This window comes from Kitasatospora sp. SUK 42, from assembly GCF_015776785.2.
Taxonomy (GTDB): Bacteria; Actinomycetota; Actinomycetes; order Streptomycetales; family Streptomycetaceae; genus Kitasatospora.
Window position 1 is genome coordinate 764,662 of the sequence record NZ_LFMD02000007.1, and the last position, 57,331, is coordinate 821,992.

Here is a 57,331-nt window from a genome sequence, read left to right on the forward strand (position 1 = left end):
TGGGTGGTGCGCAGGGTGGCCAGGTGGTTGGCGAGCCCGCCGATGGTCCTGGCGTAGGAGCGCTCGTTGTCGTTGACCACGATGACCAGCGGCCGGTCGCGCGCCTCGGCGATGTTGTTGAGCGCCTCCCAGGCGAGTCCGCCGGTGAGCGCGCCGTCGCCGATCACCGCGACGGTGTGCCGGTCGTACTGGCCGAGCAGTCGGGCGGCCTTGGCGAGCCCGTCGGCGTAGGACAGCGCGGTGGAGGCGTGCGAGTTCTCGACCACGTCGTGTTCGGACTCGGCGCGCGAGGGGTAGCCGGACAGGCCTCCCTTCATCCGCAGCCTGGAGAAGTCCTGGCGGCCGGTGAGCAGCTTGTGGACGTAGCTCTGGTGGCCGGTGTCGAAGACGATCCGGTCGTACGGCGAGTCGAAGACCCGGTGCAGCGCGATGGTGAGCTCCACCACGCCCAGGTTGGGCCCGAGGTGGCCCCCGGTGCGGGTGACGGCGTCGATCAGGAACGCGCGGATCTCGTCGGCGAGCAGGGGGAGTTCGGACGCGGGGAGCTTGCGCAGCTCGGCCGGGGACGTGGCGCGGGAGAGCAGTGACACGGGTACACCTCACGACTCGAAGCGGTGCGGTGGTGCTCCGCCCGGTGGGGCGGGGCCGGCCCGGGCACGGTGGCCCGGGCCGGACGGGAGCTCGGGACCGCTCTCAGTGCCCGCGGTTGGCGGTGACGGTCTCGGTGATGGCGCGCAGCGACTGCTGGAGCGAGCCCATGGTCGCCAGGACGGCGGTCGGCTCGTAGCCGCAGTGGGCCATGCAGTTCTCGCACCGCGGGTCCTTGCCGCGGCCGTACTTGGTCCAGTCGGTCTTCTCGACCAGCTCGCGGTAGGTGGGCACGTACCCGTCGGCCATCAGGTAGCAGGGCCGCTGCCAGCCGAACAGCGAGTAGTTGGGGATGCCCCAGGGGGTGCACTCGAAGTCGGCCTTGCCCTCCAGGAAGTCCAGGAAGAGCGGGCTGTGGTTGAGGCGCCAGCGCCTGCGGTTGCCGCCGGCGAAGGCCTTGCGGAAGAGGTCCCGGGTCTGCTCGACGCCGAGGAAGTGCTCCTGGTCGGGGGCCTTCTCGTAGGCGTAGGCCGGGGAGATCATCATCTCGTCGACCTTCAGCTCGTCGTTGAGGTAGTCCAGCACCTCGATGACGGTCTGCGGGGTGTCGGTGTTGAAGAAGGTGCTGTTGGTGGTGACCCGGAAGCCGCGCCGCTTGGCCTCCTTGATCGCGGCCACCGCCTCGTCGAAGGTGCCCTCCTTGGCCACCGACTGGTCGTGCCGCTCGCGCAGGCCGTCGATGTGCACGGCGAAGGTGAAGTACGGCGAGGGCTTGAACTTGTCGATCTTCTTGCGCAGCAGCAGCGCGTTGGTGCAGAGGAAGACGTACTTGCGGCGCTCGACCAGTTGCCGGACGATCTCGTCGATCTGCGGGTGCATCAGCGGCTCGCCGCCGGCGATCGAGACCATCGGGGCACCCGACTCCAGGACCGCGCCGACCGCCTGGGCGACCGGCATCCGCTGCTTGAGGACACCGGCCGGGTGCTGGATCTTGCCGCAGCCCTCACAGGCGAGGTTGCAGGCGAACAGCGGTTCCAGCTCGACGATCAGCGGGAACTTGTCCCGTCGCTTGAGCAGCTTCTGCTGCATCAGGTAGGTGCCGACCCGCACGGTCTGGCGCAACGGCATGGCCATGGCTAGCTCGCCTCCTGGGGGAGCGTCGAGGATGTGGGGTGGTTCAGGGTCACGGAGCCGGGTTCGAGCTCCTGCCGGTACCAGTCGACCAGGGCGGGTACCGTCGCCCGCAGGGTCCGCCAGGCGCGCACCCCGGCCGGGAGGGTGCCGGGCCGCAGCAGCTCGTGCTCGGGGGTGTCCACCACCACCCGCAGCACGGCCACGGGCAGCGCCGGCCGCACCTCCCGCAGCGCCGCCACGACGGCGGCGGCCTCCATGTCGACGGCGAGCGCGCCCTGAAGGTGCAGGGCGCGCCGCTCAAGGCCGCGCACCACGTGGTCGGCGGTGTGGTGCACCCCGGTGTGCACGGTCAGGCCGTGCTCCTTGAGCGCCCGGGCCAGCTCGGACCCGGACCCGACGGCGTACAGGTGGCCCTCGGCGTCCCGGACCCCGTCGGCGGCCACCACGTCGCCCGGCGCCACGCCCGGGCCGACCGCGGCGCCGAAGCCGGCCACCACGACCGCTCCGTAGCCCCGCGGCGCGGAGCTGAGCAGCCGTCGGACGGCCAGCCCGGCGCGCCGCCGGCCGACCCCCGTGCGCACCAGCACCGGAGGCCCGCCGACCGAGCCGCGCCAGTCGCCGCCGCGCAGGGCCCAGACCTCGGGGCCCAGCGCGCAGAGCACCAGCAGGGGGGCGGTGGTCACCGCGCCGCCCCGATCGCCCGGGTGCCGCTCGGCTTCGCGGTGCCCGGGCCGCCGTTGAGGTAGCGGCCGAGCGCGGTCACCGGGAAGACCAGCCGGTACAGGTGGTAGTTGATGGAGAAGTCCCACGGGAAGCCGGTGCCGGTGAACTGCGGCTCGTCCCAGGTGCCTTCGGGCAGCTGGGTGCGCACCAGCCAGTCCACGCCGCGCTCCACCGCCGGGTTGGCCCGGCCGTCCGGGCCCTCGCCGGCGGCGAGCAGCGCCATCAGCGCCCACGCGGTCTGCGAGGCGGTGGAGTCGCCCCGGCCGGCCCAGCGCTCAGGGTCGTCGTAGGAGCGCATGTCCTCGCCCCAGCCGCCGTCGGCGTTCTGCCGGTCCTCCAGCCAGCGCACCGCCCGGCGGATCGCCGGGTGCTCGTCCGGTACCCCGGCCGCGACCAGGGCGGGCAGCACCGAGCCGGTGCCGTAGATGTAGTTGGTGCCCCAGCGGCCGAACCAGGAGCCGTCCGCCTCCTGGTTGCGCAGCAGCCACTCGACGCCCCGCCTGGTCCGCGGATCACGGGCCCGGCCGGTCTCGGCGAGCATCTCCACCACGTGCGCGGTGACGTCGGCGGACGGCGGGTCCACCACCTCGCCGAAGTCGCAGAACGGCAGCTTGTTGGGCAGCAGGCTGGTGTTGTCGACGTCGAAGGCGCCCCAGGCGCCGTTCTTGGACTGCATGCCGAGGTTCCACAGCACGCCCCGGTCCACCGCCGCGTCGACCCGGGCCGCGTCGGAGTGGGCGACCCGGCGCAGCGCGAGCACCACCTCGGCAGTGTCGTCGATGTCGGGGTAGGTGTCGTTCTCGAACTCGAAGGCCCAGCCGCCGGCCGGGAGCCCGGGCCGCTGGACGGACCAGTCGCCGCGCTTGCTGATCTCCTCGCCGAGCATCCAGTCGACGGCGGAGACCAGCGCCGGGTGGTCGGCCGGCACCCCGGCGTCGGCCAGCGCGATGGTGGCCAGGCAGGTGTCCCACACCGGGGACTGGCAGGCCTCCATCCAGCGCATGCCGTCCTCGGTGTGCACGGTGAAGCGGTCGAAGGAGGCGAGCCCGGCCTTCATCACCGGGTGCTCCAGCTCGTAGCCCTCCAGGTACAGGGCGATCAGCGAGTAGACGGCGGGCGGCTGGATGCCGCCCCAGCAGCCGTCGGCCTCCTGCCGTTCGACGATCCAGCGGCAGGCCTGGGCGACGGCGAGCCTGCGCAGCGGGCGGAAGGCCCGGCGGTGGTAGGCGTGCAGCACCTTGTCGAGGCGCTCGAACAGGCCGTCCCAGGAGGTGGCGGGGGCGAGCGGCCGGTCGGGGTACGGGTGGTCCGGGTCGGTGTGCAGCTCGGTGAGCGCGAAGGGGGCCGGACGGACCGGGCGGTGGGCGGAGACCACGGTCAGCGGGACGATGGTCTGCCGGGCCCAGCAGCCGAAGGCGTAGATGTTCAGCGGCAGCCACTTGGGCAGGAAGATGATCTCGGGCGGCATCTCGGGCAGCCGCTCCCAGGGCCACCAGCCGAACAGGGCGAGCCAGATCCGGGTGAACACCCGGGCGGCCGCGATGCCCCCGGCGGAGCGGACGTACCGCGCGGCGGCCAGCATGTGCGGGGCGTTCGGGTCGTCACCGGCGAGCTTGAGGGCGACGTACGCCTCGACGGTGGTGGACAGTTCGGGCGGGCCTCCGTGGAAGGTGGACCAGGTGCCGTCCTCCCGCTGCTGGGAGCGGATCCACTCGGCGGTGGCCCGGGTCTGCTCCTCGGTCCTGATGCCCAGAAACTGGCGGAGCAGTAAGTCCTCGGCGTCCATGGTGACGTTGGTCTCCAGGTCGCCCTTCCACCAGCCCTCGGAGGACTGCAACGAGAGCAGGTGGGTGGTCGCGCGCGTCAGGGCCTCGCGCGCATCGGCAGGTCGGAGGTCCGCCTCACCGGCCGGCCGGAGCCGGCCGGTGTCCTCGGGCTGCCACCGCCCCGAGCCCAGCAGGGTCGGGGGGCGGTCGCCCACCGCGACCGGCTCGGAATCGTACTCAGGGTCGAGCCGGCCGTCCGCGGTTGCTGTCAACGTAACGTCACCTCTCTCGTACCACCACGAATTCGGCGAGTGCGACGAAGTGCTCGCGCACCCCGTCCGGCATGGGCACCTCGTCCAGGGCGGCGAGGGCAGTCGTGTGCTGGCGGCGGGCCTCCTCCTGGGTCCAGGCCCGGCCGCCGGCCTCCTCGATCAGCGCGGCCCGGGAGGCGAGCTCGGGCTCGCTCTCCTCGCCGCGCCCCTTCGGGTCCGCCAGCTGCTCGGCCAGCCGGCGCGAGGCGGCGCCGCCCTCGGCCAGCGCGGCGGCGACCGGCAGGGACTTCTTGCGCTGGCGCAGGTCGCCCCAGTGCGGCTTTCCGGTGACCTCGGTCGCGCCCCAGATGCCGAGCAGGTCGTCCACCGCCTGGAAGGCCAGGCCCAGGTGGTGGCCGTAGCGCTGGAGGGCGTCGGAGACCCGGTCGTCGGCGCCGGCCAGCACCGCGCCGATCGCCGATGCGGCGGCCAGCAGTGAGGCCGTCTTGCCGCCCTCCATCTCCAGGCACTCGGCGACGGTGACGCTGTCGCGCTGCTCGAAGGCGACGTCCATGGCCTGGCCGTCGATCAGTCTTCGGGTCGCCGTGGTGAGCAGCCGGACGGCGCGCGCGGCGTCGGTCGGGCTGGTGCCGCCGGCCACCGCGGTGTCGAGCAGCACCTCCGTGCCGAGCGTCGCCAGGGCGTCGCCGACCAGGATCGCCTGGGCCGGCCCGAACACCGTCCAGGCGGTGGCCCGGTGCCGCCGGGTCTCGTCACCGTCCATCAGGTCATCATGAAGGAGGGAGAAATTATGCACCAGTTCAACGGCAACCCCTCCGGGCACGCCCACCTCGGCCGCCGCACCGGTGGCCTGGGCGGACAGCAGCGCCAGCGCCGGACGCACGGCCTTGCCGCTGTCGCCCTCCACCGGCGTGCCGTCCCGGTCGATCCAGCCGAAGTGGTACGCGGCGACGGTGTCCATGGGTGCGGCCAAACGGGCGACGGCAGCCCGTAGCGGCGGATTGCAGAGCGTACGGCTGCGGGCGAGCAGCTCCGGCACCGAGACCGGTTCGGCGTGCGCCGTGCCTCCGACGGCGAAGCCGGTGCGTGACTCCACGTGCGTTCCCTCTCCCTCGTGGTGCCGGACCGCACGGGGCGGCCGGATTACTGCGCCGTCGGTGCGGCTGGTGTCGATTCGAGTGATGCCGGAGCGAACGGTGTCGGTACGGCCGATCCGGCTGGTGAGGCCGACGCTACGCCCGACGGCTCTGGCGGGCTCTCCGGCGGCGGGGCCCGCCGTCACCGGGGCCACCTCCCGTCGCCCCGGTCCACCGCCACTCGACAGCCCGCCGCGGCGAGCGCGGCGTCGGCGGCGGCGTGGCCGCTGCGCACGGCGCCCTCCATGGTCGCGGGCCAGCCGGTGGCGGTCCACGCACCGGCCAGCAGCAGGCCGGGGACGCCGGTCGTGGCCGAGGGCCGCAGCGCGGCGGTGCCCGGGAGACCGTCGAAGGTGGCGGTGCGCTCCCGGGTGACGAAGAAGTCCAGCACCTCGGCGCCGGCGGCGGCCGGGAGCAGCCGGGCCAGCTCGGGCAGGTAGCGGCGGCGCAGTTCGGCCACCGGCAGGTCGATCTCGTCCTGGACGGCGGACTGCGAGAGCGCCAGGTACTGGGCGCCCGGGTGGACGCGGCCGATCGTGGTGCCGGCCAGCCCGGAGTGCGTGGTGCGGTCGAACACCCACTGGACCGGGGAGCCGAGCGCGGCGAAGAAGGGCCGGCGCAGCACCTTGCGATCGTAGACCACGTGCACGTTCAGGATCGGCGTGGTGCCGAACCCGGCGAGCCGCTCCTGCCCCGGGAGGGCGCCCGGCGGCAGCAGGGCGGTCGCGGTGTCCTGGGCGCCGGCCAGCACGACGGTGTCGGCGGTGAGCAGTTCCCCGCTCTCCAGCCGCACGGCGTGCTGGGGGGTCGCCGGCTTGAGTTCCGCGACCCGGGCGCGCAGCAGTACCCGCACGCCGGCGTTTTCCAGCTCGGCGAGCGCCCGGTCGTGGTGGATCACGCCGAGCGGAACGGCGGCGATGCCGATGTCGGAGGCGCCCGGATCGGAGAGCAGGCCGGTCTTGAAGACCATCGCGGCGAGCGCCAGCGACACCTGGTCGGCCCGGGCGTTCAGGGTGGCGACGCCGACCAGGTCCCACAGCGCGGCCACGGTGGCGGCGTTCTGCCCGTTGCGGCGCAGCCAGTCGCCGAAGGAGAGCCGGTCCAGCGCCGGGTCGGCGAGGTCCAGCCCCTTCAGGGCGAGCGCGCCGCGGACCACCCGGGCGCGGTCGGCCGCGGACAGGTGCGGGTAGCGGGCCAGGCTGCCGGCCAGGTGCAGCGGGACGGGCAGACCGGCCCGGCGCAGCCGCCCGAGGGTGCGCACCGGGGCCGCGTCGGGGCCGGTGACGGAGAGCACCGGAACGTCCAGGCGGTCCTGGAGGTGGGTCATCCGGGTGGCGCCGAGGCGCTCCAGCAGGCCGCGGTAGGCGGTGCAGCAGCGCAGGAAGACGTGCTGGCCGTTGTCGACGGTCAGCTCGCCGCGCTGGAAGGAGAACGCCAGGCCACCGAGCCGGGGCCGGCCCTCGGCGAGGGTGACCCGCTGGCCGGCCTCGGCCAGCCGCAGTGCGGTGGTGATCCCGGCCAGGCCGCCGCCGACCACGACGACGGCCGGGCGCGCGGCATCGGCTCGCCCGGTCATCGGCCCTCCCCCTCGCAGTCGCTGGACCGCCGAGCGGCGGTCGCCATGGCCGACGCGCTGTCGGCCGGCGATGTCACGGTCGGCGCGGTCGCGGTCGGTGCAGTCGTGGTCAACGCGGCTCGGCCCGGATGTGATTCCCCGCTGACACAGCGTGACAGAACTGTGGCGAGAATCAAGAACGCCCCCCGGCGAGCCCGGAAAGCGCGACGTACGCCTTCTCCCAGCCCGGGAGCGACACCCGGCCGCGCAGCACCGACTCGGGATCGGCGGCGATCCGGCCGAGCAGCCGGTGGTAGATCCCCGCCATCGCGGCGGTGCAGGCGCGGCTGCGGCGGTCGAGCATCGGCAGCAGCCGCAGGCCCTCCTCGAAGGCGGCCTGCGCACGGGCGGCCTCGAAGGCCACCAGTCCGGTGAAGTCGGCGCCGACCGGCGGCTTGGGCAGCGCGAAGCCCTGCTCGCAGCCGAACCGGACCAGGTCCTCGGTGGGCAGGTAGGTGCGGCCGTTCAGGGCGTCCTCGCGCAGGTCGCGCAGGATGTTGGTGAGCTGCAGCGCCAGGCCCAGGGTGTCCGCGTAGTGCGCCCCGCGCTCCGGGTCGTCGCAGCCGTAGACGCCCAGCGAGAGCCGGCCGATCGCGCCGGCCACGCAGCGGCAGTAGACCTTCAGCTCCTCGTACGTCTGGTACTCGGCGCCCTTGAGGTCCATCTCGACGCCGTCGATCAGCTCGTCGAAGCCGCCGAGCGGGATCGGAAAGCGCCGGGCCGCGTCGGCCAGGGCGACCTTGATCGGGTCGGTGTCGTCCTCGGCGACCGTGCCGGAGCGGACCTCGTCCACCAGGTCCCGGGTGCTCAGCAGCGCCTCGGCCTTGCGGTCGGCCGGGAGGTCGCCGTCGCCGATGTCGTCCACCCGGCGGGCCAGCGCGTACAGGGCCGACATGGCCAGCCGCTTGGGCTCGGGCAGCAACCTGATGCCGTAGCTGAAGTTGCGCGCCTGCAGCCCGGTGACTGCCTCGCAGTACCGGTACGCCGCCATGACCTGGGCCGACGCCAGTGGTGATGCCGCCACTCGGGCGTTCACCTTCCCTTCGCGAAGATGGCCGCCGCCTTCGCTGCGAGGCGGCGCTTGTCCGGCTTCGCCTGCTGGGCGAGCACGTCGTACCCGGCGTCCTCGATGGCCGCCAGGGCCGCGTAGCCGCCTGCGGTGAATCCCGCCAGGAGCAGTCGAAGCCTCCCCCGAACCGTACCTACCAATGGTGCGCCGCGGTCGAGCAGGGTGCGGGCCCGTTCGACCTCGAAGGCGATCAGTTCCCGTACCGCTCCGGTCGCGGTGGGGGCCGAGAGCTCCTCCTCGGTGACGCCGAAGCGTTCGAGGTCCTCGGTCGGGAGGTAGATCCGGCCGCGGGCCAGGTCCTCGGCCACGTCCTGCAGGTGTTCGACCACCTGGAGGCCGCTGCAGACGGCGTCGGAGAGGGCGATCCGCTCCGGGGTGGCGGCGCCCGCGATGGCCAACACCAGGCGGCCGACCGGGTCGGCGGAGAGCGTGCAGTAGCGGATCAGGTCGTCGTAGGTGGCGTAGCGGGTGGTGGTCTGGTCCACCCGGTTGGCCTCGATCAGACGGCGGAACGGCTCCGGGGTGAGGCCGTGCCGGTCGACCAGCGGGACGAGGGCGCTCATCAGCGGGTGGCGGGGCCGGTCGGCGCCGCCGGGGTGCAGGGCGGACTCGAACACCCGGTCGAGGTCGTGCTCCAGCCCGTCGAGCAGGGCGAGCCGGAAGGCGACCTCCTCCGGTCCGGGCCGCGCCGAGGGGGTGGCGGGGTCCGAAGGGGTGACGGGGGGCCGCTGCTCGACCCCGAGCAGGGCCGCGGTGGCGGCGGGATCGGCCAGGTCGCCGTCGCCGGCGTCGTCGACCAGCCGGGCGAAGCCGTAGACCGCCATCAGGTCGTCGCGCCAGGCCGCGGGCAGGAAGAAGGGGGCGACCGGGAAGTTCTCCGCCCCCGCCTTCTCCAGGGTCTGTCCCGCGGAACGGTTCACCGGCGTATCACTGGGCTGGGCCGAAGCCGACACTGCTGTCACTCCCCCGTTCTACACCGCGCGGTACCACCGGTCCGACTCGGACACGCGTCCGAGCGCGGGCGTCACGCGCTGCACACCGCCCCCGCGCCCCACAGCCTGACAGCACGGAGCGCGCCCGAGAAGAGCGCCCCGCCCGCGCACTGGGGCGCTCACCCCCGCGGCGGCGGGCCACCCGGGCTACCGGCGTGTCGCATGCCGAAGGGCCGGCTCCGGAGTCCTCCGGGGCCGACCCTTCGAGAATCACGGCCCTGCACCGTTCGGGACCTACGGGCGCTCGCCGCGCTCGTAACGGCCGACGACCTCCTCGGTCGGGCCGTCCATGACCAGCTCGCCGTGCTCGATCCAGATGGTCCGCTCGCAGACCTCGCGGATCGAGTTGTTGTCGTGGCTGACCAGGAAGACCGTACCGGCGGAGCCGCGCAGCTCCTCGATCCGCCGCTTGCTGCGCTGCTGGAAGGCCTGGTCACCGGTGGCCAGGGCCTCGTCGATCAGCAGCACGTCGTGGGTCTTGGCGGCGGCGATGGAGAAGCGGAGCCGGGCACCCATGCCGGAGGAGTAGGTGCGCATCGGCAGCGAGATGAAGTCGCCCTTGTCGTTGATCCCGGAGAAGTCGACGATGTCCTGGTAGCGGCGCTTCACCTCGGCCGGGGACATGCCCATCGCCAGGCAGCCCAGGATGACGTTGCGCTCGCCCGAGAGCTCGTTCATCAGGGCCGCGTTGACGCCCAGCAGCGAGGGCTGGCCGTTGGTGTAGATGCCGCCCTTCTCGGTCGGCAGCAGGCCCGCGATGGCGGCCAGCATGGTCGACTTGCCGGAGCCGTTGGAGCCGATCAGACCGACCGCCTCGCCCTTGTACGCGGTGAAGCTGATGCCGCGCACGGCGTGCACCTCGCGCACACCGGCGGAGCGCTTGCGGGAGATGATGCGGCTCAGCGCCGAGGTGGCGCTGCCCTTGCCGGAGCCGGCGCCGTGCACCCGGTAGACGATGTGCACGTCGTCGACGACGACGGTGGGCTCGCGGGCCACGTTCACGGTCGGGACGGCGTCGTGCTTGCTCAGGTCGGTGTCAGCCACGGCCGTACTCCTCCTCGGCCTTCCAGAAGAAGACGTATCCGATGACGAACATGCCGACGCCCCAGGCCAGGCCGTACGCCCACTGGTGCGGCGGGAGCGTCTGGTGCGCGGGCAGGTGCTTGTTGTAGATGACCGGCGCGAAGGCGTGCCGCAGCAGGTCCATGTAGACCGAGGCCGGGTTGACGGCCATGATCGTCTGGATGTAGTGCGGCCAGGTCTGGATCTTGTCCTGGATGCTGAACATCACTCCGGACAGGAACATCCAGGCGCGCATCACGAAGGGGATCAGCTGGGAGATGTCGCTGGTCTTGGAACCGATCCGGGCGAAGATCAGCGAGACGCCGGTGTTGAACAGGGTCTGCAGGATCAGCGCCGGGATGATCAGCAGCCAGGTCCGGCCCGGGGTGATGCCGGCCGCCAGCACGGTGATGACCAGCACGACCATCGAGATCAGCAGCTGCTGGAGCTGGATCACGGTGAAGGCGATCGGCAGGCTGGCGCGCGGGAAGTGCAGCGCGCGGATCAGGCCGAGGTTGTCGGAGATCGCCCGGGTGCCGGCCTGCACCGCGTTCTGGGTGAACTGGAAGACGAAGACGCCGATGCAGAGCCAGGCGATGTAGGTGTTCGGCGGGAAGTTGTCCTTGCTCTGCAGGATGACGCCGAAGACCAGGTAGAACACCGCGCAGTTGAGCAGCGGGGTCACGACCTGCCACAGCTGGCCCAGCTTGGCGTCGGTGTACTGGGCCACCAGACGGGCGGTGGCGAAGGCCCAGATGAAGTGGCGCCGGGCCCAGAGCTGCCTGGTGTACGCGAACAGGCCGGGCCGGGCACCGCTCACCGACAGACCGTACTTGTCCGCAAGCTGCTTCGGGGTCAGGCCCGCGTCCGCCCCCCTCGGGGCTGAGAGGCTGACGGGTTCACTCACTGTCGACACATTCGTCCTTCACGCGGGATCGGTCGGGGCGGCCGGTCGGCGGGGGTCCGCCGGCCTTGCGCCGATGGGGATCCACCGGGATCACGGGGGGAGGTTCCGGCCGGTGTGTGGTCACCGGCCGTGGCGATCGATCTTCTGATCGAATCAGATGATCGGAGGTCGGCCCAGCCTGGTCAGTTGCCAAACGGTACGCCATCGCATGGGCCGCCGCGGACCGCAGGGTTCGCGCCAGCCCGCCCGGAATCCGCCCCACCAGGCCTTCAGCGCCTCCGGGGAGGGGCGGCGGGCCAGGGTCAGCAGAAACCAGGTTCCCAGATAGAGAGGCACCAGAGGGGCCGGAAGGTTCCGCCTCGCCAGCCAAACCCGGTTCCGGGCCACATTGTGGAAGTAGGTGGCGTGCCGGGCCGGCGAGGTGATCGGGTGGTGCAGCACCACGTCCGCCCGGTAGTCGATGGCCCAGCCGGCGTCCAGCGCGCGCCACGCGAGGTCGGTCTCCTCGTGCGCGTAGAAGAACTCACCGGGCAGCTGGCCGGCCTGCTCGAACACCTTGCAGCGCACGGCGCTCGCGCCGCCCAGGAAGGTGGTCACCCGGGAGGAGCGCAGCGGGTCACTGGCGCGCAGCCGGGGGACGTGGCGGCGCTGGGTGACTCCGGTGTCGGGGTCCGCGATCCGGAAGGACACGATGCCCAGCTCCGGGTCGCCGGTGAAGGCCTCGCGCAGCAGACGGGCCGAGTCGGTGCGCGGCAGGTTCCCGTCGTCGTCCAGGAAGAGGACGGCGTCCACGTCCCGGCCGTCCGGCCCGAACAGCTCGATGCCGACGTTGCGGCCGCCCGGGATGCCGAGGTTCTCCGGCAGCTCGACGCTGCGCACGCCCTCCGGCAGCGGGGGCAGCGGGGCGCCGTTGCCGACCACGGCGAGTTCGACCGCCGGGCCCTCCTGGGCGCGGACGGCCTCGATCAGGGCGTTGAGCTCGGCGGGCCGGTTGCCCATGGTGATGATCACGGCGCCGAGGCGGAAGTTCTCCGCGGTGGTCTGTGCGTTCATCGCAGCCTGCTCGACAGGACGATGCTCAGCAGGTGCAGCACGGTCTGCAGCATGGCGATCGCCGCCAGCACCACGACCGCGAGCCGGGTGAAGAACAGCCCGCCGTGCACGGTGTCGGCGATCCCGGCGACCAGGATGAACAGCGAGGCCTCGACGGCGCCGACCAGGCGGTGGAACTTCAGGAGGGAGGCCGCCCGGCGGGCCCTGGCCACCGAGGCCGAGCGCGGCACCGAGGCGCTGTCCTCGACGGCCGTCATGCCGCTGCGGGCGCGGGCCACGTCCACCAGGTCGGTCTCGGACTTGATCAGGATCGCGCCGAGCGCGGCCAGGGTGCCCAGGAACGCCCACTCCCAGTGCGAGCCGCCGCCCTCGCGGTGGAGCAGGTCGGTGGCGCGCAGGCCGAGGCCGGTCAGCAGGGCCGCCTCGGACATGTAGTGGCCGACCCGGTCCAGGTAGACGCCGGTGAGCGAGGTCTGCCGGCGCCAGCGGGCGACCTCCCCGTCCACGCAGTCCAGCAGCAGGTAGACCTGGATCAGCAGGGCGCCCAGGACCGCGCCGACGATGCCCGGCACGATCAGCGCGGCACCGGCCAGGATGCCGGTGAACATCATCAGGTACGTCAGGCCGTTGGGCGTGATCGCCGTCATGGTGGAGAGCACGCGGGTGATCCGCAGCGAGATCCTCCGCATGTACAGGCGCCCGGCCCAGTGCTCGGCGCTGCGGCGCTGGAGCATGCCCTCCGGGTGGATCACCGCGCGCAGCTCCTCGATCGAGGGCCGGCGGGTCAGGTCCACCGGGGGCCGCTCGGCACCCGTGGTGGAGGGGTCAGCTGTTGACGGCTTGGACATAGTCGGCGTACGCGTCCCTGATTGCGGAGGGGGAGAGTTCGAGGTGCTCAAGGATGGTGAAGCGCCCCGGGCGGGTGTTCGGAGCGTAGTGCACCGCTTCGGTGAACTCCGCTTCGGTGAAGCCGATCTGAGCCGCGGTCACCGGCAGCCCGTGGCTCGCCAGGCGCTCCACGATCAGACCGGTCAGCTCGCGCTCGCCCCGCAGGAAGCTGGCGAACGCGGCGCCGAGGCCCACCTGTTCGCCGTGCTGGGCGGAGCGCTTGGGGTGCAACACGTCCAGGGCATGCGAGATCTCGTGGCAGGCGCCCGAGGAGGGCCGGGTGCTGCCCGCGATGTTCATCGCGATGCCGGACAGTACCAGGGCCTCCGCCAGGGCCGTCAGGAGGTCCTGGTCCTGAGTGCTTCCCGGGTGCCGCAGCAGGTTCTCGCCCGCCGAGCGGGCCATCGCCACGGCGAGCCCGTCCACCGGTTCACCGGTGACGGCGTGCGACAACTCCCAGTCCGCGCAGGCCGAGATGTTGGAGACGACGTCCCCGATGCCGGCCGCCACGAAGCGCTGCGGGGCCTGCCGGATCACGTCCAGGTCGACGACGATGCCGATCGGGCTGGGCACCCCGTAGGAGCCCCGGCCGGCGTCGTTGTCGAGGGTGGAGACCGGCGAGCAGATGCCGTCGTGGGCCAGGTTGGTGGCGACCGCGACCAGCGGCAGGCCGACCCGGGCGGCGGCGTACTTGGCGGCGTCGATGATCTTGCCGCCGCCGAGGCCGACCATCGCGTCGTAGTGCCCGCCGCGCATCGCCTCGGCCAGCCGCACCGCGCTGTCCAGGCTGCCGTCGTCCACGTTGTACCAGTCGGCACCGGGCAGGGCCGGCTCCAGGCGGCGGCGCATGGCCGCCCCGGAGCCGTTGCTGATCGCCACCGCGATCCGGCCCGAGGCCGACAGCCGCTGGTCGGCGAGGATGCCCCCGAGCGCGTCCAGCGCGCCGGAGCGGATCTCCACGAACAGCGGCGACGGGACCAGTCGGGTCAGTACCGGCACGCGATCTCCCGCGCCTTCGCCAGGTCGTCGTGGTTGTCGACCTCGACCCAGGACACCTCGCCGATCGGCTGCACGTCGATCCGCAGGCCCCGGTCGACCATCTCCTGGTAGCCGTCCTCGTAGTACAGCTGCGGGTCGCGCTCGTAGGTGGTGCGCAGCGCGTCGGTCAGGTCGGCGGCGGCGGCGGGGTTGATCATGGTGACGCCGATGTACTCGCCGGTCGCCTCGGCCGGGTCCATCAGCTTGGTGATGCGGCTCATGCCGGCGGCCGGGTCGACGACGACCTTCATCTCCTCGTCGGCGAGCTTCTTCACCGTGTCGAGGGCCAGCAGGATGCCGGGGGCGGCGCCGGCCTCGGTCAGCCGCTGGTTGCCCTCCAGCATGGTGCGCTGCACGGAGGCCGGGTGGACGGTGTCGCCGTTGGCCAGCAGCAGGCCCTCGGCGAACAGGTCACGGGCGCACCACAGCGAGTAGGCGTTGTTCCACTCCTCGGCCTTGTCGTTCTCGACCAGGTGGAGCTTGACGCCGTACTTGCTCTCCAGCGCGCCCTTGCGGTCGAACACCGCCTCCTTGCGGTAACCGACGACGATCGCCGCATCGCGCAGGCCGACCTCGGCGAAGTTGCCGAGGGTGAGGTCCAGGACCGTCCGCTCCCCGTCGACCGGCACCAACGCCTTGGGAAGGGTGTCGGTGTACGGGCGCAGCCGGCGGCCGGCGCCGGCTGCCAGAACGAGGCCGATCATGCGGGGTCTCCTGATCCGTCGTGCTGTGCGCGCGGGGACGTGCCGACGGGCACGGCCGCACCGCTGCCCTCCGGCCCGGTGTCCGACCCGGCCGGGAGGCGGCGCGCCGGTACCGGCACAGATCCGGGCAGCGTGTCGTATGTGATGGTAGGCGACCCGGGCGACCGGCCCGAACGCGCCCGGAGGCGGCGAGGTGACGATCCGGCGGCGAAGCGACGATCGAACGTGTTCCGAACGTACATCGAACGCGTCTGCGAGCCGAATGACCCTTCCGTGGGTGTCCCGGGCCGTTCTCTGCCCGGATCCGGCCTACTCCTGGTCATGATCTGCCCGGTTGTGCGTGGGACCCGTCCGCACCGCCACCCATACGGCAGACTGGAGCCCGACGCCGGCGCCGGTGCCCCCACCGCGTCCGCCGCACCCCGGCCGGTGCGCAGGACGGACCCGATGCTCCCGTTGCCCCCGCCCCCCGAGAGAGGCCTCATGCCCCAGAGTCTGCCGACCGAACCGACACACTTCGACGCCGAGATCGACTCCGGTCTCGACGTGGAGACCGATGTGACGGTCGACCCACAGGGCGCGGCCACGACCCCCGCCGGCGCCGAGATCCTGCTGGAACTGGTCGACGACGAGGGCGTCACGACCGGCACCGCCGAGAAGCTCTGGGCCCACCAGCAGCCGGGCCGGCTGCACCGGGCCTTCTCCGTGTTCCTCTTCGACCGCCAGGGCCGACTGCTGCTGCAGCGGCGGGCGCTCGGCAAGTACCACTCCCCCGGTGTCTGGTCGAACACCTGCTGCGGGCACCCGTACCCGGACGAGCCGCCCTTCGTCGCCGCCGCCCGGCGCACCGCCGAGGAGCTGGGCGTCGCACCGGCGCTGCTCTGCGAGGCCGGGACGGTCCGCTACGACCTGCCGGACGAGGCCTCCGGGCTGATCGAACGCGAGTGGAACCACCTGTTCGTCGGGCTGGTCACCGCGCCGGTCGAGCCCGACCCCGAGGAGGTGGACGACTTCGCCTTCGTGAGCGCGCAGGAGCTGCGGGAGCTGCGGGCGGAGCGGCCGTTCTCGGTGTGGTTCGAGACGGTCTTCGAGGCGGCGCTGCCGGGGATCCGGGAGATCGCCGGGCGGGACTGGTAGCCCGGGACCGGTAGCGCGGGACCGGTAGCGCGGGACCGATAGCAGGCGGGCTGCGGGCGGGCCTCGTGTCGGCGGGCCGGCTCCCCGGGTGGGTGGGCCGGTCAGTTTCCGGGCTCCGCGGGGACGGGCAGCGAGGCCCAGATGACCTTGCCGCCCTCCCCCGTGCACTCGACGTCGCACATCCCGCCGGCCTGCAGCGTCACGCTCTTCACCAGCAGCAGGCCCCGCCCGCCGGTGCGTCCGGTGTCGCTCTCCAGCGCCTTCGGCCGGTACGGGTCGCCGTCCTCGACCGCGATCCGCACCCAGCCCTCGCGCACCGACAGCTCGGTGGTCACCTCGGGTGACAGCTTGGCCGCGTGCTTCACCGCGTTGCCGACCAGCTCGGAGACGATCAGCAGCAGGTCGTCCACCAGCTCCTGGTGGCGCACCCCGGTCATGCCCTGGGCCAGCAGGCGGTCCCGCACCGCGTGCCGGGTGCGCGGCACCGAGGCCTCGACGGCGGGCACCGGGAAGCGCCACACGCCCTCCGCCGGGCCTCCGGACCGGCCGGTGTCGGCACGCCCGGCTCCCGGCGCGCCGCGTTTCGGCTCACCGCGTTTCGGCTCGGCGTGTCCCGGCTCCGCGCGTTCGGGCCGTGTGCGTTCCGGCCCTCCGCGTCTCGGCTCGGCCTTCGCCGTCCCGCTGATCTGCTCCACGTCCAGCCGCCCTCCGTCCGCGACCCGGGATTCAGGCGACCCGGGGAATCAGGCGATCCGCTCATGGCGCCCTCGGTCCACAGAGGCTAGAAGAGCGGTCCGCGCAGCCGGGGCACCGTCGACAAGTTGCCCGTGTCGGATCGGTTCCGACCGGAGGCGATCGTGGGCGGTGGGGGAACCGACCGTTTGCTTCGCGCTCACCACCGCTTCGGCCGGGGTTCGAGCGCCCTCGCGAGCCGTCCCACCCGTCCCGGGCGTGCCGACCAGCCCACCCGGCAGGGAAACGCAGGTGAGAAGCACTCCAGAACCCTGGTAATGTTCTCTCTGTCGCCGAGGGGGCGAGAGAAAAAACCCCCGAAGCACACACCCCGTCCGGGTGGCGGAATGGCAGACGCGCTAGCTTGAGGTGCTAGTGCCCTTTATCGGGCGTGGGGGTTCAAGTCCCCCCTCGGACACAGTCGAAATTCCCCGTGGGATCCGAAAGGAACCCACGGGGAATTTCCTTTTCCCGTCGACTCGCCGTCCGACTCCACCTCCCTTGATCCGCCGCCGGCGGCTGGGCCGTGCCGGTCCGGTGGAGTGTGGCGCCGGTCTCTCCGCAAGGGCCAACCGCCCGAAAAGCGGACACGAGATGGCAACGATCGGGTGATTTGAGCTCCCTCTGAGGCTTTCGCCCCATTTCAAACCATAGGCTGCTGGGGTTTGTCCGGAATACCGACCCAAAACCGTAAAACCACCTACATCACCCGCTGAACCACGAGCGAGAGGACCGATACGTTGAGTGAGCCCGATTCGTCGACGGCATCCCACCAGAACTACCGCCGATCGCTCGGCACCATCAGCCTGACCGCCGTCGGGCTGGGGTCGATCATCGGATCCGGGTGGCTGTTCGGCGCCGAGCGGGCCGCCAAGCTCGCCGGGCCCGCCTCGATCCTCGCCTGGGTCATCGGCGCCGCCGTGGCGCTGACCATCGCGCTCACGTACAGCGAGCTGGGCTCGATGTTCCCCAAGGCCGGCGGCATGGTCCGGTACGGCCAGTACTCGCACGGCTCGCTGGCCGGCTACCTCGCCGCCTGGGCCAACTGGATCGCCATCGTCTCGGTCATCCCGGGTGAGGCCACCGCCTCCGTCCAGTACATGAGCTCCTGGCACTTCGGCTGGGCGCAGGGGTTGTTCGACGGCAAGGAGCTCACCCTCAGCGGTGTCGCACTGGCGAGCGTGCTGCTGGTCGTGTACTTCGCCCTCAACTGGTTCGCGATCACACTGTTCGCCAAGACCAACACGGCGATCACCGTCTTCAAGGTCGTCGTGCCGACGCTGACCGCCGGCGCGCTGCTCTTCGCGCACTTCGACTCCGCGCACTTCACCGACCACGGCGGCTTCGCGCCGAACGGCTGGAGCTCGGTGTTCACCGCCGTCGCGGTCTCCGGCATCGTCTGGGCCTTCAACGGCTTCCAGTCCCCGCTCAACCTGGCCGGTGAGGCCCGCAACCCCGGCAAGTCGCTGCCCAAGGCCGTCATCGGCTCGATCCTGATCGCCCTGGTGATCTACGTCGCGCTGCAGATCGCCTTCCTCGGGGCCATCCCGAGCGCCGACCTGTCGGGGGGCTGGAGCAGCCTCTCCTACACCTCGCCGCTGGCCGACCTGGCGATCGCCTGGGGCATGAACTGGCTCGCACTGGTGCTGTACGCGGACGCCTTCGTCTCGCCGTCGGGCACCGGCATGATCTACGCCGCCACCACCTCGCGCATGATCCACGGCGTGCAGGAGAACGGCCACCTGCCGAAGATCTTCGGCAAGGTCGACGCCAAGACCGGCATCCCGCGCCCCGCGCTGGTGCTCAACCTGGTGGTCGCCTTCATGTTCCTCGCGGTCTTCCGCGGCTGGGGCTCGCTGGCCGAGATCGTCTCGGTCGCCACCGTGATCTCGTACATCACCGGGCCGGTCGCCGTGATGTCGCTGCGCCGCCTCGCCCCGGACCTGCCGCGGCCGGTCCGGCTGCGGGCCATGCCGGTGATCGCGCCGGTCGCGATGGTCTTCGGCTCGCTGGTGCTGTACTGGGCCCGCTGGCCGCTCACCGGCAAGGTGATCCTGCTGATGGCCGTCGGTCTGCCGATCTGGGCCTGGTACGAGCTGCGCAAGCCGTTCGCCGAGCTGAAGCCGCACCTGAAGGCGGGCGCCTGGATGGTCGCGTACCTGTTCGTGATGGCCGGGGTCTCCTGGGCCGGCAGCGCCGACTTCGGTGGACACGGGTACCTGCCGGAGGGCTGGGACCTGCTGATCGTCGCCGCGATCGGCCTCGCCTTCTACCGCTGGGGCGTCGCCAGCTCCTGGGCCAACCCGTCGCTGGACACGGTGCGGCGGGAGATCGCCGCCGAGGAGGCCGCGAAGGCCGCCTCCGGGACGGCGGAGGACGTCGCGACCTCGCGGGTCTGATGCGCGAGCCTGCCGGGCAGGTCTGAGCTGAGGCTGTTCGAGGGGCCGGTCGGGTGATCCGACCGGCCCTTCGGCGTTGCGGGGGGCTGGGGATGCCGGGGCTGGGGCGGGAGAGCGGGAGCGAGCGGCGTGGATCCATTCTGTCCCCGCCGGCCACGCCGTGTCACCGTCTCAGCGGATGATCTTCGTCGTGGATCCCGCACCTACCGTGGTGGCAGGCGGCCCGGCCCCGGGCCCGACGGCACGGAGCGGATCGGCATGACGACAGCACACACGGACGGCGACGACCGGGCACAGGCCCTGGCCGAGGAGCTGATCGCGATGATGGCCGAGGACCAGGCACACGGCCCGCTGGCGAACAGTCCGGACCTCGCCGAGCAGGCCGTCTGGCGGCGGCTCACCGCCCGGCACGGGGACCGGCTCTCCGAGATCATGACGCGGTACGGCTGGCCGACCGGGCAGGCCGTCGGCGCCGAGGCCGCCCGGGCGGCCTGGCTGGTCGCGCAGCACGCGGACCGCCAACTGGACGTGCAGCGCCGGGCGGCGGCCCTGATGGCGGCGGCGGTGGCGGACGGGGCCGCGAGCGCCCGGGAGCTGGCCTTCCTCCAGGACCGGCTGGCCGTCAACGAGGGGCGCGAGCAGCGCTACGGCACCCAGATCGGCGCGGTCGTCGACGGCCGGCCGGTGCCCTGGCCGTGCGAGGACCCGGAGCGGCTGGACGAGCGCCGCGCCGAGGTGGGGATCGAACCGTTCGACGAGTACACCGCACGGTTCGCCCCCAGGTAACCGCCTGGTCCCCCCGGCCGGATTGGCTCTTGCGCGCGGCCTCCCGGCCGCCTTGACTGGCCTTTGACTAGCGCTGTTAGTTGAAAAGCTGCTGACCGGCTGAGAGGACGACCTGTGCAGGAGTACGCGGAGTTCGGCGACCAGTACATCGACGGCGCCTGGCGGCCCTCCGGGGACACCGGGTCGATCACCGTGCTGAACCCGGCGACCGAGCAGGTGCTCGCGACCGTACCGGCGGGCGGGGCGGCCGACGTCGACGCCGCGGTGGCGGCGGCCCGCCGGGCGGCCCGGGGCTGGGCCGCCACCGCCCGCGAGGAGCGGCTCGCACTGCTGACCCGGCTGCGGGACGGGATCGCCGAGGCCCAGGGCGAGATCACCTCGACCGTCGTCGCCGAGCTGGGCGCCCCGATCGGCTTCGCCGGGGCCGTGCACGCCGGCCTGCCGCTGGCCGTCGCGACCTCCTACCTGAGCCTGCTCGCCGAACACCCCTTCGAGGAGCGGATCGGCAACTCGGTGGTGCTCGCCGAGCCGGCGGGAGTGGTCGCGGCGATCACGCCGTGGAACTACCCGCTGCACCAGATCGTGGCCAAGGTCGTCCCGGCGCTGGCGGCCGGCTGCCCGGTGGTGCTCAAGCCCGCCGAGGACACCCCGCTGGTAGCCCGGCTCTTCGCCCGCCTGGTGCACGAGGCCGGTTTCCCGGCCGGGGTGTTCAACCTGGTGACCGGTACCGGCGCGGTGGCGGGCGCGGCGCTGTCCACCCACCCTCAGGTGGACGTGGTGTCGTTCACCGGCTCCACCGCGGTCGGCCGGCAGGTCGCCGAGACGGCCGGGCGCGCGCTGAAGCGGGTCGCCCTGGAGCTGGGCGGAAAGTCCGCCAACGTGGTGCTGCCCGGCGCGGACCTGGCCCGCGCGGTCAACGTGAACGTGGCCAACGTGTTCGCCAACTCGGGCCAGACGTGCAGCGCCTGGACCAGGCTGCTGGTGCACCAGGACCAGTACGAGGAGGCCGTCACGCTCGCCGCCAAGGCCGCCGCCAAGTACGTCCCGGGCGACCCCACCGACCCGCAGACCCGGATCGGCCCGCTGGTCAACGCCAGGCAGCTGGACCGGGTGCGCGGCTACCTGCACGGCGCTCTCGCCGAGGGCGCCCGGCTGGTGGCGGGCGGGCCCGAGCCGCTGCCCGAGCTACCGGCCGGCTTCTACGTCCGCCCGACCGTGCTCGCCGACGTCACCCCGGACATGACGGTGGCCCAGGAGGAGATCTTCGGCCCCGTCCTGTCCATCCTCTCCTACCGCGACGAGGACCACGCCGCCGAGATCGCCAACGGCACCGTCTACGGCCTCGCGGGCGGCGTCTGGGCCGCGGACACCGACACCGCCGCCGCCTTCGCCCGCCGCCTCGACACCGGCCAGGTCGACCTCAACGGCGGCCGCTTCAACCCGCTGGCCCCCTTCGGCGGCTACAAGAACTCCGGCCTGGGCCGCGAACTCGGCCGCCACGGCCTGGAGGAGTTCCTCCAGTACAAGTCGCTCCAGTACTGAGCCCGTTCGCCGAGGCGCGACGAGACGCGAGCCGGTGACGATCTCTGGGCCGCGATCTGCCGCCGCCCCTGAGGCACCAGCGGCCCGGGCGAACAGCGGTCCTGCCGGGCGCCCGTGGGCGCGGCGCCGAGGCGCCGACGCCCGCGGACGCCCGGCGGGAGGTCAGGCCAGGTCGATGCCCGGGTAGAGCGGGAACGGGGCGAGGAGGTCGGCGGCGCGCTTGGCGACACCCTCGCGAAGGGAGTCGTCGAGGGCGTAGTTGGCCTTGGACGGGGCGCCGTTGGCGGTGGTGGTGGGGGTGGTGGCGCGCAGGACGGTGTCGATCAGGGCGGCGATCTCGTCCATCTCCGCGGTGCCGAGGCCACGGGTGGTGAGGGCCGGGGTGCCCAGGCGCACGCCCGAGGTGTACCAGGCGCCGTTCGGGTCCTGCGGGACGGAGTTGCGGTTGGTGACGATGCCCGAGTCCAGCAGCGCCGCCTCGGCCTGACGGCCCGTCAGGCCGTAGCCGGAGACGTCGGCGAGGACGAGGTGGTTGTCGGTGCCGCCGGTGACCAGCTTGCCGCCACGGCTCAGCAGGCCCTCGGCGAGCGCCTGGGCGTTGTCGACGACGGCGCGGGCGTAGGCCTGGAACTCGGGGCGGCGGGCCTCCGCGAAGGCGACCGCCTTGGCGGCCATGACGTGCGAGAGCGGGCCGCCGAGCACCAACGGGCAGCCGCGGTCGACGTGTTCGGCCAGCTCTGCGGTGCTCAGCACCATGCCGCCGCGCGGGCCGCGCAGGGACTTGTGGGTGGTGGTGGTGACGATGTCGGCGTGCGGCACCGGGTCGTGGTCGCCGGTGAGCACCTTGCCCGCGACCAGGCCCGCGAAGTGCGCCATGTCGACCATGAGGGTCGCGCCGACCTCGTCCGCGATCTCGCGCATCCTGGCGAAGTTCACCAGCCGGGGGTAGGCGGAGTAGCCGGCGACCAGGATCAGCGGGCGGAACTCGCGGGCGGTCTCGCGCAGGGCGTCGTAGTCGATCAGGCCGGTGACCGGGTCGGTGCCGTAGCTGCGCTGCTCGAACATCTTGCCCGAGATGTTGGGCCGGAAGCCGTGGGTGAGGTGGCCGCCGGTGTCCAGGGACATGCCGAGCATGCGCTGGTTGCCGAGCTCCTGGCGCAGCTGCGCCCAGTCCTGGTCGGTGAGGTCGTTGACGTTGCGGACCGCGGCCCGATCCAGGGCCGGGCTCTCGACCCGCTGGGAGAGGACGGCCCAGAAGGCGGTGAGGTTGGCGTCGATGCCGGAGTGCGGCTGGACGTAGGCGTGATCGGCGCCGAACAGGGCGCGGGCGTGCTCGGCGGCGATGGTCTCGACGGTGTCGACGTTCCGGCAGCCGGCGTAGAAGCGGCGGCCGGCGGTGCCCTCGGCGTACTTGTCGCTGAGCCAGTTGCCCATGGCGAGCAGGACGGCCGGGGAGGCGTAGTTCTCGCTGGCGATCAGCTTGAGCGAGTCGCGCTGGTCCTCCAGCTCCTGGCCGATGGCGGCGGCGATCCGCGGCTCGACGCCGGCCACGACGTCCAGGGCGCTGCGGAAGGCGGTGTCGGCGGCGGGGCTCGCGGTGGTGTGCGGCTGCTGCGGCCGGGCGGGGGTCTGCTCGTGCTCGGGCTGGGCCATGGCGGTCTCCTGGTGGGGATGCGGGCGGCCCAGGCGCTCGGCAACTGAACGTGAGATTCCACGGGGCCGCTTCCCGATGGTCGATTCCATCCCTACGCGCCAGTCGCGGCCCACCGGGATCGTATCAACATCGCGGGGACTGTGGCGGAGGTCTCAGAATGCGGAACGACCGGCCCGATTTGTTCGCATATGTCCGTTCTTTTGCAACGCCCGTGTTGCAGGGAAATGAAGCCGCCACATTTTTCGAAACAGTCCGGCAGGAATTCCGCCGGGGCGCGCATCAGTGATTTGCGGAACCTCGGACGCATCCGATCTGATGTCGCCCGAACGGCCACCGGGAAACCCCCGGAGACCGGATCGGAAATGCCCACCAGCGCACCCTCACCCATGGGGCGGCGGAGAATTCGGGGAGTACGCCTCTCATGGCAGCGGTCGACACAGTCGCAGTTCCCAGCACGGCCACCGCGCCCGCCGCGCCGAGCCTGCTGCGCCGCGTCCTGCGGGACCGGGTCGGCGCCGCCGCCCTCGCCGTCGTCCTGCTGTTCCTGCTGCTCGCCCTGGCCGCGCCGCTGATCGCCGCCCTGTACGGGAAGAACCCGGTCGAGCACTACGGCCAGAACGCTCCCGGCCTGCTCAGCGACGGTGGGCTGCCGATGCTGCCGAACGGCGGGATCTCCGGCGACTTCTGGTTCGGCCTGGAGCCCGGCCTCGGCCGGGACGTGCTGACCCAGCTGCTGTACGGCATTCGCACCTCGCTGCTGATCGCCTTCGCCTCGGCCGCGGTGACCACCACGCTCGGCGTGCTGGCCGGGGTCGCGATCGGTTATCTCGGCGGAATCGCGGACCGGTTGTTCGGCTTCCTCGCCAATGTCCTGCTGGCCTTTCCGACACTTCTCCTGCTGCTCGCGCTCAGCCCGGTGATCCAGTCCCGACTGGTCGATCCGGGCACCGCGGAACCGGAGTGGATGCAGTTCCTGGTGCTGATCCTGGTTTTCTCCGCGTTCGGCTGGATTCCGCTCGCGCTTTCCCTCCGTGCCACCGTCCGCTCGCTCCGGGAAAGGGATTTCGTGCAGTCCGCCCGGGCGCAGGGGGCGAGCCGTTTCCATGTCGTCGTCCACGAACTGCTGCCGAATGTGCGCTCGCAGCTGCTGGTGCACGCCACCATGGCGGTGCCGACCTTCGTCGCCTCCGAGGCCGCGCTGTCCTTCCTCGGCGTCGGCGTCACCGAGCCGGTGCCGGACTGGGGGCGGATGATCGCCCGCGGCTCCGAGGTCTTCCAGGCCGACCCGACGTACATGGTCTTCCCCGGCGCGGCACTGCTGGCCTTCGTCCTCGCCTTCAACCTCCTCGGCGACGCCGTCCGGGACGCGCTGGACCCGCGCGCCGGCGGCCGCTGAGGCCCTCGAACCCCGTTCGCCTCCATCAACCCCTGCCCTCCCCGGCGCGATCCGCCGGGGCAAGGAGAGATTCGCCATGCGCTGGACCAAACCGTCGCTCGCCGTCATCGCCACCGCCCTGCTGGCGACCTCCTGCTCGGCCGGCGCGGGCGGCAGCGGCTCCGCCCCCGCCGGGGCCTCGGCCAAGGAGACCTCCCCGCTGACCGCCGCGCTCGGCACCGAGAAGGAGAGCGCCGGTCCGGCCCCGGCCGTCCCCGGCGCCCGCCCGGGCGGCACCGTGAACGTGTACAACAGCGTCGAGTTCCGCCACCTGGACCCGCAGAAGGTCTACGCGGGTGCCACCTACAACGCCTCGCTGCTCTGGGGCCGCCAGCTGACGCAGTATCAGGTCGTCGATGGCAAGGCCAAGTTGGTCGGCGACCTGGCCACCGACACCGGCACCCCGGCGGACGGCGGGCGCACCTGGACGTACCGGCTCAAGGAGGGCGTGGCCTGGGAGGACGGCAAGCCGATCACCTCCCAGGACGTCAAGTACGGCATCGAGCGCACCTTCGGCAAGGGCTACGAGGTCGGCCCGCCGTACTGGCCGCAGTGGCTCACCGGCGAGGCCAGCTACGAGGCGGCCCGCGCCAAGTACACCGGCCCGCAGGACGGCGACCTGGCCGCGATCGAGACGCCGGACGAGCGCACCATCGTCTTCCACTTCCCGCAGCCGCAGGCCGACGTGCCGTACATGGCCGCGCAGTCCTCCTCCTCGCCGGTGCGCCGGGACAAGGACACCGGCACCGACTACGACAAGCTGCCGTTCGCCACCGGCCCGTACCGGATCGTCGAGCACGTCCAGAACACCCGCATGGTGCTGGAGCGCAACCCGGCGTGGAAGGCCGAGACCGACCCGATCCGCAACCAGTACCCGGACAAGTTCGTCTTCACGTACGGCAAGGAGGCTCTCAACATCAACCAGGAGATCCTGTCCGGACGCGACGGCGGCGCCAACGCCACCACCGCCAACGACACGCTCTCCCCCGAGCTGTACCAGACCGTCGACACCGACCCGAAGGCCAGGGAGCTGGTCGTCTCCGGCCGCGAGGGCGCCTTCGTCACCCAGCTGATCATCAACAACGAGCGGGTGCCGGACGTCGAGGTGCGCAAGGCGCTGCACCTGGCCTACCCGCGCCAGCAGGCCCGGCAGGTCCAGGGCGGCTCCCGGACCGGCGAGCTGGCCACCACGCTGAGCTCGCCCGCGCTGATCGACTGGCAGAAGTACGACCTCTACCCGGCCAAGCCGGAGGGCGACCCGGAGGCCGCCAAGGCCGAGCTCGCCAAGGCCAAGCAGGCGCCGGCCAGCCTGACCTACGGGTACAAGAACACGCCGGAGGGCCAGCGCGTCGCGCAGGTGCTGGTGGACGGCTTCGCCAAGGCGGGCATCACCGTGGTGCCCAAGCCGATCGACCCCAAGGCCTTCCTGGACGAGGTGCACCGCGCCGACTCGCCGTACGACCTGTTCGAGGAGACCTCCTCCGTCGACTGGCCGACGCCGTCCACTCTGATCCCGTTCTCCTTCGACGGCCGGGCCGGCAGCGACCTCAACGCGGCCCGCTACCGCAACCCCGAGGTCGACAAGGAGATCGACCGGATCAACCAGATCGGCGAGCCGCGCGCCAAGGCCAAGGAGCTGTACGCGCTGGAGCAGACGGTGATGAAGGACGTGCCGGTGCTGCCCTTCGCCTACCCGACCACCAACCAGCTGCGCGGCAGCAACGTCGGCGGGGCGTTCGTCCACCCGATCTACGGGACGGTCGGGCTGACCTGGCTGTACCTCAAGTCCTGACGCTCTCACGCTCTCAGGTCCTCGGGTTCTGAAGTCCCGAGGACCTGAGCTCCCGGGCCCGCCCCCGCCGCTGCCGTTTCGGCGGGGACGGGCCCGGATCCCCCCTCCCCGCCACGTCGACCTCGGATCGGCCATGCTCTCCTTCGCCCTGCGGCGGACCCTCCAGGCGTTCGCCGTCCTGCTCGCGGTCTCCGCCGCCGCCTTCGCCCTCTTCTACGCCGCGCCCGCCGACCCGGCCCGCGCCGCCTGCGGTCCGCGCTGCGACAGCGGGCAGGTCGCGGCGGTGCGCCAGAGCATGGGCCTGGACCAGCCGCTGCTCACCCAGTACACCGACTACCTGGTCGGGGTCGTCGCCGGGCGGGACATCGGCGACGTGGACGGCTCGGTCATCCACTGCGACGCGCCCTGCCTCGGGTACTCCTACCGGCTGCACCAGCCCGTCACCGAGGCGCTGGTGGACCACCTGCCGGTCACCCTGTCGCTGACCGCCGGGGCGCTCGCCGTGCTGCTGGTACTCGGCCTCGGCACCGGGTTCGTGTCCGCGCTGCGGCACGGCGGCCGCACCGACCGGCTGCTGTCCGGCTTCACGCTGGTCGGCGCGAGCGTGCAGATCTACTTCCTCGGGTACGTCGCCCAGTGGGCGCTGGTCTACTCCACCGGTCTGCTGCCGCTGCCCTCCTACACCCCGCCGGGCGAGGACCTGGCCGCCTGGGCGGGCGGGATGCTGCTCCCCTGGATCGTCCTCGGCTTCGTCAACTCGGCGGTTTTCGCCCGACTTTCGCGCTCCCAGCTGCTGGAGACGATGAACGAGGAGTACGTCCGGACGGCCCGAGGCAAGGGGTTGGGGCGCCTGCGCGCGCACCTCAAGTACACCTCGCGCGGCGCCGCCGGCCCGCTGGTGCAGCTGCTCGGGCTGGAGGCCGGGGTGCTGCTGGGCGGGGCGGTGATCACCGAGACGGTGTTCGGGCTGAACGGGATCGGGCGCTTCGCCGCCGAGGCCGTCGGCGGGCAGGACCTGCCCGCCGTGGTCGGCGCGGTGCTGCTGGCCGCCTGCTTCGTGGTGCTGTTCGTCGCGCTGGCCGACCTGGCGGTGGCCTGGCTCGACCCGCGCATCCGGCTGAGCTGAGGGGAGACGAATCGATGAAGTCCCTTGTTCCTTCCACGAGTTCCCGCAACCCGGGGTCGGCCGCCCAGCCGGCGGGGTCGACCGGGCCGACCGGGTCGGTGCTGAGCGTGCGCGATCTGACGGTCACGTTCGCCGATCCGCGCGGCGGCACGCCGGTGACCGCCGTGCACGGGCTGTCCTTCGACCTCTCGCCGGGCGAGGTCCTGGGCCTGGTGGGCGAGTCGGGATCCGGGAAGTCCACCGTCGGACTGGCCGTCCTCGGCCTGCACGACCCGCGCACCACCACCGTCACCGGTTCGATCCGGCTGGACGGACGGGAGTTGGTGGGTGCCGAGGAGTCCGTGCTGCGCGGCGTGCGGGGCGGCCGGGCGGCACTGGTCTTCCAGGACGCGCTCACCTCGCTCAGCCCCTTCCACGGCGTCGGCGCCCAACTCACCGAGATGTACCGGCTGCACCACCCGGAGGCCGGGCGCGCCGAGGCCCGCCGGCGGGCGGCCGCGATGCTCGACCGGGTCGGCATCCCCGCCGCCCGCTCGGGCGACTACCCGCACCAGTTCTCCGGCGGGATGCGTCAGCGGGTGATGATCGCGATGGCGCTGATGAACGACCCCCAGGTGCTGATCGCGGACGAGCCGACCACCGCCCTGGACGCCCGGGTGCAGCGGCAGGTCCTGGACCTGCTCGGCGAGTTGCAGCGCGAGCACGGGACGGCGGTGCTGCTGGTCAGCCACGACCTGGGCGTGGTCGCGGGGACGACGGACCGCACCCTGGTGATGCGCGGCGGCGTCGAGGTCGAGTCCGCGCCGACCGCCGAGCTGTTGGCCTCGCCGCGCGAGCCGTACACCCGCGCACTGGTCGGCGCGGCGCTTCGGCTGGACTCCGTACCCGGCACCGCGCTGCCGACCGTTGACGATCCGTCGCCTTCCCGCACCTTCCGGCCGAGGACAGCCGAGCAGCCCGAACGCTGGCTGGTCGAGGTCGAGGACCTGTCCGTGCACTTCCCCGGCCGCCGGCGGCTGCCCTCCCTGCGGGCCGAACCGGTGCGCGCCGTCGAGGGCGTGGGCCTGCGGATCGCGCCCGGTGAGACGCTCGGACTCGTCGGCGAGTCCGGCTCCGGCAAGTCCACCACCTCGCGGGTGCTGGCCGGACTGCAGCGGCCCACCGGCGGGCGGGTCCGCTACGACGGCCAGGACGCCACCCGCCCCGACCGGGAGCTGCGGCGCCGGCTCAGCCGGGAGATCCAGCTGGTGTTCCAGGACCCGTACGCCTCGCTCAACCCGCGCCGCACCATCGCGCAGACCCTCGACACCCCGCTGCGGCTGCACACCTCGCTGGACGGGGCGCAGCGGCGGGAGCGTTCGGCGGAACTGCTGGAGCAGGTCGGGCTGCCCGCCGGACACCTGGACCGCTATCCGCACGAGTTCTCCGGAGGGCAGCGCCAGCGGATCGGCATCGCCCGCGCGCTGGCCCCGGAGCCGCGGCTGATCATCGCGGACGAACCGGTCTCGGCGCTCGACGTGTCGGTGCAGGCGCAGGTGCTCAACCTGCTGATGGAGCTGCGCGAGCGGCTCGGTGTGGCCTTCCTGTTCGTCTCGCACGACCTCGCGGTGGTGCGGCACTTCTGCGACCGGGTGGCGGTGATGCACCGGGGGCGGCTGGTCGAGTCGACCGACCGGGAGCGGCTGTTCAGCGCGCCGCACACGGAGTACACCCGGGAGCTGCTGGCTGCGGTGCACTGACGTTCGCCGGGCGGCGACGGCCCTTCGTGGGCCCTTCGTGGGCGCTTCGTGGGCCCGTCGTGCGCGGAGTGCTCCTCGACGGGTCGAACACGGAGGGCGGTCGCACAGGGAGGGCGGCCTGACACGGAGCGCAAACGGCTGGCGGGATCAGGGGCGGACGGAAGATGATCAGAGTTGGCCAGGATTCGATCAGAAGGAATGGGACGAAGATGTCCGCCATCGCTCATGAAGGTGTCGACCGGGAACTCGTCGAGGCGGCCGAGGAGGTCGCCAGGCGGTACTCGCGCGGCGACAACCACTCCGTCGCGGCCGCCGGACGCAACGCCGACGGGCGGATCATCACGGCGGTGAACGTCTACCACTTCACCGGCGGCCCGTGCGCGGAACTGGTGCTCATCGGGGCCGCGGCGGGCCAGGGGGCGTACGACCTCACCACGGTGGTGGCGGTCGGCGACGGCGGGCGCGGGGTGATACCGCCGTGCGGGCGCTGCCGCCAGGTACTGCTCGACTACTTCCCGAAGGTGGGGGTCATCATCGAGCAGGACTCCGAGCTGCGGACCCTGCCGGTGCTGGACCTGCTGCCGGGGGCGTACGTCTGGGCCGACCACCAGGACGACTGAGCGTCGCGGTTCGGCTCGCGGGCCCGGGTCTGGTTCCGGGCCTGCCGTCCGGGCTTGGTTCCGCGCTTGGTTCTGGGCTTGGTTCCGCGCTTGGTTCCGGGTGTGCGTGCCGGACTTCGTTCCGACTTTCGTTCGGCTGCGCGAGCGAGGCTCGACGCGTTAGCGTGCTGGCGACGTGACGTCGCCGACGTGCGTCTGCGGAGCCGCACGGACCACCATCGGAGGGGGCACATTGTCGGACGACCTGCTCATCGCAAAGATCAATCACGGCTTCGACCACCTCGACGCCGACGGGGACGGGCTGATCACCGAGCGCGACCACGTACTGATGGGCCACTCGGTGGCCCACTCACTCGGCCACCAGGAGGGTTCGGACGCGGAGGCGCTCATCGTCCGCGCCTACCTGACGGTCTGGCACGACCTGCACCTCGCGGGGAAGCCCGCCGGGACGGTGGCCATCACGCGCGAGCAGTTCATCGCCTCGGCCGGCGCGCTCGCCGACGACCCCGAGGCCGCCCGGGAGATCTACGGCACGCTGGCCTCGTCCTTCCTCGCGGTCGCCGACGCCGACCACAGCGGGACGGTGGACGCCGGCGAGTTCTTCGTGTTCCAGCGCGGCCACTTCGCCGGACTCTGCCGCGACGACACGGACGAGGCCTTCCAGCACCTCGACCTCGACGGGGACGGGACGCTGTCGGCGGCCGAGTTCACCAGCGCGATCATCGAGTACTGGACCAGCCGCGACCCCGAGGCTCCGGGCAACTGGTGGACGGGGCAGCCTCCTTACGCGTTCTGAAGCCCGGGGCCGGCGGAGTCCTTCGCACTCTCCTCGCCCTGAGCAGACGGGGGCGCGGACGCGGGGACGCGGGCGGGATCGTCCTGGTCAGGCGGCCGGGACGATCCGCTCGACGATGGTGTCGATCAGTGCGGGCAGGGCGTCGTGGCCCAACACCTCGGGCAGGGTGAGGTGTTCGAGGATCAGGCCGGTCATGGCGAGGTAGAGGACGAGGACGGTCTCGCGGTCGCCGGGGAGGCCCTCGGCCAGGTGGTGGGCGGTGTTGGCCTCCAGCTCCTCCCGGATGGTGCCGGTGAGCTGGGCCCGCAGCTCGGGACGGCGGGTGGCCTCCAGGCGCAGTTCGAGCATCGCGAGGTAGCCGGACCGATCGGCGGAGATGCGGCGGATCAGGTCGTGCATCAGGGCGGTGACCAGCGCGCGGTCGCGGGAGCCGCGCAGCAGGCCGGCCAGGATCTCCGGATCCGGGGTGAGCCGGAGGTGGATGCGCCGGGCGGCCTGGTGGAGCAGGTGATCCCGGTTGGCGAAGTAGTTGGAGGCCGTGCCGCTGGGGACGCCGGCCTGAGCGTCGACCGCGCGGAAGGTGAGGCCGCGGGCGCCGTCGCGGGCCAGGACCTCGACGGTGGCGTCGGCGAGGGCGGTACGGCGGGCGGGGTTCTGGACCATGGGCCGATTCTCTCCTGTCGCACTCGGACGGCACGCCGGACGCCCCCGTTTCCGCGCCCTCACGCTCGCCGACAGCCGGACCCCGAGCGCGGAGACGTCGTGCTCACCTACGCACGGACGGCCCCTTCGTCGAACGCGCAGGACGCGACGGACGGCGGCTGACGCTCACCACCAGGCAGACGCCCGCCACCACGATCGCCCCGCCCGTCAGGGTCGGGCCGGTCAGCGGCTCGGCCAGGATCAGCCAGCCCAGCAGCACCGCGACCACCGGGTTCACGTACGCGTAGGTGGCCACCAGGGTCAGCGGGGCGGAGCGCAGCAGCCAGGCGTACGCGGTGAAGGCGAGCAGCGAGCCGAACACCACCAGGTAGGCGAGGGCCAGCCAGGACCGGCCGGAGACGGCGCCGAGGTCCAGGCCGTGCTGCTCACCGCGGACCAGGCCGATCAGCAGGTCGCAGACGCCGCCCGCGAGCATCTGGTACGCGCTCGCGGCGAGCACGTTGCCCGGCATCGGGATCTTCTTGCTCGCGAAGGAACCCGCCGCCCAGGTCACCGTGGCGCAGAGGATCAGGATCACGCCGAGCGGCTTGACGGACCCGCTGAACGCGGGGGCGGAGAGCACGCCGAGGCCGACCAGGCCGAGCGCCACCCCCGCGACCTCGGCGCGCCTGGGGCGGTCGCCGCCGATGGCCGTCAGCACGACCATCCACAGCGGTACGGCGGCGACCAGGAGGGCGGCCAGGCCGGAGGGGACGGAGGTCTCGCCGAACACCACCAGGCCGTTGCCGCCGGTCAGCAGCAGCACGCCGACCAGGGCGGCGGAGGCCAGCTGGCGCAGGCTCACCCGCAGACCGGCCGGGCCCTGGCGGACCAGGAGGTAGCCGACGAGCAGCAGGCCGGCGGTGAGGAAGCGGGCGGCGGCGGAGAGGAAGGAGGGCATCGTCTCCAGCGCGATCCGGATCGCCAGATAGGTCGAGCCCCAGACGACGTAGACGACGGCGAGGGCGAACCAGACCGGGCCGCCGAGGCGGGCGACCGAGCGGTCGCCAGGGCCGGGGGACGGAGTGGCGGCCGTGCTCCCGGGGGCGGCTCCGGAGACGGTGGGGGGAGTTGCCGGTTGGGAGGAGGCGGGCGATGTCATGTGTGTCCCCCTAGGACGGTACTGGCTGAACATCCGATATGACAGCGCATCGACCGCCCACCGCGCCAGCGGGTATCACGGATCGGGCGGCAGGACGTACCGTGGGCGCTCCCGCAGCGAGGAGGTCGAACCCGTGTCCGCACCCCAGGGGGCCCCGCCGGTCGAGGCGGAGGCCCTGCCGTTCTTCGTGTACGGCACTCTGCGCAGCGGCGGCCGCAACCACGCCTTCCACCTGGCCGGGCGCTGCGCCGACATCCGTCCGGCGGTGCTGGAGGGGGCCGCGCTGCACGCGGGCCCCGGGTTTCCCTACGCGGTGGTCGATCCGACGCCCGGACGCCGGATCGTGGGTGAGCTGGTCACCGTGCGCCCGGGCGCGTACGCCGGGGCGCTCGTGGCCCTGGACCGTCTGGAGGAGTGCCGGGCGGACGGGACGGGACTGTACGTGCGACGGCGGATGGCCGTGCGGGCGGCGACGGGCGAGCTGCGGGACGCGTGGGTGTACGTCGCGGGGCCGGAGGCCGAGGCGCGGCTGCGGGCCCGACCGGCGCTGATCGTTTCGGGGGACTGGGCGGAGCGGTGACAAACTCCCAGGTAGGCTGCCTCGGCTAGTTGGATTTTCTACTCATTGGCCGGCCGAACGACGAGGAGCCACCCGGTGCCCGAGCTGCCACCTCCGATCACCGTCGTCGGGATCGGAGCCGACGGCTGGCCCGGCCTCGCCGCCACCTCCCGGGCCGCGCTCCAGTCCGCCGAGGTCGTCATCGGCGGCCCCCGTCAGCTGGACCTGCTCCCCCACGACACGGTGACCGCCGAACGCGTCCCCTGGCCGTCCCCGCTGCGCCCGGCCGTGCCCGGCCTGCTCGCCGCCCACTCCGGCCGCCGCCTCGCCGTCCTGGCCAGCGGCGACCCGATGTTCTACGGCATCGGCCGCACCCTCGCCGAGATTGTCGGCGCCGAGCGGCTGCGCGTCCTGCCACACCCCTCCTCCGTCTCCCACGCCTGCGCCCGGCTCGGCTGGCCGCTGGAGGCCACCGAGGTCGTCAGCCTGGTCGGCCGCCCGCTGGACACCCTCGCGCTCGCCCTCCACCCCGGCCGCCGGCTGCTGCTGCTCAGCGCCGACGCCGCCACCCCCGCCGCCGTCGCCGCGCTGCTCACCGCCCACGGCTACGGCGCCGCCCGACTGCACGTGCTCGAACAGCTCGGAGCCCCGGCCGAGCGCCGGCTCGACGGACCCGCCGACGGCTGGCCGCACCCGCCCGGCGACCCGCTGAACGTCATCGCGGTCGAACTCGGCGACGGCCCGCGCAGCTCCCTCGTCCCCGGCCTGCCCGACGCCTCGTACGAGAGCGACGGCCAGCTCACCAAGCGGCACGTGCGCGCCGCCACCCTCGCCACGCTCGCCCCCTCCCCCGGCGAACTGCTCTGGGACGTCGGCGGCGGCTCCGGCTCGATCGCCATCGAGTGGCTGCGCGCCCACCGCGACTGTCAGGCCGTCAGCGTCGAGCGCGACCCGGTCCGCGCCGAGCGGATCACCCGCAACGCCGCCGCCCTCGGCGTGCCCCGGCTCCGGGTGGCCACCGGCCCCGCACCCGCCGCACTCGCCGAACTCCCGACCCCCGACGCCGTGTTCATCGGCGGCGGCCTCACCGCGCCCGGCCTGCTGGACACGTGCTGGGCCGCACTGCGCCCCGGCGGCCGGCTGGTGGCCAACACCGTGACGCTGGAGTCCGAGGCGCTGCTCACCGAGTGGTACCGGCGCCACGGCGGGGAACTCGTCAAACTGGCCGTCGCCCACGCCGTCCCGGTGGGCGGCTTCACCGGGTGGCGGCAGGCCATGCCGGTCACCCAGTGGTCCGCCGTCAAGCCCAACCCCCCTCAGGAGGACGCCTCGTGACCGTCTACTTCATCGGAGCCGGCCCGGGCGCCGCCGACCTGATCACCCTGCGCGGCCAGCGCATCCTGGCCCGCGCCGAGGTCTGCCTGTACGCGGGCAGCCTGGTGCCGCGCGAGCTGCTGGCGGAGTGCCCGCCCGGCGCACGCCTGATCGACACCGCGCAGCTCAACCTGGACCAGATCACCGCCGAACTCGTCACCGCGCACCAGGCCGGCCAGGACGTGGCCCGGCTGCACAGCGGCGACCCGTCCGTCTTCTCCGCCGTCGCCGAGCAGATGCGCCGCCTGGACGCGGCCGCCGTCCCGTACGAGGTCGTCCCCGGCGTGCCGGCCTTCGCCGCCGCCGCGGCCGCGCTGAAGCGGGAGTTGACCGTGCCGACCGTCGGCCAGACCGTCATCCTGACCCGGATCGCCAAGCGCGCCACCCCGATGCCCGAGGGCGAGGACCTGGCCACCCTCGGCCGCAGCGGCGCCCTGCTGGTGCTACACCTGGCCGCCGGCTACGTGGACGACGTGGTCGAGCAGCTGCTCCCGCACTACGGCGCCGACTGCCCCACCGCCGTGGTCGCGATGGCCAGCCGCCCGGACGAGCTGGTGCTGCGCGGGACGCTGGCCGACATCGCCGAGCAGGTCAAGGCGGCGGGCGTGGTCCGCACCGCCGTCATCATCGTCGGCCGCACCCTCGCCGCCGAGCAGTTCCGCGACAGCCACCTCTACTCGGCGGACCGCGAGCGCCCGCACGAGCCCTGCGACGCATGACGGGGCACCTGCTCATCCTCGGCGGGACCACCGAGGGCCGGGCGCTGGCCTCCGCGCTCGACGGCCGGTACCCGGCCCTGCGGATCACCAGTTCGCTGGCCGGGCGGGTGGCCCAACCCCGGCTGCCCGCCGGGGAGGTGCGGATCGGCGGCTTCGGCGGCCCGGACGGGCTGGCCGCCTGGCTGCGCGCCGAGGGCGTGGACGCCGTGGTGGACGCCACCCACCCCTTCGCCGCCGGGATCTCCCACAACGCCGCCCTCGCGGCGGCCGCCACCGGCGTTCCGCTGCTGGTGCTGCGCCGTCCCGGCTTCACCCGCGTCGACGGGGACCGCTGGCTCCCCGTGCCCTCGCTCGCCGCGGCGGCCGAACTGCTGCCCCGGCGTGGGGAACGGGTCCTCCTCACCATCGGACGGCAGGGCATCGGCGCCTTCGCCCACCTCGACGGGGTGCACTTCATCTCCCGCTCGATAGACCCGCCCGAGCCCCCGCTGCCGCCCTCGTTCGAAGTCCTGTTGGACCGCGGCCCGTTCACGGTCCACGGCGAAGAGGCACTGCTGCGCAAGCACGACATCGACGTCCTGGTCACCAAGGACAGCGGCGGCGCCGCGACCGCCCCCAAACTCACCGCCGCCCGCGGACTGCGGCTGCCGGTCATCATCGTGGAGCGCCCGCCCGTACCGGAAGGCGTGCCGGTCGCCCCGGACGTACCGGGCGCGGTGCGCTGGCTGGAACAGCTGGAGCTGCTGGAGCTGCCGGGCTGAGTCCGGGTGGTGGAATTGCCTGGCGGTTGAACCGATCGCCCGGCAGGATGGCGCGATGACCGACGATCAGCGCGCCGCCACCCTGCGCACCGCCGATGAACGGGCCACCCTGGCGAGCTTCCTGGACCACCAGCGTGACACCCTGGCGATGAAGTGCGCCGGTCTGACCACCGAGCAGCTCCGCACCCGGGTGCTGGAGCCCTCCGGACTCTCCCTCCTCGGGCTGGTCCGCCACCTCGCCGAGGTGGAGCGCAGCTGGTTCCGCAACGTCCTCAACGACGAAGGCCGCCACGGCTTCTGGAAGTACCCCGACGGCAGCTTCGCCGAGTTCGACGTCGAGACGGCCGACCCGGAGGAGGCCTTCACGATCTGGCGCCGCGAGTGCGACCACTCGCGGGAACTCGTCGCCGCCGCGGAGTCGTTGGACGTCCTGGGCCACTACGGCGAGGAGGTCTTCTCGCTGCGCTGGATCCTCATCCACATGATCGAGGAGTACGCCCGCCACAACGGCCACGCCGACCTCCTGCGCGAACACCTCGACGGCACCACCGGCGAGTAGCCACAGGCTCGGCACCGGAGGGAGCGGGAATGCGGACCCGCCAGAAGGAGCGCGACACCCCCGGGCCGTCGGAGCCCTGGAACGAGATCGTCACCGGGCTGTGGATGGGCGGGCACTACTGCACGCCGCCCGGCGGGGAGCTGGAACCCGTCATCGTCCGGCGCGAGTTCGACCTGGTGGTCAGCCTCTTCACACTCCCCGGGCACGGCCCGGCGCCGGGGGTGGAGCACGTCGTCCGGGAGGTGCCGGACGAGCCGCTCTCCCCCGGTCAGCTGCTCGCCGTCCAGGAGGCGGCGGAACTCACCGCGGCCGCCGTGCGCCGGGGGCGGCGAACGCTGGTGCGCTGCCACTCGGGCTACAACCGCTCGGGGCTGGTGGTCGCGCAGGCGCTGACCGGTCTGGGCCACGACGTCGGCGAGGCGGTCCGGCTGGTGCGGGAGCGGCGGTCGCCCTGGGCGCTGAACAACCCGGTGTTCACGGACTACCTGGATACCGGACTGGACGTGGCGATGCTGCTGGCCGGCCTCAACGGGTGAGGCCGGCCAGTGCGATGACCGTATCCGTCAGATGCCCGTCAGATGTCGCGGAAGGTCTCGATCTGGGCGCCGATCGAGTTGAGGCGCTCGGCGAGGTCCTCGTAGCCGCGGTTGATGACGTAGACGTTGCGCAGGACGGAGGTGCCCTGGGCGGCGAGCATCGCGAGGAGGATGACCACGGCGGGGCGCAGCGCCGGCGGGCACATCATCTCGGCGGCGCGCCAGCGGGTCGGACCCTGGACCAGGACGCGGTGCGGGTCGAGGAGCTTGACGTCCGCGCCGAGGCGGGTCAGCTCGGTGAGGTAGATCGCGCGGTTGTCGTAGACCCAGTCGTGGATCATCGTGGTGCCGTGCGCGGCCGCGGCGATGGCGGCGAAGAACGGCACGTTGTCGATGTTGATGCCGGGGAACGGCATCGGGTGGATGGTGTCGATCGGCGCGGTGAGCTTGGACGGGCGCACGGTGAGGTCGACCAGGCGGGTGTGGCCGTTGTGGGCCCGGTACTCCGGGGTCCGGTCGTAGTCGAGGCCCATGCCCTCCAGGACCGCGAGCTCGATCTCCAGGAACTCGATCGGCACCCGGCGGATCGTCAGCTCGGAGGAGGTGACCACGGCGGCGGCCAGCAGGCTCATCGCCTCCACCGGGTCCTCGGCCGGGGTGTAGTCGACGTCGCAGGTGATCTCCGGGACACCGTGGACGGTGAGGGTGGTGGTGCCGATGCCCTCGATCTTCACGCCCAGCTTCTCCAGGAAGAAGCAGAGGTCCTGGACCATGTAGTTGGGCGAGGCGTTGCGGATGACGCTCACACCGTCGTGGCGCGCGGCGGCGAGCAGGGCGTTCTCGGTGACGGTGTCCCCGCGCTCGGTCAGGACGATCGGGCGCTCCAGCGGGACGCCCGGCTCGACCGAGGCGTGGTAGGCGCCGCCGGTGGTGGCGACCTCCAGGCCGAAGCGGCGCAGCGCGGTCAGGTGCGGCTCGACAGTGCGGGTGCCGAGGTCGCAGCCGCCCGCGTACGGGATGGCGAAGCGCTGGGCGCGGTGCATCAGCGGGCCGAGGAACATCAGCACGCTGCGGGTGCGGCGGGCGGCCTCGACGTCCATCGCCGCGAGGTCGAGCTCGGCGGGCGGGGTGAGTTCGAGGTCGCGGCCGTCGTTGATCCAGCGGCTCTTGACGCCGATGCTGGTGAGCACCTCAAGGATGCGGTAGACCTCCTCGATCCGGGCGACGCTGCGGATCGTGGTGCGGCCGGTGGTCAGCAGCGAGGCGCACAGGATCGCGACGCAGGCGTTCTTGCTGCTGCGGACGTCGATGGCGCCGGAGAGGCGGGTGCCGCCGGCCACCCGCAGGTGCATCGGGCCGGAGTAGCCGAGGGAGACGATCTCGCTGTCGAGGGCTTCGCCGATGCGAGCGATCATCTCAAGGCTGACGTTCTGCTTGCCCTGTTCGATGCGGTTGACCGCGCTCTGGCTGGTGCCGAGGGCCTCTCCGAGCTGCGCCTGGGACCAGCCACGGTGCTGGCGCGCGGTGCGGATGAGGGTGCCGATACGGGTGAGGTAGTCGCCTGTCACTCGGCAGACGATATCTCATGACTGAGATGGCGACAGAATCAGGGGGCGAGCGCGACGATCCTTTTGTCCGTTTCTCGCCCTGTATGGGCGTCAGATCTTCACATCACCAGGTGGCGTTGTCGATGTTCCGTGACACTCGTGACATTGTCACGACCGTCACGGACTTCACGGCCGCCACAGTGCTCACGGACTTCACGGCCGCCGCAGCGCTCACGGCCCGAGCGGTTCCGCGCGGCCGACGATCGCACCGGCCCGGTCGATGCAGATGACGTCCACCGCGACCGGCGAGCCCAGCAGCACGCCGAGCGCCGTCGCCCGGGCCGCCTCGGCGACCAGGTCCCCGAGCGGGACATCCGCCGCCCGGCACAGCTGAATCGCCTCCAACCCGGTGTTGGCCTCCGCCACCGCCCCGGCGAGCGCCGCGTCCGCCCCGCCACGCCGGGCCAGTTCGGCCAGGTACCCCTTGTCCACCTGGGAGCGCGCCGAGTGCAGGTCGAGGTGACCGGCGGCGAGCTTGGACAGCTTGGCGAAGCCGCCCGCGATGGTCAGCCGGGACACCGGGTGCCGCTTGAGGTACTTGAGGACGGCTCCGGCGAAGTCGCCCATGTCCAGCAGCGCGTCCTCCGGGAGCCCGTGCACCGCGACCGCAACCTTCTCCGAGGTCGAACCGGTGCAGCCCGCCACGTGCGTACGACCGGCCGCCCGGGCCACGTCCACGCCCCGGCGGATCGAGTCGATCCACGCCGAGCAGGAGTAGGGGACGACGATCCCGGTGGTGCCGAGGATGGAGAGCCCGCCGAGGATGCCCAGGCGCGGGTTCCAGGTCGAACGGGCGATCTCCTCGCCGTGGTCGACGGAGACCTCGACCACCACGTCCCCGCTGCCGCCGTGCGCCGCCGCCACCTCGGCCACGGCGTCCCGGATCATCTGCCGGGGCACCGGGTTGATCGCGGGCTCGCCAACCGGCAGCGGCAGGCCGGCCTTGGTGATCGTCCCGACCCCCGGGCCGGCCCGGAACACCACCCCGGTGCCGGGCGCGCCGGCCCGTACGGTCGCGCGGATCAGCGCGCCGTGGGTGACGTCGGGGTCGTCGCCCGCGTCCTTGACCACGCCGGCCATGGCGCTCGCGGCAGCGCGCTTTCCTGCGGAGAGTTCCTCGGTCGCGAGCTCCTCGGCCACCAGCCCCTCGGCCATCAGCTGCTCGGCGGCGAGGGCGAAGGCGGGCTGCTGGCCCTTGGGGAGGGTGATGGTGACCGGGTCCGGGAACTCGCCGGTGAGCAGCGCGGTGTACGCGGCCTTGGTGGCGGCGGTGGCGCAGGCGCCCGTCGTCCAGCCGTGCCGCAGACCGCTGCTCTTCAGCTGGCCGGCCCGGCCTCCCGCCTCGGCTCCCGCTGCGGCCACCTGCGCCTCACTCTCGAAGTTCCGAAGTTCCGAAGTTCCGAGCCGTCCGACCGCGCTCGCGCGCCTTCCCGCTCTCCTCGGCCGCCGCACCGGCCGCCGCCGCCGATTTTCCCCCATCCGTCCGGCTCCGCCCCGACCGGGGGTCCGCCGCGGCCCGTGTGCGAGCTGAGCAGGAGGCGCTCCCCCTCGTTCCCGAAGAGTTCTCCGCACGGGCCTAACACCCGCTGCCTACTCGCGGGTAATCTGGCGGTCCGCCAGAAGCGGGTTCATGACATTCAGGCCCGGTGGACGGGGCGCTTGCCCGGCCGGGCCATCAGCATGTGGGGGTTTTTGTGGCAGGGATGAGACGGCGTACGTTCCTCACGGGCGCGTCGGTGGCCACCGCCTGGTCCGCCTTGTCGCTGGGCGGCGCCCAGTTCGCCTCGGCCGCGGCGCGCGAGCAGGCGCTGGCGACCACGGCCGCGCGGGCGGTGAAGGTCACCGGGACGACGCTGGAGCAGGTGGCCACTCCCGTCGGCGCCGGCTCCTACAAGCGGCTGACGGCCGGACCGGGCTGGCCTCTGATGGTGCGCGGGGACCTCGCGGCGCCGGGCTCCGGGCGGGACGACCGCCGCACCGGGCTGGCCAGCTTCGTCCAGTTCAGCGACCTGCACCTGGTGGACACCGAGTCCCCGGTGCGCTTCGAGTACCTGGCCAGGTTCAACGACAGCGCGTACCGGCCGCAGGAGGCCCTGAACGCCCGCGGTGTCTCGGCCCTCGTCGAGCGGGTCAACTCGCTCGCCGGCGGCCCCTACACCGGGATGCCGTTCAGCATGGTGATGGCCACCGGCGACAACACCGACAACCACGAGCTGGCCGAACTCGACTGGTACCTCACGGTCATGGGCGGCGGCCGGCTCGCCCAGAACACCGGCGACCCGAACCGCTACGAGGGCGTGCAGAACTCCGGCAGCGCGGCCTACTGGAACCCCGAACTCTCCTACGCCGACGGCTACAAGGCGAAGGGCTTCCCCCAGATACCCGGGTTCCTCGCCGCGGCCGGCCGCCCCTTCGACGCGCCCGGCCTGCGCACCCCCTGGTACACGACGGTCGGCAACCACGACGACAGCATCGAGGGCTCGCTGCCGGACTTCGGACTGCTGAACGATCTCTACACCGGCGCCTACAAGCTTGAGGGCTGCGACGACGCGACGGCGGCCCAGCTGATGGACTCCCTGCGCCGCGACCCGGCGGGCGCCGTGCTGCTGCTCGCCAAGCTGATCGCCAACGGCGAGGCGGTGCGCCGGGTGACCCCGGACGGGCGCCGGCGGCCGTTCACCCTCAAGGAGTTCGCCAAGGCCCACCTCAACCCGGCCGTCACCGGCGCGGGCCCGTACGGGCACGGCTTCACCTCGGACATGGTGGGCAGCGGCAAGCTCTACTACACCTTCCGGATCTCGGAGAAGGTGGTCGGCATCAGCCTGGACACCACCAACCAGGCCGGGTTCGCCGACGGCTCCCTGGGCACCGCTCAACTGCGCTGGCTGGAGCAGCAGTTGCAGGCGCACAGCGGTCACTGGTACGACGCCGACGGGCGCCGGGTGACGGGCGGAAGCACCGACGACGTGGTCCTGGTCTTCAGCCACCACACCAGCGGAACGATGGGCAACCTGCTGCCGGACCCGCGCAACGTCTTCGAGAAGCGGCACGACGGCAACGAGCTGGTCGCGCTGCTGCAGCGCTACCCGAACGTGGTCGCGTGGGTGAACGGGCACACCCACATGAACAAGATCACCGCGCACGGCCACGCGGTGCCGGAGCGGGCGTTCTGGGAGATCAACACCGCCTCGCACATCGACTACCCGCAGCACGGGCGCATCATCGAGATCGCGGACAACGGGGACGGGACGCTCTCCCTGTTCACCACCCTGATCGAGTCCTCCGCGCCGTACGGGACGGACTTCGGCAGCACCTCGGACTCCAACCTGGCGTCGCTGTACCGCGAGCTGGCGTACAACGACCCCAACGGGAGGGTCTCGGCGCTGCTGGGCGCGGGGCAGGACCACAACACGGAGCTCCTGGTCGCCAAGCCGACTCGGTGACGCGGGCGGGCGGGACGCCGACGACGGACGGCTGACGGCGAACAGCCGACGGATAACAGCGAACAGAAGGCAGATGACAGCTGACAGATTTCGAAATCTGTCAACTGTCATCTGTTAGTCGTCGCCCGTCAGTCCTCCGGGTACCGCCGCGGCGTCCAGACGACCTCCACGCCGCCACCACGCTCGACCGCCTGGGTCTGCGAGGAGCCGATCAGCAGGATCGTCCGCATGTCGACCAGCTCCGGGTCCAGCTCGCCCAGCCGGACGATCCGGATCCGCTCGGTCGGTCCGCCGACGTCGCGGGCCATCACCACCGGGGTCTCCGGCGCCCGGTGCTCCAGCAGCAGGTCCCGGGCGAGGCCGACCTGGGTGGTCCGGGACTTCGAGCCCGGGTTGTACAGCGCGAGCACGAGGTCCGCCTCGGCGGCGGCGCGCAGCCGCTTCGCCACCACGTCCCACGGCTTGAGCCGGTCCGACAGCGACACCACGGCGTAGTCGTGCCCGAGCGGGGCACCGGCCCGGGAGGCGGCCGCGTGGGCGGCGGTCATCCCGGGGACGATCCGCACCGGGACGTCCCGGTAGACCGGCTCGCAGGCGACCTCCAGCACCGCGGTGGCCATCGCGAAGACGCCCGGGTCGCCTGAGGAGACCACGCAGACCCGGTGACCGCGCCGGGCGAGGTCCAGGGCGAACTCGGCCCGCTCCGACTCCACCTTGTTGTCCGAGCCGTGCCGCCGCTGCCCCGGCCGCTCCGGAACCCGGTCCAGGTAGGTGGTGTAGCCGACCAGGTCGGTGGCCTCGGCCAGCGCGCCGCGCGCCTCGGGGGTGAGCCAGAGCGGCCCGGCCGGCCCGGTGCCGACCACGGTCACGCTGCCCACGCCGTCCGCCGTCCGCACGGTCGGCTCCAGCGGCGCGACCTTGCTCGGCAGCACCGCCACCGAGAAGTAGGGGACGGTCTCCCCCTCGACCTCCGCGAGCGGCGCGAGCCGCTCCCCGTCCATGAAGGCGCGCTCGACGTACTGGGCGTCCGCCAGTCGTCCGGCCCGCTCCAGCGCCCGTCGGACGGTCGGGAAGGTGCGCCCCAGCTTCATGATCACGGCGGAGTCGGCGGCCGCGATCCGGGCCGTCAGCTCCTCCTCGGGCAAGGTGCCCGGGATGACGGTGAGGGTCTCCTCGGCCTCGGTCAGCGGCTGTCCGAGCCGGGCCGCCGCCGCGCTGACCGAGGTCACGCCGGGCACCACCTCGGTCGGGTAGCGGTGCGCGAGCCGCTTGTGCATGTGCTGGTACGAGCCGTAGAACAGGGGATCGCCCTCGGCGAGGACGACCACGTCGCGCCCGGCGTCCAGATGGGCGGCCAACCGGGCGGCGGCCTCCTCGTAGAACTCGTCCAGCGCGCCCCGGTAGCCGCCCGGGTGGTCGGTGGTCTCGACGGTCAGCGGGTAGACCAGCTTCTCCTCGATCTGACCATCCGTCAGATACCGTTCAGCGATCGAGCGCGCGATGGACCGGCCGTGCCGGGCGCTGTGGTACGCCACCACGTCAGCCTTGCCGATGAGTTCGGCCGCGCGGACGGTCACCAGCGACGGGTCGCCCGGGCCGAGCCCGACCCCGTACAGCCGCCCCGTGGCGGACTCCTGGCGATCCTGGCTGTCCAGACGGTCCGTCACTCTTCTTCGCTCGCAATCGCGTTGATGGCAGCAGCGGCGATCGCACTGCCGCCGCGCCGGCCGCGCACCACCAGGTGCTCCAGGCCGGACGGGTGCTCGGCCAGGGCCTGCTTGGACTCGGCGGCGCCGATGAAGCCGACCGGCACGCCGATCACCGCGGCCGGTCGCGGTGCGCCCGCCTCGATCATCTCCAGCAGCCGGAACAGTGAGGTCGGCGCGTTGCCGACGGCGACCACCGCGCCCTCCAGCCGGGGCAGCCACAGCTCCATGGCCGCCGCGCTGCGGGTGTTGCCCATCGTGCGGGCGAGTTCGGGCACCGACGGGTCGGTGAGGGTGCAGATCACCTCGTTGTCGGCGGGCAGCCGCTTGCGGGTGACGCCGCTGGCGACCATGTTCACGTCGCACAGGATCGGCGCACCGGCGCGCAGGGCCGCGCGCGCGGAGGCGACCACGCCGGGCGAGTACACCAGGTCCTCGACCAGGTCGACCATCCCGCAGGCGTGGATCATCCGCACCGCGACCTGGGAGACGTCCGCCGGAAGGGCGGCCAGATCGGCCTCCGCGCGGATGGTGGCAAAGGACTGGCGGTAGATGGACGCCCCGTCCTTCTCGTACTCGATCACTTCGTGGTCCTCCTGGCCTCGGCGACCGCCTCGGCCATCTCCTCGTTCCTCACGTCCGCGTTCGCCACGTCCGCGTTCCCCGCATCCGCGGGCGAGCCTGCCGTCGCCGGCCCGTGCACCGTCACCCGGTAGCCGTGCCCCGTGGCGAGCACGTCCACCCACCGCCCGGCCGGATGGCCGCAGCGCCGCTCACAGCCCGACCAGTGGACGGGCAGCCCCGCGAACTCCCCGGCCGCCTGCGCGTCCAGCGCCAGGGCCGCGTCCGCCCGGACGTCGGCCAGTGACTTGGCGCAGCCCGGCAGTCCGGTGCAGGCGGTGGCCCGTTCCCAGGCCGAGCCCGGCTCGGTACGGAATCCGGCCGCCGCGAGCGCGGGCAGCCGGTCCGCGGTGGCGCCGGGCAGTACCGCACCGCGCCAGGGCGTCAGCCTCAGTTCACCGGCCGAGGCGGCGACCAGCGTCCGCCACTGCCCGGCACTCGCCCGGCCGAAGCGCATGCCCACCGAGAGTCCGCCGGGCAGCGCGCCGACGGGGGGCGCCTCGCCGGCAGGGGCGGGCAGCGGTACCGAGCCGACCGGCAGCAGGTCGGGCACCTCGCGCAGGTGCCAGGCCCTGCGTCCGTGCGTCCGCAACGCGGCCAGGAAGCCGCGGGCCGCTTCCAGCACGGCCGTCACCTCCTGCCCGGCCTCGACCGGGTGCGCGAGCGGGGAGCGCCCGAGGCGCAGCAGGGCCGGGCCGTTCGAAGCTGCGATCAATGTCACATCGGCGTCGAGCGCGGCGACGTCGCCCCGCCCGTCGTCCAGCGCGAACAGGAACTTGCCGGAGAGTCCGGTCGCCCAGTCGCTCGCGCACAGCCGCGCGTCCAGTTCCCGCACCCAGGCCCGGACGTCGGCGCCCGCCGGAGCGTCGAGCCCCGCGAGCGGCGAGGCGACGATGTTGCGCACCCGCTCATGGGTCTCGGAGGGCAGCAGGCCGACGGCGCGCAGCCGGTCGGCGAGTTCGGCTCCGCAGTCCGGAGCCAGACCGCGGAGTTGGACGTTGCCGCGCGAGGTGGTCTCCAACTCGCCGTCGCCCAGGGCCTCGGCGGCCTCGGCCAGCGCCAGCGCCTGACGGTCCGTCAGCAGTCCGCCGGGCAGGCGGATCCGGGCGAGGGCGCCGTCGTCGGCGGGGTGCAGACGAAGCGCCCCGGGGCAGGCGTCCGCACGCCCCCGGTCGGGCACGGCGGCGCCCGGCGCGGTGGCGTCGGGTGTCGGTGGCATGGCGGCGAGCATACAGATGATCCGATCGGTTGCCCCCGTCCGCTGCATCACACCCGGCGCGCATCCCGGCCTGCGCTCCCGCCCGCACGCCGCGGCCGCGCCGTCGCCGGCACACCACCACGCCGTCGCCGCCACGCCACCGCGACCGTCACCACGACCGCCGCCGCACCCGGGCGTGGCAAAGCTCGCTCTCCCCCAGGTCAGCCGCACCCCGTACGATGCTGGCGGGCGGTTCCAGCGGACCGCCCGACGCCAGCGACGGCGCAGGGGAGGAAACCGGTGCAAGCCCGGTGCGGTCCCGCCACTGTGACCGCGGTTCACCGGGAGACCGGTCGGCCGCGGGAGCCAGGAACTCCCGCCGTCCTCCACCGGCCCGGGGCGCGGACCCCGAGGAAGGCAGAAATGCACCAGCGCTGTCGCATGCCCGCGCCCGTGTCCCCGGCCACCAACGAGGCCGATCCGGCCACCATCGCGGCCACCCAGGCCACCATCGCGGCCGACCCGGCCATCACCGTGGCCACCCTGGCCACCGACGAGGCCGGGAGGGCCTTCGTATGATCCTGCTGCTGTCGACGTCCGACACCGACCTGCTCAGCGCCCGCGCCGCCACGGGCCCCGTCCCGTACCGGCTGGGCAACCCCGCCCGGCTGGCCCCCGAGGACCTGCCCGCGCTGCTGGAGGGCACCGAGCTGGTCGTCGTCCGGCTGCTCGGCGGGCGCCGCGCCTGGCAGGAGGGCCTGGACGCGCTGCTGGCCGGCCCCCGTCCGGTGGTCGTGCTGACCGGTGAGCAGGCCCCCGACGCCCAGCTGATGGAGCTGTCCACCGTCCCGGCCGGCATCGCCGCCGAGGCGCACGCCTACCTCGCCCACGGCGGCGCGGCCAACCTGGCCGAGCTGGGCGCCTTCCTCTCCGACACCGTGCTGCTGACCGGCCACGGCTTCGCCCCGCCCGCCTCCGCCCCGGCCTGGGGGCCGCTGGAGCGCGAAGCCCGTACGACCGACGGACCGACCGTCGCCGTGCTCTACTACCGGGCCCACCACATGAGCGGCAACACCGCCTTCGTGGAGACCCTCTGCCGGGCCGTCGAGGACCAGGGCGCGCAGGCCAGGGCCTACTACTGCGCCTCGCTGCGCGGCGCCGAGCCCGAGCTGCTGGCCGCGCTCGGCGAGGCCGACGCGATCGTCACCACCGTGCTCGCCGCCGGCGGCACCCGCCCGGCCGACGCCCAGGCCGGCGGCGACGAGGAGGCCTGGGACGCGGGCGCGCTGGCCGCCCTCGACCGCCCGATCCTCCAGGCGCTCTGCCTCACCTGGTCGCGCGCCCAGTGGGAGAGCAGCGACGACGGCCTGTCCCCGCTGGACACCGCCACCCAGATCGCGGTGCCGGAGTTCGACGGCCGACTGATCACCGTCCCGTTCTCCTTCAAGGAGCTGGACGAGGACGGCCTGACCGTCTACGCCGCCGACCCGGAGCGCGCCGCCCGCGTGGCCGGCACCGCCGTCCGGCACGCCCGGCTGCGGCACGTCCCGGCCGCCGAGCGCCGCCTCGCCCTCGTCCTGTCCGCCTACCCGACCAAGCACGCCCGGGTCGGCAACGCCGTCGGCCTGGACACCCCGGCCAGCGCGATGCGCCTGCTGGAGCGGCTGCGTGAGGAGGGCATGGACCTCGGCGCCGGCCTGCCCGGCTTCAACACCGCGACGGACGCCGGCGCCGGCACGGACGACGAGGGGCAGGGGGGCCACGAGGGCGACGCCCTGATCCACGCCCTGATCGCCGCCGGCGGCTACGACCAGGACTGGCTCACCGAGGAGCAGCTGGCCCGCAACCCCGTCCGCATCCCCGCCGCCGAGTACCGCCGCTGGTACGCCGAGCTCCCGCAGGCCCTGCGCGAGCAGGTCGAGGAGCACTGGGGCCCCGCCCCCGGCGAGCTGTACGTCGACCGTTCGCAGAACCCGGACGGCGACATCGTGCTGGCCGCGATCCGCTCCGGGAACCTGCTGGTGCTCATCCAGCCGCCGCGCGGCTTCGGCGAGAACCCCGTCGCCATCTACCACGACCCCGACCTGCCGCCCAGCCACCACTACCTGGCCGCCTACCGCTGGATCGAGGCCGCGCAGGAGGACGGCGGCTTCGGCGCCCACGCCGTCATCCACCTCGGCAAGCACGGCAACCTGGAGTGGCTCCCCGGCAAGACCGCCGCGCTGTCCGCCGAGTGCGGCCCGGACGCCGCCCTCGGCGACCTGCCGCTGATCTACCCCTTCCTGGTCAACGACCCGGGCGAGGGCACCCAGGCCAAGCGCCGCGCGCACGCCACGCTCGTCGACCACCTCGTCCCGCCGATGGCCCGCGCCGACTCCTACGGCGACATCGCCCGTCTGGAGCAGCTGCTGGACGAGCACTCCAACATCGCCGCGATGGACCCGGCCAAGCTGCCCGCGATCCGCGCCCAGATCTGGACCCTGATCCAGGCCGCCAAGCTGGACCACGACCTCGGACTGGACGAGCGCCCCGAGGACGACGGCTTCGACGACTTCCTGCTGCACGTCGACGGCTGGCTCTGCGAGGTCAAGGACGCCCAGATCCGCGACGGCCTGCACGTCCTCGGCCAGGCCCCGACCGGTACCGACCGGGTCAACATCGTGCTCGCCATCCTGCGCGCCCGCCAGATCTGGGGCGGCGTCAGCGCACTGCCCGGCCTGCGCGAGGCGCTCGGGCTGGACGAGGCCGCCCTCACCCTCGGCGCCACCGACGCGGCCGAGGCGCAGGCCCGCGCCCTGGTCGAGGCCATGGAGGCGCAGGACTGGGCGCCCGAGGCGGTGGAGAAGGTCGCCGCCGGACTGCCGGAGGCCGTGCGGCAGGCCGTCGGCGAGGTGCTGACCTTCGCCGCCACCCAGGTGGTGCCGCGCCTGGCCGCCACCACCGACGAGCTGGACGCCGTACTGCACGCGCTGCGGGGCGGCTTCGTCCCGGCCGGGCCCTCCGGCTCCCCGCTGCGCGGCCTGGTCAACGTGCTGCCGACCGGCCGCAACTTCTACTCCGTCGACCCGAAGGCCGTCCCCAGCAAGCTCGCCTGGGAGACCGGCCAGGCGCTCGCCACCTCGCTGATCGACCGCTACCGGGCCGACAACGACGGCGCCTACCCGCCCTCGGTCGGGCTGTCCCTCTGGGGCACCAGCGCGATGCGCACCGCCGGCGACGACATCGCGGAGGCCTTCGCCCTGCTCGGCGTCCGTCCGGTCTGGGACGACGCCTCGCGCCGGGTCACCGGTCTGGAGCCGATCCCGCTCGACGAGCTGGGCCGCCCGCGCATCGACGTCACGCTGCGCATCTCCGGCTTCTTCCGGGACGCCTTCCCGCACGTGGTCGCCCTGCTGGACGACGCGGTGCGCCTGGCCGCCGCCCAGGAGGAGAAGGACTCCGACAACTTCGTCCGGGCGCACGTGCAGGCCGACCTCGCGGTGCATGGCGACGAGCGCAAGGCCACCGTCCGCGTCTTCGGCTCCCGCCCGGGCACGTACGGGGCGGGCCTGCTCCAGCTGATCGACAGCCGGGACTGGCGCACCGACGCCGACCTCGCCGAGGTGTACACGGTCTGGGGCGGCTACGCGTACGGCCGCGGGCTGGACGGCCGTCCGGCGCGCGAGGAGATGGAGACCGCGTACAAGCGGATCACCGTCGCCGCGAAGAACACCGACACCCGCGAGCACGACATCGCCGACTCGGACGACTACTTCCAGTACCACGGCGGCATGGTGGCGACCGTCCGCGCCCTCACCGGCAAGGCGCCGACCGCCTACATCGGCGACTCGACCCGCCCGGAGACGGTCCGCACCCGCACGCTGACCGAGGAGGCCGCCCGCGTCTTCCGCGCCCGGGTGGTCAACCCGCGCTGGATCGAGGCGATGCGCCGCCACGGCTACAAGGGCGCCTTCGAGATGGCCGCGACCGTCGACTACCTGTTCGGCTACGACGCCACGACGGGCGTGGTCGCGGACTGGATGTACGAGAAGCTGACCCAGGAGTACGTGCTCGACCCGGTCAACCGGGAGTTCCTGGCCGGCGCCAACCCGTGGGCGCTGCACGGGATCAGCGAGCGCCTGCTGGAGGCGGCCAGCCGCGGCCTGTGGGAGCAGCCGGACCCCGAGCTGATCGAGCAGTTGCAGGCCGCGTTCCTGGAGACCGAGGGCGATCTGGAGGGCGACGAGGGCTGAGACCCCTGCTCAGCGGGCGGGTAGCCGGGCAGTCAGGCGGGCGCGTGTTCTAAACGTGGTGTTCCCGTCATCCGTTCGGGTGCGGGAAACGCTGGTGGTGTACGGCCGACCGAGCGGACAATGCGGGGCATGTCGCGTCGCACCGCCACCGCCACCGCCGCCGCCTCCGCCGGCCCGGACCTGAGCACGCCTGCCGACGCGGCCCGGGAGCCGCACCCGCCGCACCGGTACCGGGCCCGGTCCGGGGCGCTGGCGGCCGGGGCGCTGCCGGTGCTGGCGTTCCCGGCGCCGGGGCAGGCCTGGCTGGCGTGGGTCGGACTGGTCCCGGGACTGCTGCTGATGCAGCGGGCGCCCTCGGGCCGGGAGGCGGCGGTGCGCGGCTGGTGGTTCGGGGCCGGGTTCATCCTGACCGCGATGTACTGGCTGGTGCCGTCCATCGGGCCGGGCCTGCCGGTGCTCGCGGTGCTGTTCGGCGCGTTGCAGGCCGGCCTCGGGTACGCGGTGCACCGGCTGCTCCGCCCGCCGCTGACCACCCGGCGGGCGCTGCTCGCGCTGCTGGTCGTCCCGGCGGTGTGGGTGACCACCGAGTACGCGCGCTCCTGGCACGCGCTCGGCGGGCCGTGGGCGCTGCTCGGCGCCACCCAGTGGCAGCACCCGGCGATCCTCGGGCTGGCCTCGGCCGGCGGGATCTGGCTGGTCAGCGCGGCGGTGGCGGCGGTGAACACCGGGGTGCTGATCGCGCTGACCGCGGCCCACCGGCGGCCACGGGCGGTGGCGGCGCTGGCCGCCGTACTGGCGCTGGCCGCCGGTCCGCTGCTGTTCGCGCTGCGCCCGGCGCCGACGACCGCCGGGGCGGTCACCGTGGCGCTGGTCCAGCCCGGCATCGTCGACGACCCGCAGGCCCGGTTCGAGGCGAGCGCCCGAACCACCTCGGCGTTGGTGGGGCAGCCGGTGGACCTCGTGGTGTGGGGCGAGAGCAGCACCACGGCCGACCTGGACCGCGATCCGGCCGCCCTGGACGAGCTGCGCCGCCTCGCCGCGACCACCGGCGCCGAGGTGCTGGCCGGGGAGGACGCGCGCAAGGCGGACGGGCGGATCTCCAAGGACGCGGTGCTGGTCTCCCCGGAGGGCGTGGTGGACCGCTACCGCAAGATCCGGCTGGTGCCCTTCGGCGAGTACATCCCGCTGCGGCCGGCGCTCGGCTGGATCGCCGGGGTCAGCCGCGCGGCGGGCGAGAACCGGGCCCCCGGCACCGCCTTCCACCTCCTGCCGGCCACCGACCGGGCGGGCGGGCCGCTGCCGGTCGGCGCGCTGATCTGCTTCGAGTCGGCCTTCCCCGACATGTCCCGCACCGCGGCCCGGGACGGCGCCCGGGTGCTGGTGTACCAGTCCTCGACCTCGACCTTCCAGCGCACCTGGGCACCCGAGCAGCACGTCTCGCTGGCGGCGATCCGCGCCGCCGAGACCGGGCGTCCGGCCGTCCAGGCCTCGCTGACCGGGGTCTCGGCGGCCTTCGACGCGCAGGGCCGCGAGCTCGCCCGGCTCGGCACCGACGGGACCGGCGCGCTGACCGTACGGCTGCCGCTCACCGCGCCCGGGACACTGACCTGGTACGACCGGATCGGCGACGTGGTGCCGATGGGCGCGCTGCTGGTCACGGCGGGCGCGGCGGTGGCGGGGTGGCGCTCGCGGCGAGCGGTCGGGGACTAGCTCTCAGCCCTCGGTGGCGGCGAGGTGGACGCGAAGGCGACCGTCCAGGCCGCCGGCTGGTTCGGGTTCCGGTCAGGCGACTTCGAGGACCACCTTGCCGCGGCTGTGCCCGGACTCGACCGCGGCGAGCGCCTCGGCGGCGTGGGTGAGCGGGTAGCGGTTGGTGATGTGCGGGTCCAGCTCACCGGTGGCGACCAGGGCTGCGAGGGCGGCCAGGGTCTCGGAGGTGGTCGAGCGCGCGACGTACCGGCCGCCCAATTCGGCGACGGTGGAGCGGTCCGCGGTGCTGACCAGCTCGGTGCGGTCGGTGAACACGCCGGCCACCTCGCGCAGGGCGTCGCCGCCGATCAGGTCGAGCACGCCGTCCACGCCCCCGGGGGCCGCGGCGGCGATCCGCTCGGCGACGCCGCCGCCGTAGCGGACGTGGGTCGCGCCGAGGGAGGCGACGTACGCCCGGTTGGTGTCGCTCGCGGTGCCGATCACGGTCAGGCCGCCGCGGTGGGCGAGCTGGGCGGCGACGCTGCCGACGCCGCCCGCGACGCCGAGGATCAGCAGGGTCCGACCGGCGCCGAGGGCGAGTTGGCGCAGCGCGTCGTCGGCGGTGGCGGCCGAGACGCAGAGCGTCGCGACCTGGTCGAAGCCGACGACCTCGGGCTTGAGGGCGCTCAACTCGGCGCTGAGAAGCGTCTGTTCGGCGAAGCCTCCAGTGACGACGCGGCCGAAGACCTCGTCGCCCGGGGTGAAGCCGGTGACCCCGGGGCCGACCTGCTGCACCACGCCGGAGGCCTCCTGGCCCATGACGGTCGGGAGTTGACGCTCGCGGCCGAGGAAGCCCCGGCGGATCTTCCAGTCCACCGGGTTCACCCCGGCGGCCCGGACCGAGATCGCCAGCTGGCCGGGGCCGGCCTCCAGCGGCGGGCGGTCGAGGAACTCCTGTGTCTCCGGTCCGCCGTAGTCGACGAAGCCGAACGCCTTGACCATCGGTGATCCCACTCCTCGGGTAGCGGCCTGCCGGCCCGTGCTCCCCCGCCCCAGCATGGGGGCACAGGGGGGTGGGGGCGGGCGCTGGTGGGCCGAACGGGGGTGGGCGGGTGAAAGACGACTAACGGATGACAGCTGACAGATTTCGAAATCTGTCAGCTGTCATCCGTTATCTGTTACCCGAAAACCGGCGGCCGTCAGCTCCGCACAGCCCGCGCCACCGGGATCCAGAGCTCCGCCTCGGCGTCGCCCGTCCCCGGGACGAAGCGGGTCTGCAGGATCTCCGGGCCCGGCCGGGCCTCGTACGGGTTGGACGGGAACCACTGGCTGTACACGTCCCCCCACATCTCCTGCAGCGCCTGCGGATACGCCCCCTTGTTGACGAACACCGCCCACGTCCCGGCCGGGACGTGCAGGACCTCCAGGTCGTCCGGGACGACGGCGTCCTCGCGCGCCACCACCGCGTGCCAGTAGTCGAGCAGGGAGCCCTCCTCCCGATTGGGCGAGAAGTCGTCGGTCACCGAGACGATGCCGAGCGGGTCCTTGCCGGTCAGAGCCGTGATCCGCTCGACGGTCTCCGCCCCGAGCCCCTTGATGAACTCGGCGATGTGCGGGTTGACGCCCAGGTAGATCAGGGGCACCCGGGCCTTCCGGCCGACGATCCGGAAGTCCGGCTTCTCGACGATCCGGTATTCCATGCTGCTGCTTCCCTCCACGACGAGTCGGAAGGACATCCGGGGCTGGGAGGTGAGCACCGCGCCCTCGCGCCGGGCCTCTCCCGGCCCGACCCCGTGCATCGCCCGGAACGCCCGGGCGAACGCCTCTCCCGAGGTGTAGCCGTACCGGACCGCGACGTCGAGCAACGTCCGCTCGCCGTCGAGGACTTCGGCACCGGCGACGGTCAGCCGCCGACGCCGGACGTACTCCGACAGCGGCATCCCGGCGAGCATCGAGAACAGCCGCCGGAAGTGGTACTCCGACGTCATCGCGATCCGCGCCAGTTCGGCCACGTCGATCTCGCGGTCCAGCCGCCGTTCGATGTGCTCCATCGCCCGGTTCAGGTGCTCCAGCACGCCAACCCCGTCCTTCCCTTGCTGATCACCACCGTAGGAAGGACCCACCCTGCCGCACCCGACGATCGGTGCCCGCTCCGGTCGGGTGCCGGGCGTCGGGCACCGGGCACCGGGCGCCGGGTGACGGGTGACGGGTGACGGGTGACGGGTGACGGGTGACGGCCGTCAGCGGCTCAGATCAGACCCTGGGCCAGCATCGCGTCCGCGACCAGCTCGAAGCCGGCGATGTTCGCGCCCACCACGTAGTTGCCCGGGTGGCCGTAGCGCTCGGCGGTGGTGAAGCAGGAGTCGTGGATGTGCTTCATGATCCCGGCCAGCCGCTCCTCGGTGTGCTCGAAGCTCCAGGAGTCGCGCGAGGCGTTCTGCTGCATCTCCAGCGCGCTGGTCGCGACGCCGCCCGCGTTGGCCGCCTTGCCCGGGCCGAAAGCCACCCCGGCCTCCTGGAACACCCGCACCGCCTCCGGGGTGGTGGGCATGTTGGCGCCCTCGGCGACGGCCACCACGCCGTTGCGCACCAGGGCGAGCGCGTCGGTCTCGGTGAGCTCGTTCTGGGTGGCGCAGGGCAGCGCGACGTCGCAGGGCACGCTCCACACGCCCGGCCCCTCGACGAACCGCGCGTGGCCGCCGCGCAGTTCGGCGTACTCGGAGACCCGGCCGCGCCGGACCTCCTTGACCTCCTTGAGCAGGTCGAGGTCGATGCCCTTCTCGTCCACCACGTAGCCGGAGGAGTCGGAACAGGTGAGCACGGTCGCGCCGAGCTGCTGTGCCTTCTCGATCGCGTACACGGCCACGTTCCCGGAGCCGGACACGACGACCCGGCGCCCGTCCAGGCTCTCACCGCGGCTGTGCAGCATCTCGGCGGTGAACATCACGCAGCCGTAGCCGGTGGCCTCGGTGCGGACCTGGGCGCCGCCCCAGCCGAGGCCCTTGCCGGTGAGCACGCCGCTCTCGTAGCGGTTGGTGATCCGCTTGTACTGGCCGAACAGGTAGCCGATCTCCCGGCCGCCGACGCCGATGTCCCCGGCCGGCACGTCGGTGTACTCGCCGAGGTGGCGGTACAGCTCGGTCATGAAGGACTGGCAGAACCGCATGATCTCGGCGTCCGAACGGCCCTTGGGGTCGAAGTCGGAGCCGCCCTTGCCGCCGCCGATGGGCAGGCCGGTGAGCGCGTTCTTGAAGATCTGCTCGAAGCCGAGGAACTTGACGATCCCGAGGTTCACCGAGGGGTGGAAGCGCAGCCCGCCCTTGTACGGGCCGAGGGCGCTGCTGAACTCCACCCGGAAGCCGCGGTTGACGTGGATCGCGCCGGAGTCGTCCGTCCACGGCACCCGGAACATCAGCTGCCGCTCGGGCTCGCAGATCCGCTCGATGATCCGGGCGTCGAGGAGTTCGGGGCGGTGGGCGAGCACCGGGGCCAGGGTCTCCAGCACCTCGTGGACCGCCTGGTGGAACTCGGCCTCGCCCTTGTTGCGGCGGACCACGTCCGAGTAAAGCGCTTCTATCGTGCGCTGCTCGGCCTCGAAGGAGCTCTGCCGGGCGGCGGAGTCGGCGGCGGTGGAGCTGTTCCGGCTGTTGGGCATCTGATCAGGACCTTTCCGTGGTCGTCGGCGGTCGTGCGCGTAGCGTTCCCGCGCCCAGGAAACGGTGGAAGTCTCGCAATGTCCACCTCTCGGGTCCATCTGTTCCACATGCTGGAACGCTGGACGGGAACAGATGGGACGGATGGGACGTTGTGCGCCTCCGGAGTCGGGGCGGTCACCGCCGGTAAGTAGTTGTTCAAATTGGAACTACCGAGTACGGTCGACATTCGATCCCACCGGATCCAGCCGGTTCACCTGGCCCGCCCGGGCCTGCCCGGGACCGACCCGGTCCACCCCGAACGACGGAGGCCCACCCATGCCGCAGCCCGGCTCCGCCACGGTGCGCTCGCGCGTGCGCATCCCGCTGACCTTCCCCGACGGCTACCGCGCCGAGGCGGAGGTCTCCACCTTCCACGGCCTCGCCGACGGCGCCGAGCACCTGGCGCTCGCCCTCGGCACCGTCCCGGAGGGCGGGACGCCACTGGTACGGCTGCACTCCGAGTGCCTGACCGGCGACGTCTTCGGGTCGGACCGCTGCGACTGCGGCCCGCAGCTGCGCGAGTCGGTGGAGCGGATCGGCGAGGCCGGCGGCTACCTGCTCTACCTGCGGCAGGAGGGCCGGGGCATCGGGCTCTACAACAAGCTCGACGCCTACGCCCTCCAGGACTCCGGAATGGACACGTACGACGCCAACACCGCGCTCGGGCTGCCCGAGGACGGCCGGGACTACACCGCGGCCGCCCAGATGCTCGGCACGCTCGGCATCTTCGAGGTCGACCTGTTGAGCAACAACCCGGACAAGGCCGCACAGCTGGCCGACCTCGGCATCACCGTACGGCGGCGGGTGCCGACCGGCGTGCACCTGTCGGCGAGCAACGTCCGCTACCTCCGGGCGAAGGTGGAGCGGACGGGGCACTCGATCGAGCTCTCCCGACTGGTGGGCTGAGGGGGCGACAGGGCGACGGGACGGCGGACCGCCGGGTGGCGGGCAACGGGTGGCGGATGACAGCCGGCAGATGACAGATGACAGATATCAACTAACAGATCTCGAAATCTGTCAGCTGTTACTCACCGGTCCTCGACCGGGCGCCCCTTCGGCTCCTCGACGATCCGGCGGGCGATCTCGGACGGCCGCACCGGGCGGCCGAAGTGCCAGCCCTGCGCCCAGTCGCAGCCCATGGTGCGCAGCCGCTCGGCGTCCTTGAGGGTCTCCACGCCCTCGGCGGTGACGTTCAGCCCGAGCGTGTGCGCCATCGAGACCAGCCCGCTGACGATCCGCCACCCGGTGGCCTCGTCCTTCGCCGGGTCGTGCAGGTCGCCGACGAAGGAGCCGGCGATCTTCAGCCCGGAGACCGGCAGGTCCCGCAGGTAGGAGAGGTTGGACCACCCGGTACCGAAGTCGTCCACGGCCAGCGACACCCCGAGCTCGACCAGCCCGTGCAGGGTGCGCAGCGCCTCGTCCTCGGGCCCGACCACGGTCGACTCGGTGATCTCCAGTTGCAGCCGGGCCGGGTCCAGGCCGGTGCTGTCGAGGATCCGGCCGAGGTCGGTGACCAGCGCGGCGCTGCGCGCCTGCCGCACCGCCAGGTTGACGTTCAGCTGCGGCGCGGCGTCGCCGTACCGCTTGATCCAGTCCGCGGCCTCGCCGCAGGCCTGCTCCAGCACCCAGCGGCCGAGCGGCATGATCAGCCCGGTCTCCTCGGCGGTGGTGACGAACTCGTCCGGGCCGAGCACGCCGAGCTGCGGGTGACGCCAGCGCACCAGCGCCTCGACGGCGGACATCCGGCCGTCCGACAGCCTGTAGAGCGGCTGGTAGTCGATGAAGAACTCGCCGCGGTCCAGGGCGGCCGGCATCCGGACGGACACCGCGTAGCGGCTGACCGAGCGGGCGTTCGCCTTGGGGTCGAACAGCGTCCAGCGGCCGCGGCCGGCCTCCTTGGCGCGGTACAGCGTCAGGTCCGCGGCCCGTACGGCGGCGCCCGGGGTGGTGGTGGACACCCGCCGCTCCAGCACGCCGACGCTGGCACCCACGGCGAGCTTGTGGTCGCCGATCAGCACCGGCCCGGCCAGCGACTTGAGCACCGTCTTCGCGGCGGCCACCGCCTCCTGCTCGCCCCGGCAGTTCTCCAGCAGGACGACGAACTCGTCGCCGCCGAGCCGGGC

The 57,331-nt window shown here is 72.8% G+C and carries 48 protein-coding genes, 1 tRNA gene and 2 riboswitches (2 of these 51 running past the window's edge); of the genes, 22 read left to right on the forward strand and 27 right to left on the reverse strand.

Annotated features, from left to right (window positions below):
- From dxs to RZ50_RS25155, 14 genes are all read right to left on the reverse strand, one after another.
- Window positions 1-590: the beginning of a 1-deoxy-D-xylulose-5-phosphate synthase gene (gene dxs / locus RZ50_RS25090; RefSeq protein WP_196951257.1), read on the reverse strand. It extends 1,321 nt beyond the left edge of the window; only the first 590 of its 1,911 coding nucleotides appear in the window; its start codon is at window positions 588-590; its stop codon lies beyond the left edge, outside the window.
- A 103-nt stretch (window positions 591-693) separates the two neighbouring features.
- Window positions 694-1,722, reverse strand: a complete 1,029-nt coding sequence (gene hpnH / locus RZ50_RS25095) for an adenosyl-hopene transferase HpnH (RefSeq protein ID WP_196951258.1) — start codon at window positions 1,720-1,722, stop codon at window positions 694-696.
- A gap of 2 nt (window positions 1,723-1,724) precedes the next feature.
- Window positions 1,725-2,405 (reverse strand): 1-hydroxy-2-methyl-2-butenyl 4-diphosphate reductase, encoded by a 681-nt coding sequence (locus tag RZ50_RS25100; RefSeq protein ID WP_217680845.1) that lies wholly within the window; start codon window positions 2,403-2,405, stop codon window positions 1,725-1,727.
- On the reverse strand, window positions 2,402-4,483 hold the full coding sequence (gene shc, locus RZ50_RS25105; RefSeq protein ID WP_374199983.1) for a squalene--hopene cyclase: 2,082 nt from the start codon (window positions 4,481-4,483) through the stop codon (window positions 2,402-2,404). Before shc ends, RZ50_RS25100 begins: the two co-directional genes overlap by 4 nt.
- A 7-nt stretch (window positions 4,484-4,490) precedes the next feature.
- A complete protein-coding gene (locus RZ50_RS25110; RefSeq protein ID WP_196948841.1) occupies window positions 4,491-5,579 on the reverse strand; it encodes a polyprenyl synthetase family protein in 1,089 nt (362 codons plus the stop codon).
- Between the two features lie 182 nt (window positions 5,580-5,761).
- A complete protein-coding gene (gene hpnE, locus RZ50_RS25115; RefSeq protein ID WP_196948842.1) occupies window positions 5,762-7,195 on the reverse strand; it encodes a hydroxysqualene dehydroxylase HpnE in 1,434 nt (477 codons plus the stop codon).
- Between the two features lie 172 nt (window positions 7,196-7,367).
- A complete protein-coding gene (hpnD, locus tag RZ50_RS25120; protein ID WP_196948903.1) occupies window positions 7,368-8,225 on the reverse strand; it encodes a presqualene diphosphate synthase HpnD in 858 nt (285 codons plus the stop codon).
- Between the two features lie 41 nt (window positions 8,226-8,266).
- Entirely contained in the window at window positions 8,267-9,223 is a 957-nt protein-coding gene (gene hpnC / locus RZ50_RS25125; RefSeq protein ID WP_196948843.1) for a squalene synthase HpnC, read from the reverse strand.
- Window positions 9,224-9,529: 306 nt separating this feature from the next.
- A complete protein-coding gene (locus tag RZ50_RS25130) occupies window positions 9,530-10,339 on the reverse strand; it encodes an ABC transporter ATP-binding protein (protein ID WP_308272224.1) in 810 nt (269 codons plus the stop codon).
- The gene (locus tag RZ50_RS25135) at window positions 10,332-11,273 is read right to left on the reverse strand and encodes an ABC transporter permease (protein WP_196948844.1); all 942 of its coding nucleotides are present in this window, start codon (window positions 11,271-11,273) and stop codon (window positions 10,332-10,334) included. Before RZ50_RS25135 ends, RZ50_RS25130 begins: the two co-directional genes overlap by 8 nt.
- A 144-nt stretch (window positions 11,274-11,417) precedes the next feature.
- A complete protein-coding gene (locus RZ50_RS25140; RefSeq protein WP_196948845.1) occupies window positions 11,418-12,317 on the reverse strand; it encodes a glycosyltransferase family 2 protein in 900 nt (299 codons plus the stop codon).
- Complete coding sequence (locus RZ50_RS25145) at window positions 12,314-13,051, reverse strand: CDP-alcohol phosphatidyltransferase family protein (protein ID WP_196948905.1); 738 nt, start codon at window positions 13,049-13,051, stop codon at window positions 12,314-12,316. Before RZ50_RS25145 ends, RZ50_RS25140 begins: the two co-directional genes overlap by 4 nt.
- A 91-nt stretch (window positions 13,052-13,142) precedes the next feature.
- Window positions 13,143-14,204 carry an iron-containing alcohol dehydrogenase family protein gene (locus RZ50_RS25150; RefSeq protein WP_196948846.1) on the reverse strand — a complete coding sequence of 354 codons (1,062 nt, stop codon included), beginning with the start codon at window positions 14,202-14,204 and terminating at the stop codon, window positions 13,143-13,145.
- A complete protein-coding gene (locus RZ50_RS25155; RefSeq protein ID WP_196948847.1) occupies window positions 14,192-14,947 on the reverse strand; it encodes a sugar phosphate nucleotidyltransferase in 756 nt (251 codons plus the stop codon). Before RZ50_RS25155 ends, RZ50_RS25150 begins: the two co-directional genes overlap by 13 nt.
- A 483-nt stretch (window positions 14,948-15,430) precedes the next feature.
- Between RZ50_RS25155 and idi the strand changes: the two genes are divergently transcribed.
- Complete coding sequence (idi, locus tag RZ50_RS25160) at window positions 15,431-16,084, forward strand: isopentenyl-diphosphate Delta-isomerase (protein ID WP_196948848.1); 654 nt, start codon at window positions 15,431-15,433, stop codon at window positions 16,082-16,084.
- 101 nt (window positions 16,085-16,185) lie between these two features.
- Here the strand turns inward: idi and RZ50_RS25165 are convergent, their stop codons facing one another.
- A complete protein-coding gene (locus RZ50_RS25165; RefSeq protein ID WP_308272228.1) occupies window positions 16,186-16,605 on the reverse strand; it encodes an ATP-binding protein in 420 nt (139 codons plus the stop codon).
- A gap of 544 nt (window positions 16,606-17,149) precedes the next feature.
- Here RZ50_RS25165 and RZ50_RS25170 point away from each other — a divergent pair.
- The 4 genes from RZ50_RS25170 to RZ50_RS25185 all read left to right on the forward strand — a co-directional run bounded on the left by RZ50_RS25170 (window position 17,150) and on the right by RZ50_RS25185 (window position 21,543).
- Window positions 17,150-17,234 (forward strand) — tRNA-Leu (locus tag RZ50_RS25170).
- A gap of 322 nt (window positions 17,235-17,556) precedes the next feature.
- Complete coding sequence (locus tag RZ50_RS25175; protein WP_196948849.1) at window positions 17,557-19,215, forward strand: APC family permease; 1,659 nt, start codon at window positions 17,557-17,559, stop codon at window positions 19,213-19,215.
- A 258-nt stretch (window positions 19,216-19,473) separates the two neighbouring features.
- On the forward strand, window positions 19,474-20,001 hold the full coding sequence (locus tag RZ50_RS25180) for a DUF6624 domain-containing protein (protein WP_196948850.1): 528 nt from the start codon (window positions 19,474-19,476) through the stop codon (window positions 19,999-20,001).
- A 114-nt stretch (window positions 20,002-20,115) separates the two neighbouring features.
- Window positions 20,116-21,543, forward strand: a complete 1,428-nt coding sequence (locus tag RZ50_RS25185; RefSeq protein WP_196948851.1) for an aldehyde dehydrogenase family protein — start codon at window positions 20,116-20,118, stop codon at window positions 21,541-21,543.
- A 162-nt stretch (window positions 21,544-21,705) separates the two neighbouring features.
- Here the strand turns inward: RZ50_RS25185 and RZ50_RS25190 are convergent, their stop codons facing one another.
- Window positions 21,706-23,196 carry a glycine hydroxymethyltransferase gene (locus RZ50_RS25190; protein WP_196948852.1) on the reverse strand — a complete coding sequence of 497 codons (1,491 nt, stop codon included), beginning with the start codon at window positions 23,194-23,196 and terminating at the stop codon, window positions 21,706-21,708.
- 20 nt (window positions 23,197-23,216) lie between these two features.
- A riboswitch (ZMP/ZTP riboswitch) is annotated at window positions 23,217-23,313 on the reverse strand.
- Window positions 23,314-23,618: 305 nt separating this feature from the next.
- Between RZ50_RS25190 and RZ50_RS25195 the strand changes: the two genes are divergently transcribed.
- From RZ50_RS25195 to RZ50_RS25220, 6 genes are all read left to right on the forward strand, one after another.
- Window positions 23,619-24,593 (forward strand): ABC transporter permease, encoded by a 975-nt coding sequence (locus tag RZ50_RS25195; RefSeq protein ID WP_196948853.1) that lies wholly within the window; start codon window positions 23,619-23,621, stop codon window positions 24,591-24,593.
- A 76-nt stretch (window positions 24,594-24,669) separates the two neighbouring features.
- On the forward strand, window positions 24,670-26,424 hold the full coding sequence (locus RZ50_RS25200; protein ID WP_196948854.1) for an ABC transporter substrate-binding protein: 1,755 nt from the start codon (window positions 24,670-24,672) through the stop codon (window positions 26,422-26,424).
- Between the two features lie 133 nt (window positions 26,425-26,557).
- Window positions 26,558-27,550: an ABC transporter permease gene (locus RZ50_RS25205; RefSeq protein ID WP_196948855.1), complete on the forward strand. Its 993-nt coding sequence runs from the start codon at window positions 26,558-26,560 to the stop codon at window positions 27,548-27,550.
- Window positions 27,551-27,657: 107 nt separating this feature from the next.
- Entirely contained in the window at window positions 27,658-29,289 is a 1,632-nt protein-coding gene (locus RZ50_RS25210) for an ABC transporter ATP-binding protein (RefSeq protein WP_196948856.1), read from the forward strand.
- 209 nt (window positions 29,290-29,498) lie between these two features.
- On the forward strand, window positions 29,499-29,909 hold the full coding sequence (locus RZ50_RS25215; RefSeq protein ID WP_196948857.1) for a cytidine deaminase: 411 nt from the start codon (window positions 29,499-29,501) through the stop codon (window positions 29,907-29,909).
- Window positions 29,910-30,141: 232 nt separating this feature from the next.
- Window positions 30,142-30,705 (forward strand): EF-hand domain-containing protein, encoded by a 564-nt coding sequence (locus tag RZ50_RS25220; RefSeq protein WP_196948858.1) that lies wholly within the window; start codon window positions 30,142-30,144, stop codon window positions 30,703-30,705.
- 87 nt (window positions 30,706-30,792) lie between these two features.
- Here RZ50_RS25220 and RZ50_RS25225 read toward each other — a convergent pair whose 3' ends face one another.
- Both RZ50_RS25225 and RZ50_RS25230 read right to left on the reverse strand, forming a co-directional pair.
- Window positions 30,793-31,368 (reverse strand): TetR/AcrR family transcriptional regulator, encoded by a 576-nt coding sequence (locus RZ50_RS25225; RefSeq protein WP_196948859.1) that lies wholly within the window; start codon window positions 31,366-31,368, stop codon window positions 30,793-30,795.
- Window positions 31,369-31,471: 103 nt separating this feature from the next.
- Window positions 31,472-32,509 carry an EamA family transporter gene (locus RZ50_RS25230; RefSeq protein ID WP_196948860.1) on the reverse strand — a complete coding sequence of 346 codons (1,038 nt, stop codon included), beginning with the start codon at window positions 32,507-32,509 and terminating at the stop codon, window positions 31,472-31,474.
- A 133-nt stretch (window positions 32,510-32,642) separates the two neighbouring features.
- On the opposite strand from RZ50_RS25230, the gene RZ50_RS25235 reads away from it, so the two are divergent.
- From RZ50_RS25235 to RZ50_RS25260, 6 genes are all read left to right on the forward strand, one after another.
- The gene (locus RZ50_RS25235) at window positions 32,643-33,089 is read left to right on the forward strand and encodes a gamma-glutamylcyclotransferase family protein (protein WP_308272230.1); all 447 of its coding nucleotides are present in this window, start codon (window positions 32,643-32,645) and stop codon (window positions 33,087-33,089) included.
- Between the two features lie 75 nt (window positions 33,090-33,164).
- Window positions 33,165-34,403, forward strand: a complete 1,239-nt coding sequence (cbiE, locus tag RZ50_RS25240; RefSeq protein ID WP_196948862.1) for a precorrin-6y C5,15-methyltransferase (decarboxylating) subunit CbiE — start codon at window positions 33,165-33,167, stop codon at window positions 34,401-34,403.
- Window positions 34,400-35,161: a precorrin-4 C(11)-methyltransferase gene (gene cobM / locus RZ50_RS25245; protein WP_196948863.1), complete on the forward strand. Its 762-nt coding sequence runs from the start codon at window positions 34,400-34,402 to the stop codon at window positions 35,159-35,161. Before cbiE ends, cobM begins: the two co-directional genes overlap by 4 nt.
- Window positions 35,158-35,922, forward strand: coding sequence for a cobalt-precorrin-6A reductase (locus RZ50_RS25250; RefSeq protein ID WP_196948864.1), 765 nt, complete (start codon window positions 35,158-35,160; stop codon window positions 35,920-35,922). The genes cobM and RZ50_RS25250 overlap by 4 nt, the downstream gene beginning before the upstream one ends.
- A gap of 55 nt (window positions 35,923-35,977) precedes the next feature.
- A complete protein-coding gene (locus tag RZ50_RS25255) occupies window positions 35,978-36,481 on the forward strand; it encodes a DinB family protein (RefSeq protein WP_196948865.1) in 504 nt (167 codons plus the stop codon).
- 29 nt (window positions 36,482-36,510) lie between these two features.
- Complete coding sequence (locus RZ50_RS25260) at window positions 36,511-37,017, forward strand: dual specificity protein phosphatase family protein (protein WP_196948866.1); 507 nt, start codon at window positions 36,511-36,513, stop codon at window positions 37,015-37,017.
- Window positions 37,018-37,055: 38 nt separating this feature from the next.
- On the opposite strand, the gene RZ50_RS25265 is transcribed toward RZ50_RS25260, so the two are convergent.
- Together RZ50_RS25265 and RZ50_RS25270 are read right to left on the reverse strand one after the other, a co-directional pair.
- Window positions 37,056-38,585: a UDP-N-acetylglucosamine 1-carboxyvinyltransferase gene (locus tag RZ50_RS25265; protein ID WP_196948867.1), complete on the reverse strand. Its 1,530-nt coding sequence runs from the start codon at window positions 38,583-38,585 to the stop codon at window positions 37,056-37,058.
- Window positions 38,586-38,795: 210 nt separating this feature from the next.
- A complete protein-coding gene (locus RZ50_RS25270) occupies window positions 38,796-39,986 on the reverse strand; it encodes a cobalt-precorrin-5B (C(1))-methyltransferase (RefSeq protein WP_308272232.1) in 1,191 nt (396 codons plus the stop codon).
- 341 nt (window positions 39,987-40,327) lie between these two features.
- Here RZ50_RS25270 and RZ50_RS25275 point away from each other — a divergent pair, with 341 nt between their 5' ends.
- Complete coding sequence (locus RZ50_RS25275) at window positions 40,328-42,067, forward strand: TIGR03767 family metallophosphoesterase (protein ID WP_196948869.1); 1,740 nt, start codon at window positions 40,328-40,330, stop codon at window positions 42,065-42,067.
- A gap of 128 nt (window positions 42,068-42,195) precedes the next feature.
- Here the strand turns inward: RZ50_RS25275 and RZ50_RS25280 are convergent, their stop codons facing one another.
- The 3 genes from RZ50_RS25280 to RZ50_RS25290 are packed head-to-tail and all read right to left on the reverse strand — an operon-like array spanning window position 42,196 to window position 45,625.
- A complete protein-coding gene (locus tag RZ50_RS25280) occupies window positions 42,196-43,734 on the reverse strand; it encodes a precorrin-2 C(20)-methyltransferase (RefSeq protein WP_308272234.1) in 1,539 nt (512 codons plus the stop codon).
- Window positions 43,731-44,357, reverse strand: a complete 627-nt coding sequence (locus RZ50_RS25285; protein WP_196948870.1) for a precorrin-8X methylmutase — start codon at window positions 44,355-44,357, stop codon at window positions 43,731-43,733. Before RZ50_RS25285 ends, RZ50_RS25280 begins: the two co-directional genes overlap by 4 nt.
- Window positions 44,354-45,625 carry a cobalamin biosynthesis protein CobG gene (locus tag RZ50_RS25290; RefSeq protein WP_196948871.1) on the reverse strand — a complete coding sequence of 424 codons (1,272 nt, stop codon included), beginning with the start codon at window positions 45,623-45,625 and terminating at the stop codon, window positions 44,354-44,356. Before RZ50_RS25290 ends, RZ50_RS25285 begins: the two co-directional genes overlap by 4 nt.
- A 257-nt stretch (window positions 45,626-45,882) precedes the next feature.
- Window positions 45,883-45,968: riboswitch (cobalamin riboswitch) on the forward strand.
- 65 nt (window positions 45,969-46,033) lie between these two features.
- Between RZ50_RS25290 and RZ50_RS25295 the strand changes: the two genes are divergently transcribed.
- The 3 genes from RZ50_RS25295 (at window position 46,034) to lnt (ending at window position 51,534) form a co-directional block, all read left to right on the forward strand.
- The gene (locus RZ50_RS25295; protein WP_196948872.1) at window positions 46,034-46,171 is read left to right on the forward strand and encodes a hypothetical protein; all 138 of its coding nucleotides are present in this window, start codon (window positions 46,034-46,036) and stop codon (window positions 46,169-46,171) included.
- Entirely contained in the window at window positions 46,168-49,824 is a 3,657-nt protein-coding gene (gene cobN / locus RZ50_RS25300; RefSeq protein ID WP_196948873.1) for a cobaltochelatase subunit CobN, read from the forward strand. Before RZ50_RS25295 ends, cobN begins: the two co-directional genes overlap by 4 nt.
- A gap of 129 nt (window positions 49,825-49,953) precedes the next feature.
- A complete protein-coding gene (gene lnt, locus RZ50_RS25305) occupies window positions 49,954-51,534 on the forward strand; it encodes an apolipoprotein N-acyltransferase (RefSeq protein WP_196948874.1) in 1,581 nt (526 codons plus the stop codon).
- 72 nt (window positions 51,535-51,606) lie between these two features.
- Here the strand turns inward: lnt and RZ50_RS25310 are convergent, their stop codons facing one another.
- The 3 genes from RZ50_RS25310 to gdhA form a co-directional block, all read right to left on the reverse strand.
- Window positions 51,607-52,515, reverse strand: a complete 909-nt coding sequence (locus RZ50_RS25310) for an NADP-dependent oxidoreductase (RefSeq protein ID WP_196948875.1) — start codon at window positions 52,513-52,515, stop codon at window positions 51,607-51,609.
- A 197-nt stretch (window positions 52,516-52,712) separates the two neighbouring features.
- Complete coding sequence (locus RZ50_RS25315) at window positions 52,713-53,588, reverse strand: AraC family transcriptional regulator (protein ID WP_196948876.1); 876 nt, start codon at window positions 53,586-53,588, stop codon at window positions 52,713-52,715.
- 173 nt (window positions 53,589-53,761) lie between these two features.
- Window positions 53,762-55,168, reverse strand: coding sequence for an NADP-specific glutamate dehydrogenase (gene gdhA, locus RZ50_RS25320; RefSeq protein ID WP_196948877.1), 1,407 nt, complete (start codon window positions 55,166-55,168; stop codon window positions 53,762-53,764).
- Window positions 55,169-55,484: 316 nt separating this feature from the next.
- Here gdhA and ribA point away from each other — a divergent pair, with 316 nt between their 5' ends.
- The gene (gene ribA / locus RZ50_RS25325; RefSeq protein ID WP_196948878.1) at window positions 55,485-56,114 is read left to right on the forward strand and encodes a GTP cyclohydrolase II; all 630 of its coding nucleotides are present in this window, start codon (window positions 55,485-55,487) and stop codon (window positions 56,112-56,114) included.
- Window positions 56,115-56,236: 122 nt separating this feature from the next.
- Here ribA and RZ50_RS25330 read toward each other — a convergent pair whose 3' ends face one another.
- Window positions 56,237-57,331: the 3' portion of a bifunctional diguanylate cyclase/phosphodiesterase gene (locus RZ50_RS25330; RefSeq protein WP_196948879.1), read on the reverse strand. 1,023 nt of this gene lie beyond the right edge of the window; the window shows 1,095 of its 2,118 coding nt (coding positions 1,024-2,118); its start codon lies beyond the right edge, outside the window — the gene reads right to left on this strand; it ends in the stop codon at window positions 56,237-56,239.

What these genes read in the sequence shown, in the direction of transcription:
- RZ50_RS25275 (WP_196948869.1), top strand. Translation starts at nt 40,328, where the DNA reads ATGAGACGGCGTACGTTCCTCACGGGCGCGTCGGTGGCCACCGCCTGG.
- RZ50_RS25290 (WP_196948871.1), bottom strand. Translation starts at nt 45,625, where the DNA reads ATGCTCGCCGCCATGCCACCGACACCCGACGCCACCGCGCCGGGCGCC.
- RZ50_RS25195 (WP_196948853.1), top strand. Translation starts at nt 23,619, where the DNA reads ATGGCAGCGGTCGACACAGTCGCAGTTCCCAGCACGGCCACCGCGCCC.
- RZ50_RS25155 (WP_196948847.1), bottom strand. Translation starts at nt 14,947, where the DNA reads ATGATCGGCCTCGTTCTGGCAGCCGGCGCCGGCCGCCGGCTGCGCCCG.
- RZ50_RS25190 (WP_196948852.1), bottom strand. Translation starts at nt 23,196, where the DNA reads ATGGCCCAGCCCGAGCACGAGCAGACCCCCGCCCGGCCGCAGCAGCCG.
- gdhA (WP_196948877.1), bottom strand. Translation starts at nt 55,168, where the DNA reads ATGCCCAACAGCCGGAACAGCTCCACCGCCGCCGACTCCGCCGCCCGG.
- RZ50_RS25200 (WP_196948854.1), top strand. Translation starts at nt 24,670, where the DNA reads ATGCGCTGGACCAAACCGTCGCTCGCCGTCATCGCCACCGCCCTGCTG.
- idi (WP_196948848.1), top strand. Translation starts at nt 15,431, where the DNA reads ATGCCCCAGAGTCTGCCGACCGAACCGACACACTTCGACGCCGAGATC.
- cobN (WP_196948873.1), top strand. Translation starts at nt 46,168, where the DNA reads ATGATCCTGCTGCTGTCGACGTCCGACACCGACCTGCTCAGCGCCCGC.
- hpnH (WP_196951258.1), bottom strand. Translation starts at nt 1,722, where the DNA reads ATGGCCATGCCGTTGCGCCAGACCGTGCGGGTCGGCACCTACCTGATG.
- RZ50_RS25180 (WP_196948850.1), top strand. Translation starts at nt 19,474, where the DNA reads ATGACGACAGCACACACGGACGGCGACGACCGGGCACAGGCCCTGGCC.
- RZ50_RS25225 (WP_196948859.1), bottom strand. Translation starts at nt 31,368, where the DNA reads ATGGTCCAGAACCCCGCCCGCCGTACCGCCCTCGCCGACGCCACCGTC.
- RZ50_RS25145 (WP_196948905.1), bottom strand. Translation starts at nt 13,051, where the DNA reads ATGCTCCAGCGCCGCAGCGCCGAGCACTGGGCCGGGCGCCTGTACATG.
- RZ50_RS25255 (WP_196948865.1), top strand. Translation starts at nt 35,978, where the DNA reads ATGACCGACGATCAGCGCGCCGCCACCCTGCGCACCGCCGATGAACGG.
- ribA (WP_196948878.1), top strand. Translation starts at nt 55,485, where the DNA reads ATGCCGCAGCCCGGCTCCGCCACGGTGCGCTCGCGCGTGCGCATCCCG.
- RZ50_RS25260 (WP_196948866.1), top strand. Translation starts at nt 36,511, where the DNA reads ATGCGGACCCGCCAGAAGGAGCGCGACACCCCCGGGCCGTCGGAGCCC.
- RZ50_RS25140 (WP_196948845.1), bottom strand. Translation starts at nt 12,317, where the DNA reads ATGAACGCACAGACCACCGCGGAGAACTTCCGCCTCGGCGCCGTGATC.
- RZ50_RS25205 (WP_196948855.1), top strand. Translation starts at nt 26,558, where the DNA reads ATGCTCTCCTTCGCCCTGCGGCGGACCCTCCAGGCGTTCGCCGTCCTG.
- RZ50_RS25250 (WP_196948864.1), top strand. Translation starts at nt 35,158, where the DNA reads ATGACGGGGCACCTGCTCATCCTCGGCGGGACCACCGAGGGCCGGGCG.
- RZ50_RS25295 (WP_196948872.1), top strand. Translation starts at nt 46,034, where the DNA reads ATGCCCGCGCCCGTGTCCCCGGCCACCAACGAGGCCGATCCGGCCACC.
- hpnE (WP_196948842.1), bottom strand. Translation starts at nt 7,195, where the DNA reads ATGACCGGGCGAGCCGATGCCGCGCGCCCGGCCGTCGTCGTGGTCGGC.
- hpnD (WP_196948903.1), bottom strand. Translation starts at nt 8,225, where the DNA reads ATGGCGGCGTACCGGTACTGCGAGGCAGTCACCGGGCTGCAGGCGCGC.
- RZ50_RS25215 (WP_196948857.1), top strand. Translation starts at nt 29,499, where the DNA reads ATGTCCGCCATCGCTCATGAAGGTGTCGACCGGGAACTCGTCGAGGCG.
- RZ50_RS25230 (WP_196948860.1), bottom strand. Translation starts at nt 32,509, where the DNA reads ATGACATCGCCCGCCTCCTCCCAACCGGCAACTCCCCCCACCGTCTCC.
- RZ50_RS25310 (WP_196948875.1), bottom strand. Translation starts at nt 52,515, where the DNA reads ATGGTCAAGGCGTTCGGCTTCGTCGACTACGGCGGACCGGAGACACAG.
- lnt (WP_196948874.1), top strand. Translation starts at nt 49,954, where the DNA reads ATGTCGCGTCGCACCGCCACCGCCACCGCCGCCGCCTCCGCCGGCCCG.